The sequence below is a fragment of the Cohnella sp. AR92 genome, assembly GCF_003990975.1.
Classification (GTDB): Bacteria; Bacillota; Bacilli; order Paenibacillales; family Paenibacillaceae; genus Cohnella.
The window spans coordinates 35001-92671 of record NZ_RZJR01000016.1 but is presented as its reverse complement, the minus strand read 5'-3'; the positions used below and the strand labels follow the sequence as shown (position 1 = coordinate 92671).

General features: G+C 57.2%; 50 protein-coding genes, 2 rRNA genes and 1 other annotated feature (2 of these 53 cut by a window edge). Of the genes, 4 read left to right on the top strand and 48 right to left on the bottom strand.

Going from position 1 to position 57671, the window contains the following annotated elements; all coding sequences use genetic code 11:
• From ELR57_RS23435 to ELR57_RS23300, 28 genes are all read right to left on the bottom strand, one after another.
• On the bottom strand, positions 1–1581 hold the 5' portion of the coding sequence (locus ELR57_RS23435) for an alkaline phosphatase family protein (RefSeq protein ID WP_126961556.1). It extends 42 nt beyond the left edge of the window; only the first 1581 of its 1623 coding nucleotides appear in the window; the start codon lies at positions 1579–1581; its stop codon lies beyond the left edge, outside the window.
• Between the two features lie 139 nt (positions 1582–1720).
• Positions 1721–2911, bottom strand: coding sequence for an elongation factor Tu (gene tuf / locus ELR57_RS23430; RefSeq protein WP_126961555.1), 1191 nt, complete (start codon positions 2909–2911; stop codon positions 1721–1723).
• A 92-nt stretch (positions 2912–3003) separates the two neighbouring features.
• Positions 3004–5079: an elongation factor G gene (fusA, locus tag ELR57_RS23425; RefSeq protein WP_126961553.1), complete on the bottom strand. Its 2076-nt coding sequence runs from the start codon at positions 5077–5079 to the stop codon at positions 3004–3006.
• 36 nt (positions 5080–5115) lie between these two features.
• Positions 5116–5586 (bottom strand): 30S ribosomal protein S7, encoded by a 471-nt coding sequence (gene rpsG, locus ELR57_RS23420; RefSeq protein ID WP_126961551.1) that lies wholly within the window; start codon positions 5584–5586, stop codon positions 5116–5118.
• A gap of 63 nt (positions 5587–5649) precedes the next feature.
• The gene (rpsL, locus tag ELR57_RS23415; protein WP_126961549.1) at positions 5650–6069 is read right to left on the bottom strand and encodes a 30S ribosomal protein S12; all 420 of its coding nucleotides are present in this window, start codon (positions 6067–6069) and stop codon (positions 5650–5652) included.
• A gap of 169 nt (positions 6070–6238) precedes the next feature.
• Entirely contained in the window at positions 6239–6490 is a 252-nt protein-coding gene (locus tag ELR57_RS23410; protein WP_126961547.1) for a ribosomal L7Ae/L30e/S12e/Gadd45 family protein, read from the bottom strand.
• A 170-nt stretch (positions 6491–6660) separates the two neighbouring features.
• Complete coding sequence (locus ELR57_RS23405; protein ID WP_126961545.1) at positions 6661–7365, bottom strand: hypothetical protein; 705 nt, start codon at positions 7363–7365, stop codon at positions 6661–6663.
• Entirely contained in the window at positions 7362–8246 is an 885-nt protein-coding gene (locus ELR57_RS23400) for an ATP-binding cassette domain-containing protein (RefSeq protein ID WP_126961543.1), read from the bottom strand. The genes ELR57_RS23405 and ELR57_RS23400 overlap by 4 nt, the downstream gene beginning before the upstream one ends.
• 645 nt (positions 8247–8891) lie before the next feature.
• The gene (rpoC, locus tag ELR57_RS23395; protein WP_126961541.1) at positions 8892–12509 is read right to left on the bottom strand and encodes a DNA-directed RNA polymerase subunit beta'; all 3618 of its coding nucleotides are present in this window, start codon (positions 12507–12509) and stop codon (positions 8892–8894) included.
• A 117-nt stretch (positions 12510–12626) separates the two neighbouring features.
• Positions 12627–16175, bottom strand: coding sequence for a DNA-directed RNA polymerase subunit beta (gene rpoB, locus ELR57_RS23390; RefSeq protein WP_126961539.1), 3549 nt, complete (start codon positions 16173–16175; stop codon positions 12627–12629).
• Between the two features lie 338 nt (positions 16176–16513).
• Complete coding sequence (locus tag ELR57_RS23385) at positions 16514–17119, bottom strand: class I SAM-dependent methyltransferase (RefSeq protein WP_126961537.1); 606 nt, start codon at positions 17117–17119, stop codon at positions 16514–16516.
• An 86-nt stretch (positions 17120–17205) separates the two neighbouring features.
• Positions 17206–17568: a 50S ribosomal protein L7/L12 gene (rplL, locus tag ELR57_RS23380; RefSeq protein ID WP_126961535.1), complete on the bottom strand. Its 363-nt coding sequence runs from the start codon at positions 17566–17568 to the stop codon at positions 17206–17208.
• A gap of 78 nt (positions 17569–17646) precedes the next feature.
• Positions 17647–18150, bottom strand: coding sequence for a 50S ribosomal protein L10 (gene rplJ / locus ELR57_RS23375; protein ID WP_126961533.1), 504 nt, complete (start codon positions 18148–18150; stop codon positions 17647–17649).
• A 54-nt stretch (positions 18151–18204) separates the two neighbouring features.
• Positions 18205–18359 (bottom strand) — a sequence feature (ribosomal protein L10 leader region).
• Between the two features lie 53 nt (positions 18360–18412).
• Entirely contained in the window at positions 18413–19105 is a 693-nt protein-coding gene (gene rplA / locus ELR57_RS23370; RefSeq protein ID WP_126961531.1) for a 50S ribosomal protein L1, read from the bottom strand.
• A gap of 99 nt (positions 19106–19204) precedes the next feature.
• Positions 19205–19630 carry a 50S ribosomal protein L11 gene (gene rplK, locus ELR57_RS23365; protein WP_126961529.1) on the bottom strand — a complete coding sequence of 142 codons (426 nt, stop codon included), beginning with the start codon at positions 19628–19630 and terminating at the stop codon, positions 19205–19207.
• Between the two features lie 78 nt (positions 19631–19708).
• Complete coding sequence (nusG, locus tag ELR57_RS23360) at positions 19709–20242, bottom strand: transcription termination/antitermination protein NusG (protein WP_126961527.1); 534 nt, start codon at positions 20240–20242, stop codon at positions 19709–19711.
• A 23-nt stretch (positions 20243–20265) separates the two neighbouring features.
• A complete protein-coding gene (gene secE / locus ELR57_RS23355) occupies positions 20266–20475 on the bottom strand; it encodes a preprotein translocase subunit SecE (RefSeq protein WP_126961525.1) in 210 nt (69 codons plus the stop codon).
• An 18-nt stretch (positions 20476–20493) separates the two neighbouring features.
• Complete coding sequence (rpmG, locus tag ELR57_RS23350) at positions 20494–20643, bottom strand: 50S ribosomal protein L33 (RefSeq protein ID WP_126961523.1); 150 nt, start codon at positions 20641–20643, stop codon at positions 20494–20496.
• A gap of 355 nt (positions 20644–20998) precedes the next feature.
• The gene (gene sigH / locus ELR57_RS23345) at positions 20999–21649 is read right to left on the bottom strand and encodes an RNA polymerase sporulation sigma factor SigH (protein WP_126961521.1); all 651 of its coding nucleotides are present in this window, start codon (positions 21647–21649) and stop codon (positions 20999–21001) included.
• 145 nt (positions 21650–21794) lie between these two features.
• Positions 21795–22346, bottom strand: a complete 552-nt coding sequence (locus ELR57_RS23340; protein WP_126961519.1) for an NYN domain-containing protein — start codon at positions 22344–22346, stop codon at positions 21795–21797.
• Complete coding sequence (rlmB, locus tag ELR57_RS23335; protein ID WP_238162666.1) at positions 22333–23175, bottom strand: 23S rRNA (guanosine(2251)-2'-O)-methyltransferase RlmB; 843 nt, start codon at positions 23173–23175, stop codon at positions 22333–22335. Before rlmB ends, ELR57_RS23340 begins: the two co-directional genes overlap by 14 nt.
• Before the next feature lie 151 nt (positions 23176–23326).
• The gene (locus ELR57_RS23330) at positions 23327–23782 is read right to left on the bottom strand and encodes a Mini-ribonuclease 3 (protein WP_370452336.1); all 456 of its coding nucleotides are present in this window, start codon (positions 23780–23782) and stop codon (positions 23327–23329) included.
• Positions 23779–25191 carry a cysteine--tRNA ligase gene (cysS, locus tag ELR57_RS23325; RefSeq protein ID WP_126961517.1) on the bottom strand — a complete coding sequence of 471 codons (1413 nt, stop codon included), beginning with the start codon at positions 25189–25191 and terminating at the stop codon, positions 23779–23781. Before cysS ends, ELR57_RS23330 begins: the two co-directional genes overlap by 4 nt.
• A 27-nt stretch (positions 25192–25218) precedes the next feature.
• The gene (gene cysE / locus ELR57_RS23320) at positions 25219–25923 is read right to left on the bottom strand and encodes a serine O-acetyltransferase (RefSeq protein ID WP_126961515.1); all 705 of its coding nucleotides are present in this window, start codon (positions 25921–25923) and stop codon (positions 25219–25221) included.
• Between the two features lie 459 nt (positions 25924–26382).
• Positions 26383–27858, bottom strand: coding sequence for a glutamate--tRNA ligase (gene gltX / locus ELR57_RS23315; protein WP_126961513.1), 1476 nt, complete (start codon positions 27856–27858; stop codon positions 26383–26385).
• A gap of 78 nt (positions 27859–27936) precedes the next feature.
• Positions 27937–28416 (bottom strand): 2-C-methyl-D-erythritol 2,4-cyclodiphosphate synthase, encoded by a 480-nt coding sequence (ispF, locus tag ELR57_RS23310; RefSeq protein ID WP_126961511.1) that lies wholly within the window; start codon positions 28414–28416, stop codon positions 27937–27939.
• A 1-nt stretch (position 28417) separates the two neighbouring features.
• Positions 28418–29113 carry a 2-C-methyl-D-erythritol 4-phosphate cytidylyltransferase gene (gene ispD, locus ELR57_RS23305; protein WP_126961509.1) on the bottom strand — a complete coding sequence of 232 codons (696 nt, stop codon included), beginning with the start codon at positions 29111–29113 and terminating at the stop codon, positions 28418–28420.
• Positions 29114–29277: 164 nt separating this feature from the next.
• Positions 29278–30369: a PIN/TRAM domain-containing protein gene (locus ELR57_RS23300; RefSeq protein WP_126961652.1), complete on the bottom strand. Its 1092-nt coding sequence runs from the start codon at positions 30367–30369 to the stop codon at positions 29278–29280.
• 208 nt (positions 30370–30577) lie between these two features.
• Here ELR57_RS23300 and ELR57_RS23295 point away from each other — a divergent pair, with 208 nt between their 5' ends.
• A complete protein-coding gene (locus ELR57_RS23295) occupies positions 30578–30973 on the top strand; it encodes a nucleoside triphosphate pyrophosphohydrolase family protein (RefSeq protein WP_126961507.1) in 396 nt (131 codons plus the stop codon).
• Positions 30974–31169: 196 nt separating this feature from the next.
• Positions 31170–32675 (top strand): copper amine oxidase N-terminal domain-containing protein, encoded by a 1506-nt coding sequence (locus ELR57_RS23290; protein ID WP_126961505.1) that lies wholly within the window; start codon positions 31170–31172, stop codon positions 32673–32675.
• A gap of 52 nt (positions 32676–32727) precedes the next feature.
• Here ELR57_RS23290 and pssA read toward each other — a convergent pair whose 3' ends face one another.
• The 16 genes from pssA to ELR57_RS23210 form a co-directional block, all read right to left on the bottom strand.
• Positions 32728–33462 (bottom strand): CDP-diacylglycerol--serine O-phosphatidyltransferase, encoded by a 735-nt coding sequence (gene pssA, locus ELR57_RS23285; RefSeq protein WP_126961503.1) that lies wholly within the window; start codon positions 33460–33462, stop codon positions 32728–32730.
• 121 nt (positions 33463–33583) lie between these two features.
• Positions 33584–34672 (bottom strand): DNA integrity scanning diadenylate cyclase DisA, encoded by a 1089-nt coding sequence (disA, locus tag ELR57_RS23280; RefSeq protein WP_126961501.1) that lies wholly within the window; start codon positions 34670–34672, stop codon positions 33584–33586.
• Between the two features lie 17 nt (positions 34673–34689).
• Positions 34690–36057, bottom strand: a complete 1368-nt coding sequence (radA, locus tag ELR57_RS23275) for a DNA repair protein RadA (protein ID WP_126961499.1) — start codon at positions 36055–36057, stop codon at positions 34690–34692.
• Positions 36058–36193: 136 nt separating this feature from the next.
• The gene (locus tag ELR57_RS23270) at positions 36194–36385 is read right to left on the bottom strand and encodes a hypothetical protein (protein WP_126961497.1); all 192 of its coding nucleotides are present in this window, start codon (positions 36383–36385) and stop codon (positions 36194–36196) included.
• 114 nt (positions 36386–36499) lie between these two features.
• Positions 36500–38947 (bottom strand): ATP-dependent protease ATP-binding subunit ClpC, encoded by a 2448-nt coding sequence (gene clpC / locus ELR57_RS23265; RefSeq protein ID WP_126961495.1) that lies wholly within the window; start codon positions 38945–38947, stop codon positions 36500–36502.
• Positions 38948–38990: 43 nt separating this feature from the next.
• Positions 38991–40049 (bottom strand): protein arginine kinase, encoded by a 1059-nt coding sequence (gene mcsB / locus ELR57_RS23260; RefSeq protein ID WP_126961493.1) that lies wholly within the window; start codon positions 40047–40049, stop codon positions 38991–38993.
• A 45-nt stretch (positions 40050–40094) separates the two neighbouring features.
• Complete coding sequence (mcsA, locus tag ELR57_RS23255) at positions 40095–40601, bottom strand: protein-arginine kinase activator protein McsA (protein ID WP_126961491.1); 507 nt, start codon at positions 40599–40601, stop codon at positions 40095–40097.
• Between the two features lie 28 nt (positions 40602–40629).
• Positions 40630–41091 (bottom strand): CtsR family transcriptional regulator, encoded by a 462-nt coding sequence (locus ELR57_RS23250; protein WP_126961489.1) that lies wholly within the window; start codon positions 41089–41091, stop codon positions 40630–40632.
• A 387-nt stretch (positions 41092–41478) separates the two neighbouring features.
• A complete protein-coding gene (locus ELR57_RS23245; RefSeq protein WP_126961487.1) occupies positions 41479–42645 on the bottom strand; it encodes a GNAT family N-acetyltransferase in 1167 nt (388 codons plus the stop codon).
• A gap of 72 nt (positions 42646–42717) precedes the next feature.
• Positions 42718–43518, bottom strand: a complete 801-nt coding sequence (locus tag ELR57_RS23240; protein ID WP_126961485.1) for a class I SAM-dependent methyltransferase — start codon at positions 43516–43518, stop codon at positions 42718–42720.
• Positions 43519–43563: 45 nt separating this feature from the next.
• Complete coding sequence (locus tag ELR57_RS23235; protein ID WP_126961483.1) at positions 43564–43785, bottom strand: DUF4214 domain-containing protein; 222 nt, start codon at positions 43783–43785, stop codon at positions 43564–43566.
• Between the two features lie 157 nt (positions 43786–43942).
• Positions 43943–45070 carry a glycosyltransferase family 4 protein gene (locus ELR57_RS23230; protein ID WP_126961481.1) on the bottom strand — a complete coding sequence of 376 codons (1128 nt, stop codon included), beginning with the start codon at positions 45068–45070 and terminating at the stop codon, positions 43943–43945.
• 41 nt (positions 45071–45111) lie between these two features.
• Complete coding sequence (locus ELR57_RS23225) at positions 45112–46317, bottom strand: glycosyltransferase family protein (protein WP_126961479.1); 1206 nt, start codon at positions 46315–46317, stop codon at positions 45112–45114.
• 34 nt (positions 46318–46351) lie between these two features.
• Positions 46352–47302: a GDP-mannose 4,6-dehydratase gene (locus ELR57_RS23220; RefSeq protein ID WP_126961477.1), complete on the bottom strand. Its 951-nt coding sequence runs from the start codon at positions 47300–47302 to the stop codon at positions 46352–46354.
• On the bottom strand, positions 47299–48330 hold the full coding sequence (locus ELR57_RS23215) for a mannose-1-phosphate guanylyltransferase (protein WP_126961475.1): 1032 nt from the start codon (positions 48328–48330) through the stop codon (positions 47299–47301). The genes ELR57_RS23220 and ELR57_RS23215 overlap by 4 nt, the downstream gene beginning before the upstream one ends.
• Positions 48331–48436: 106 nt before the next feature.
• On the bottom strand, positions 48437–49570 hold the full coding sequence (locus tag ELR57_RS23210) for a glycosyltransferase family 4 protein (RefSeq protein ID WP_126961473.1): 1134 nt from the start codon (positions 49568–49570) through the stop codon (positions 48437–48439).
• Between the two features lie 225 nt (positions 49571–49795).
• Between ELR57_RS23210 and ELR57_RS23205 the strand changes: the two genes are divergently transcribed.
• Positions 49796–50935 carry a hypothetical protein gene (locus ELR57_RS23205; RefSeq protein ID WP_126961472.1) on the top strand — a complete coding sequence of 380 codons (1140 nt, stop codon included), beginning with the start codon at positions 49796–49798 and terminating at the stop codon, positions 50933–50935.
• Positions 50936–50953: 18 nt separating this feature from the next.
• Positions 50954–51730 (top strand): FkbM family methyltransferase, encoded by a 777-nt coding sequence (locus tag ELR57_RS23200; RefSeq protein WP_238162664.1) that lies wholly within the window; start codon positions 50954–50956, stop codon positions 51728–51730.
• A gap of 127 nt (positions 51731–51857) precedes the next feature.
• Here ELR57_RS23200 and ELR57_RS23195 read toward each other — a convergent pair whose 3' ends face one another.
• The 4 genes from ELR57_RS23195 to ELR57_RS23180 all read right to left on the bottom strand — a co-directional run.
• The gene (locus tag ELR57_RS23195) at positions 51858–52640 is read right to left on the bottom strand and encodes a methyltransferase domain-containing protein (RefSeq protein ID WP_126961471.1); all 783 of its coding nucleotides are present in this window, start codon (positions 52638–52640) and stop codon (positions 51858–51860) included.
• Positions 52641–52662: 22 nt separating this feature from the next.
• Positions 52663–55032 carry a glycosyltransferase gene (locus tag ELR57_RS23190; protein WP_126961470.1) on the bottom strand — a complete coding sequence of 790 codons (2370 nt, stop codon included), beginning with the start codon at positions 55030–55032 and terminating at the stop codon, positions 52663–52665.
• Between the two features lie 190 nt (positions 55033–55222).
• Positions 55223–55339 (bottom strand): 5S ribosomal RNA (gene rrf / locus ELR57_RS23185).
• Between the two features lie 87 nt (positions 55340–55426).
• A 23S ribosomal RNA gene (locus ELR57_RS23180) occupies positions 55427–57671 on the bottom strand; it runs 812 nt beyond the window's last position.

Genomic DNA, 57671 nt, shown 5'->3' with positions numbered 1-57671 from the left:
CAGGTTAAGAATAAACGGCTTCAAGTCGATAATTCTTAAGTATTGAGGCGTTTGATCGGTCCCATACAGGATAAGAGGGACAAGCGATTCCTGCCGATGGAGAGAACCATGGCCCCCTCCTCCTGCGTGTGTCGGGGAGCTTCGGTCCGCAAGCTCGTAGCCTGGCTTGGCCGTTATCACAAGATATTCCCCCTCATGCGAATGAAGCGATCCGGAGAGCCGCATTAACGCATCAGGGTATTGGCCAAAGCTCAATGCTTGCTTGCTCTCATCGATCTTGAGATCCAACACCGCTAAATCACCAACAATCGTCCATTTCTGCTCATAAGGATCGATCGTACTACCACCCTGCTTATACTTCAGCTCGCGGCCGGTTTCTCCTTGAACGACTCGAATCCAGTCCCCCTCTCTCCATGAGACGATACCGATTCGGGAATCGGCAGCAATGGTCTGAGCGATCTTACCAAGACCCTTATTCGGATCAAGGTTATAGAGATAAGCCATCGTCTCATTCACCGCAAGTACGATATCCGTATCACCGCTCACCTTTTCGCCTGTCGGGAGTACCTGATAATCCTTTAAAATCGAAGGCAAGTCAATTTTCGAATTGCTCGCGGCAGGCAAAATTTGAGTCATCCCGCTATCCCCTGCAATCATAAGCACAACCTTGTCCATACTCTTTTTCCTAGAATCAAGTTTGTCCAATAGCGGCTGCAGCTGCTGATCGACGTCCTTAATTCCACCCAGATCCGAAAGGCCTTTCTTATGTATTTTCTGATCCAGATCAGGCAAATACACGTAGAGAAAATCAGGCAGCTTATCCGCATCAATCAAATAATTCAACGCTTTGAGCGAATAGGAATTGTTGATTCCGAAGCGATCGGCGACTCCATCCGGCATAGAGCGGACCTCCTCGAACGGATTCGCAAGAGTGCCCAACGCCAATAAGTCCGGTCCTTTGACTTGAACCTCATGAGGAAGCTTCGTTATTGCTTGAAGCCATGCCGGAATCGTTAGCTGATGTTCGGTAGAGCCGCGGTAAATAAGGCCGTTAATTGATCCTGAGGTCTTGCCCCTTCTCGCTAAATCCTCATATATCGTCGTCAAATGGGAATTCAGATGGCTTCCGTTTAAGTTCATCACCGCATCGACCATTGTCTCGCCTACTCCTTGCTTAGCGACCTCCATCGGTCCGGTCCCGTAATTAATGACTTTCTTATCTTCCCAGGAATACCAGGTAAGTCCCGGAATTCGATGCTCGTTCGGATAAGCTCCGGTCATCAGCGAGCTGTCAATCGATACGGACATGGTCGGAAACGAACTGACCATATCCTTATAATAATGCCCTTGCTCTATCAGCTTCTTAAACGCAGGAAGCTCTTTCTGTAGAATCCCATGGTCAATCTGCTGCGCCATTAAGGAATCAATCAATAGTAGGATGACCTTCGTCGAACTCTTCCCGTTGTTCGATTTAATCTGCATTAAGTCTTGCTCACCGCTATCGGTGCTTTGTCTCTGGCATCCTAAGGAAGCAGCAAGGATAAGGACAACGAGTATGATAGGTGCGACGGATCTCCTCATGTACAAACTGCACCTCCTAGTCTGCCTTTCCTCCTCATTAACTTTTCCATAAATGCCGGGTGATTATGTAGGATCAAAAGATAAAAAAAAAGACCGCCCGGACAAGTCCGAAGCGGTCTTTCTTATCGCGGTTAAGCGATTATTTTTGGATCGTTGCAACAGCGCCAGCGCCAACCGTACGGCCGCCTTCGCGGATGGAGAAGCGAGTTCCTTCTTCAACAGCGATCGGAGCGATCAGTTCAACGGTAACGGTAACGTTATCGCCAGGCATAACCATCTCAGTGCCTTCTGGCAGGTTGATGATGCCCGTAACGTCAGTCGTACGGAAGTAGAACTGCGGACGGTAGCCCGTGAAGAAAGGCTTATGACGGCCGCCTTCTTCTTTGGTCAGGACGTAGATGGAAGCCGTGAAGTTCGTGTGCGGCTTAACGGAACCCGGCTTAGCCAGTACTTGGCCGCGCTCGATGTCCTTACGGTCAACACCGCGAAGCAGTGCGCCGATGTTGTCGCCGGCTTGAGCGGAGTCAAGCAGCTTACGGAACATTTCAACGCCCGTTACAACGGACTTACGAGTATCTTCGTGCAGACCGATGATCTCGATTTCTTCGCCAACCTTAACCGTACCACGTTCTACGCGGCCCGTAGCAACCGTACCGCGGCCCGTGATCGTGAACACGTCTTCGACTGGCATAAGGAAAGGCTTAGCCGTGTCGCGCTCAGGAGTTGGGATGTAGGAGTCGATAGCGTCGAACAGTTCGATGATCTTGTCAGCCCAAGGACCTTCTGGGTTGGACAAAGCTTCACGAGCAGCGCCGCGGATGATCGGAGTGTCGTCGCCTGGGAACTCATACTCGGTCAGCAGGTCGCGAACTTCCATCTCAACCAGTTCAAGCAGCTCTTCGTCTTCAACCATGTCGCACTTGTTCAGGAATACGACGATGTAAGGAACGCCTACTTGGCGGGAGAGCAGGATGTGCTCGCGCGTTTGCGGCATTGGGCCGTCAGCAGCGGATACAACCAGGATAGCTCCGTCCATTTGAGCAGCGCCGGTGATCATGTTTTTAACATAGTCGGCGTGTCCAGGGCAGTCAACGTGTGCATAGTGACGGTTAGGAGTTTCGTACTCAACGTGAGCCGTCGAGATCGTGATACCGCGCTCGCGCTCTTCCGGAGCCTTGTCGATTTGGTCGAATGCTACGGCAGCACCGCCATAACGCTTGGACAGTACCGTCGTGATTGCAGCAGTCGTCGTCGTTTTGCCATGGTCAACGTGACCGATCGTGCCGATGTTAACGTGCGGTTTCGTACGTTCGAATTTAGCCTTTGCCATTGAAAGTTCTCCTCCTTATAAGTAAAGGAAATTTATAGGGTGGCGGGAAGGGATATGCCGAAGCATTCCCTAGCCCGTCCGATTACATAAAATTAAGCGCCTTTGTTCTTAGCGATGATCGCTTCGGAAATGGATCTCGGCACTTCTTCGTAGTGCGACAGTTCCATGGAGAACACGCCGCGGCCTTGCGTACCGGAACGAAGAACCGTGGAGTAGCCGAACATTTCAGCCAACGGCACTTTCGCTCTGACGATCAGCGCACCGTGACGGGTATCGCTGCCTTCAATGCGTCCGCGACGGGAGCTGAGCATGCCCATGACATCGCCCATGTACTCTTCAGGAACGGTAACTTCAACCTTCATGATCGGCTCAAGCAGGACAGGAGCGCATTTGTCCTTAGCTGCTTTAAGCGCCATCGAACCGGCGATCTTAAACGCCATTTCGTTGGAGTCGACGTCATGGTACGAACCGTCGAAGATCGTGGCTTTGATGTCAACCAGCGGGAAGCCCGCCAGGACGCCATTCTTCATCGACTCTTCGATACCGGCTTGTACCGGAGCGATATATTCGCGCGGTACGGCGCCGCCGACAACCTTGTTCTCGAAGATGAAGCCTTGGCCCGGCTCAAGAGGCTCGAACTCGATCCAGCAATGGCCGTATTGACCGCGACCGCCGGACTGACGTACGAACTTGCCTTCAACCTTAGCCGCTTGCTTGAACGTTTCGCGGTAAGCAACTTGCGGGTTACCGACGTTCGTCTCGACCTTGAACTCGCGAAGCATGCGGTCGATCAGGATCTCAAGGTGAAGCTCACCCATACCGGCGATGATCGTTTGACCCGTTTCTTCGTCGGTATGCGCGCGGAAGGTCGGATCTTCTTCGGCCAGCTTCTGCAGGGCGATACCCATCTTGTCTTGGTCGGCCTTGGTCTTAGGCTCAACCGCAAGCTGGATAACAGGCTCTGGGAAGTTCATGGACTCGAGAATAACCGGATTCTTCTCGTCGCACAGCGTGTCGCCCGTCGTCGTGTCCTTAAGACCGACGGCAGCGGCGATGTCGCCGGAGTATACTTCGCTGATTTCTTGACGGCTGTTCGCATGCATCTGCAGGATACGGCCGATACGCTCGCGCTTGTTCTTCGTTGCATTCAGTACGTACGAACCGGAAGCCAGTACGCCGGAGTACACGCGGAAGAACGTCAGCTTACCGACGTAAGGGTCGGTCATGATCTTGAACGCGAGTGCCGAGAACGGTTGATCGTCCGCGGATTTGCGCGTCGTCTCCGTGCCGTCTTCGAGATGTCCCTTGATATCCGGAACGTCGATAGGAGCCGGCAGGAAGTCAACGACTGCGTCCAGCATAGGCTGTACGCCTTTGTTGCGGTAGGAAGATCCGCAGACAACCGGGAAGATCTTAACTTCCACGACGCCCTTGCGGAGAGCTTTCTTGATCTCAGCAACCGTCAGCTCTTCGCCTTCGAGGTACTTCATCATCAGCTCTTCGTCAAGCTCGGCAACCTTCTCTACCAATTCCATGCGAAGCTCTTCGACTTGGTCGGCCAGCTCGGCAGGAATCTCGGACTTCACCGGATCTTTGCCCAGATCGTCTTGGTAAACATAAGCGACCCGGTCAATCAGGTCGATCATGCCCTTGAAGTCGTTCTCGGCGCCGATCGGCAATTGGATAGCGACAGCATTGGCTTGCAGACGAGCGCGCATGTCTTGAACGACACGCAGGAAGTCTGCGCCGATGATGTCCATCTTGTTTACATAGGCGATACGCGGTACTCCGTAACGGTCAGCTTGACGCCATACCGTCTCGGATTGCGGTTCTACGCCTTCCTTGGCGCTGAATACGCCAACGGCTCCGTCCAATACGCGCAGGGAGCGTTCAACTTCAACCGTGAAGTCAACGTGCCCTGGGGTGTCGATAATATTGATGCGGTGACCCTTCCACTGAGCGGTCGTCGCAGCAGACGTAATCGTGATGCCGCGCTCTTGTTCTTGCTCCATCCAGTCCATCGTAGCGGCGCCTTCGTGCACTTCGCCGATCTTATGAACGCGTCCGGTGTAGAACAGAATCCGTTCCGTGGTCGTTGTCTTGCCCGCGTCAATATGCGCCATGATCCCGATATTACGCGTATTCTGTAAGGAGAACTCTCTTGACATACTTTGGTCTCCTTTCGCTTCCGTAACTCCTCTGGCTTACCAGCGGTAGTGGGCGAATGCTTTGTTGGCCTCAGCCATTTTGTGCGTGTCTTCGCGCTTCTTCACGGCTGCGCCAGTGTTATTGGCTGCGTCCATGATCTCAGCTGCAAGACGTTCTTCCATCGTCTTCTCGCCGCGGTTGCGGGAGTAGTTGACGAGCCAACGAAGTCCAAGGGACGTACGGCGCTCCGGCTTCACTTCAATCGGAACTTGGTAGTTTGCACCACCTACGCGACGAGCCTTAACTTCGAGTACCGGCATGATGTTCTTGATAGCCGCTTCGAAGACTTCCATTGGGTCCTTGCCGGAACGCTCTTGAATCAGGTTGAACGCATTGTACAACAGTTGTTGCGCAACGCCCTTCTTCCCGTCGATCATGATCCGGTTTACGAGACGAGTAACCAGCTTGCTATTGTATACCGGATCCGGGAGAACGTCCCGCTTCGGTACTGGTCCTTTACGTGGCATCGAGTAATTCCTCCTTTCTCATTCTTCATGAACGAGCTCTAGTTTAAACCTAGGCGCCCGATCTTATTTTTTGGCCTTTGCGCGCTTCGTTCCGTACTTGGAACGAGCTTGCTTGCGGTTGTTTACGCCTGCGGTATCCAGAGCGCCGCGAACGATGTGATAACGGACACCCGGAAGGTCCTTTACACGACCGCCACGAATCAGCACGACGCTGTGCTCTTGCAGGTTGTGACCGATACCCGGAATGTAAGCCGTAACTTCTACGCGGTTCGTCAGACGAACACGGGCATACTTACGAAGTGCGGAGTTTGGCTTCTTCGGAGTCATCGTACCTACACGAGTACATACACCGCGCTTCTGAGGAGCGCTCAGATCGGTTTCAACGCGCTTCAGAGCGTTGTAGCCCTTCTGCAGAGCAGGGGACTTCGACTTGACGACCTTAGCTTCGCGGCCTTTGCGTACGAGTTGGTTGATTGTTGGCATGGTATTGCCACCCCCTTCCCATAATGTTAGAGAACAAAGAATAACGGCATCCTGCCCTAGCGGAGCGAAGTCCACAGACCCAGGCGGTTCATTTTGAGAAATGCGAAAGGGTTCGACCGCTTCTCTCCTCGCCAAAGTGACAATTCCAGAACGGCTAAACCCGTAATTCCTATTCCTCTACGACAGCGGCGCAAGCCGTGCCGATCTCAATTCCGCATGTTTTGCCTAAATTGCGCATCGTATCTACAAACACAACCTTGACGGAGTGCTGTTTGCAAATCTGCACGATACGATTCAATAGGCGCGAATCTGCATCTTGCGCTACATAGACCAAGGAGGCTTTGTGTTGTTCGACCGTCTTGATCGTCTGCTTTGTGCCTACCTTGATGGTTCCCGGTTCCAAACGTTCCACGTCATCCATGGACATTCGACCTCCAGTAGCATAAGTTTCAGCACGTCGGGCACACACTAGAACATCTTATCATCCGATATAGCCCGTGTCAAGGATTCAACCGATACGGTTAAAGGATTATTTTTGTTAGCGCGCAGCGCTCCCAGCCGCTCGCCTGAAGCCCTGACCAAGGTCGATTCCTAGTACATTTTCGCCTTGGCAACTCGTATATAACCCCACAACAGGACGCCCGAATAAAGCGCCGGAAGCAGCAGAACAAAAACGATCCAAATCGAGGAGCTATCCTCATAATTGATAAATACATCCGTCACGCGGCTAACGGGCGGAAGCAGCCACAGAATTCCCTTCGCTCCGCTTGGAAGCTGTTCGGCAATCCCCATGGCGCCGGCCGAGATCGCCAAGGTGAGCAACAGCCCCAAGATGGCCGTCATCCGGCTCGCGACCATTTTCTCCGAGAACCACATCGCGCACGCGATTCCGAGAGATGCTAGCACGAGATGGGCGCCGGCGGCGACCAAAGCTTCCTCTAAGGTAGGCGTTCGGTCGAACTTATCGAATAAAATCGGATAAACCGTTGCCAGAAGGCTGAACGCAGCCGCGATCATCATCATGAACAAGTACTGCGCTCCGCAGTAGCGCGCCATGCTGCCGGCTCGGGAATACGTAACAAGCCGCTGGGCTTCATGCTCCAGATCGACGAAGCCATAGCCGATCCAGGCCGACACGAAGAATAATAACAAAGAAGTGAAGGCATAGCTGTCCATCACCGGATTCGGAACAACCGAATAAACCCATACGATGATTCCGACATACGCGCATACGGGCAAAAGATGACGATAGGAACGAAGATAATAAGCGGAGAAGTACCTTATTAGAGCGATCATAAGCCGTCTCCCTTCTCCTGCACGCTGACGATCGAAGCTCCCTGCTCCAGAAGACTCATCAGTAGCCGATCCGCTGACGGAGCCTCCACTTCATACCGGGCCCGTCGACCGCTTCGCTCGGCACGGACGATACCTTCCGCCCCAGGTTCCCTGTCCGCCCCCCGCCCATCCGGCAGCAAACACTCGATCACCTTCCGCGGCACTTTTTTCTGCGTATCCGCCTTTCGTTCCGAGGAGATCTCGCCGCCATTCAAAACGACGATCCGATCCGCCGTCTGGGAGACCCATTCTCCGTCATGGCTGGCAACGACGACCGCCTTCCCCCGGCTCTTCTGTTCCGTCAATTCATCGGCCAGCAGCTTCCTGGAGGCGTCGTCCAATCCGGAGAAAGGCTCGTCCAGCAGCAGGACATGGGGATCGCGCAGGAACGCCTGAATGAGATTGATCTTCTGCAGCATGCCCTTCGAGAAGTCCTTCATCAGCGTCTTCCCCGTATTCGCCATTCCGAAGCGCTCCAGGTAACTCTCGATGGAATCCGAGGAATTCGCATGGCTTGACGAAACGGTCCGGCTGTCTATCTCGACCATGTGCCTCAGATATTCTCTCGGAGTAAACCTAAGCTTCGGCAGCCTGTCTGGGGCATAGGCGATCACCATCCCCGGCTCCCCTCGAACCTTTCGATCCCCCCGGCTTGGCACCGTCAGGCCGGCAGCTATTCGGAGCAGCGTGCTTTTGCCAGAACCGTTCCTTCCCATGACAGCCAGAATCTCTCCGCTTCGAATGGTTATACTGACGCCTCGCAGCACGAATTCCTTCGAGTAACGCTTGTGAATGCGATCCAACTCTACGATACCGCCATCGGCGTGCCTCTCCGTCTCCATTCCGTTCCTCCTCCGCTCTACCGTATTAATTACCTGCAATCTGGGAAAAGGTTTCGTTTCGAAAACGCAAATGCTGCGGATCGTTCGCGTTAGTCACCTGTGGGCAACCGTCCGTCTCTGTTCTCTTCCATCCCGATGAGGTCGGAGCAGAGCGGCTGTCCACATGTGGATATCGGGAATTTCAGCCCCTATCCACAAGAATGAATGGACCCCAAGACGGAGTTGTTCAGCATAAGCCCGCCTATCAACAGACAAAGGGTGGATAACGCCGAATGATGTGAATAATCACGTGAATCATTCATGCGATTAAGAAGCCGCGATCGGGTTACGAACATGTGGATAGCGATGAGGTTAAAGATTAAGGCCTTAAACCATTCATTCGGAGATAGGCACATGTGGACAGAGTGAATCCGGAAGGTGGGATGGCGGAGGACACCGGGGATATCGCGGGAATAACGTTTTGAAAAAGAGGTAGACGGGCCAAGCGGGTGTATGGCGGGATAAGGTGAGAAGCCACGACTTATATGGAACGCGGATTGGCGTGGATTGGCGCGGGGTGACGGAAGAGGACCTTAGGCGTGAAGGATCATCCGGTTGAAGGAAATAAAAAAGCGACCCCCGAAGGGGCCGCCAGAGGGATTACTATTATTCGACCGTAACCGCCTCAAGATCGGCTTGCTCGTCTTCTGGTTCATCCAGCGGCGAGACCACCTTGATGTTGCGGTAGCGGGACATTCCGGTACCGGCCGGAATGAGCTTCCCGATAATAACGTTCTCTTTGAGTCCGAGCAGGCGGTCGACCTTGCCCTTGATGGCAGCGTCGGTCAGTACGCGAGTCGTCTCTTGGAACGAGGCTGCCGAGAGGAAGGAATCCGTCTCGAGCGATGCCTTGGTGATACCGAGAAGGACCGGCCGAGCAACGGCAGGCTCTTGATCCGCCATGATCGCTTCGCGGTTCGCCGCTTCGTATTCATGCACATCGACGAAGGAGCCAGGCAGCAGCTTCGTGTCGCCCGGATCGACGATCCGGATCTTGCGAAGCATTTGCTTGATCATGACTTCGACGTGCTTGTCGTTGATTTCTACGCCTTGGTTCCGATATACGCGTTGTACTTCTTGCAGAATGTAGTTCTGCACGCCGCGTACGCCCTTGATGCGAAGGATTTCCTTCGGGTCGATGGAACCGTCGGTCAGTTCGTCGCCGGCTTCGATGTGCAGGCCTTCGTAGACGCGGATGCGCGAGCCGTAAGTGACTGCGTATACCTTCGTCTCCGCATCGCCTTGCACTTCGATCTCGCGGCGATCCTTCGTCTCGCGGATCTCCTTGATGACGCCGTCGATCTCGGAGATAACCGCTTGGCCCTTCGGATTCCGGGCTTCGAAGAGCTCCTGGATACGCGGAAGACCTTGGGTGATATCGTCTCCGGCAACGCCGCCGGTGTGGAACGTACGCATCGTCAGCTGGGTACCCGGTTCGCCGATGGATTGAGCCGCGATAATACCGACCGCTTCCCCGATCTCGACCTTCTTGCCCGTTGCCAGGTTGCGTCCATAGCACATCTTACATACGCCGTGACGAGCGCGGCAGCTCAGAACCGAACGGATCTGCAGCTTCTTAACGCCGGCGCCGACGATTTGTTCCGCCTTGTTGGCGTCGATCAGGTCGTTGCGTCCGACGATGATCTCGCCCGTCTCCGGATGGCGAACCGTCTCGAATGCGTAGCGACCTTCGATGCGGTCGTACAGATCCTCGATGATTTCCTTGCCGTCCTCGATGCGGGAAACCATGATGCCCTTGTCGGTGCCGCAATCTTCTTCGCGAACGATCACGTCTTGCGCTACGTCGACCAGACGGCGGGTCAGGTAACCCGAGTCGGCGGTACGAAGAGCGGTATCGGCCAGACCTTTACGCGCTCCGTGCGTGGAGATGAAGTACTCCAAGACGGTAAGGCCTTCGCGGAAGTTCGATTTGATCGGCAATTCGAAGATTCGGCCGGATGGCGTCGCCATCAGACCGCGCATACCGCCCAGCTGGGTGATCTGCGACTTGTTACCCCGCGCTTTGGAGTCGACCATCAGCATGATGCTGTTGTAACGGTCCATCGACTTCATCAGAACTTCGGTAATTTCGTCCTTCGTCTTCGACCAGATTTCGATAATCCGGTCATACCGCTCTTCGTCCGTGATCAGACCGCGACGGTATTGAGTCGTAATCAGCTTAACGGCGTCATCCGACTTGTGAAGAATGTCGATCTTCTCTTGCGGCACGATAACGTCGGCAACCGCAACGCTGATGCCCGCACGCGTCGAGTACGTGAAACCGAGCTTCTTGATGTTGTCGAGAATGACCGAAGTTTGCATCGTGTGATACAGGTTGAAGCATTCACCGATTAGGTGGCCGAGATATTCTTTGCCTACGGCGCCAGGAGTCGGAATCGATGCCATGATCTCATCCAGGTTAGCGCCCTTATCGTAGATAAAGTACTTCTCTGGCGTACCCTTAAGCAAGTTGTCCTTCGTCGCCTCATTGATGTACGGGAACGTATCCGGGAAGATCTCGTTGAAGATGATCTTGCCGATCGTCGTGACGAGCAAAGCGTCTTGCTGCTTGTCGGTAAAGGACTTCTTGTTCAGCGCCTTAACCGGAATAACGACGCGAGCGTGAAGGTGAGCGGCTCCGCGTTGGTACGCGGACACGGCTTCGTTCACTTCGGACAGGCGCAGGCCGGAGCCATGCGCTTCCTTGTTGTCCATCGTCAGGTAGTAGCAGCCGAGTACCATATCCTGAGACGGAGTAACGACCGGCTTGCCGTCCTTCGGGTTCAGGATGTTGCCCGAAGCGAGCATGAGAAGGCGAGCTTCCGCTTGCGCTTCCGAGGACAACGGTACGTGAACAGCCATCTGGTCACCGTCGAAGTCGGCGTTGTAGGCCGTACATACGAGCGGATGAAGCTTGATCGCGCGGCCTTCGACCAGGATAGGCTCGAACGCTTGAATACCGAGACGGTGAAGCGTCGGCGCGCGGTTCAGCAGAACCGGATGCTCCTTGATGACGTCTTCGAGAACATCCCATACTTCCGCGCTGACGCGTTCTACTTTGCGCTTCGCGCTCTTGATATTGTGGGCAAGGCCCTTCTGAACGAGTTCCTTCATGACGAACGGCTTGAAGAGCTCAAGCGCCATTTCTTTAGGAAGCCCGCATTGGTACATCTTCAGGTCCGGACCGACTACGATAACCGAACGGCCGGAGTAGTCGACGCGCTTGCCGAGCAGGTTCTGACGGAAGCGGCCTTGCTTACCCTTCAGCATGTGGCTGAGGGACTTCAGCGGACGGTTGCCCGGGCCCGTTACCGGACGGCCACGGCGGCCGTTGTCGATCAGGGCGTCTACCGCTTCTTGCAGCATGCGCTTCTCGTTCTGCACGATAATGTCCGGAGCGCCGAGATCGAGCAGGCGCTTCAGACGGTTATTCCGGTTGATGACGCGGCGGTACAGGTCGTTCAAGTCGCTTGTCGCGAAGCGGCCGCCGTCGAGCTGTACCATCGGACGCAATTCCGGAGGAATAACCGGAAGCACGTCGAGGATCATCCAGTCCGGCAGGTTGCCGGAGTTGCGGAACGACTCGATGACCTCTAGACGCTTGATCGCGCGGTTCCGGCGTTGGCCTTGCGCCGTGCGAAGCTCTTCCTTGAGCATATCCAGCTCGCGGTCGAGGTCGATGTCCTGAAGCAGCTTCTTGACCGCTTCCGCGCCCATGCCGGCTTGGAACGCATAACCGTACTTCTCGCGATAGCTGCGGTATTCCTTCTCGGAGAGAAGCTGTTTCTTCTCCAGAGGAGTATCGCCCGGATCCGTTACGACGTAGGATGCGAAGTAGATGATCTCTTCGAGCGAACGAGGAGACATATCCAGCGCAAGACCCATACGGCTCGGAATACCCTTGAAGTACCAGATGTGAGAGACCGGAGCGGCCAATTCAATATGGCCCATCCGTTCGCGGCGAACCTTCGCGCGGGTTACTTCCACTCCGCATCGATCGCACACGACGCCCTTATAGCGCACGCGCTTGTACTTGCCGCAATGACACTCCCAGTCCTTGGTCGGTCCGAAGATCTTCTCGCAGAACAAGCCTTCCTTCTCCGGCTTGAGCGTACGATAGTTGATCGTTTCAGGCTTCTTGACTTCGCCTCTTGACCACGAACGAATTTTGTCCGGGGAAGCTAAACCAATCTTCATAAACTCAAAATTGTTGACGTCTAACAAGGAGCAAACCCTCCTTCATCGTTGCTGCGGATTTCGAAAGCGGGAACGACAATCGATTGGAACGATATTTCGTATGAAGGCGATCGGCGGCGCGCTGCGCCGCCCGCCTTCCTGATCTTAGGACTCTACGCCGAGCTCAGAGCCTTCCAGGTTCAGGTTAAGCTTATCGCCGGTTGCATCATCTTCATCGTCGGACTCTTTCATCTCGATCTCCCGCTCGTCGCCGGCAAGAATCTTGACGTCCATACCGAGACTCTGGAGCTCTTTGATCAAGACCTTGAACGATTCCGGAACGCCTGGCTCCGGCACGTTCTCACCCTTGACGATCGATTCGTACGTCTTGACGCGGCCGACGACATCGTCGGACTTCACGGTCAAGATTTCCTGCAGGGTATAAGCGGCGCCGTAAGCTTCCAGCGCCCACACTTCCATCTCCCCGAAGCGCTGGCCGCCGAACTGAGCTTTACCGCCCAGAGGCTGCTGCGTAACGAGAGAGTATGGACCCGTCGAACGGGCGTGGATCTTGTCGTCGACCATGTGCGCGAGCTTGATCATGTACATGACGCCGACCGTGATCTCGCGCTCGAACATTTCGCCCGTGCGTCCGTCATACAGCTTCGTCTTGCCGTTGCGCTGCATGCCGGCTTCTTCCATCGTGTCGAACACGTCGTTCTCGCGCGCTCCGTCGAATACCGGAGTGGCGGCGCGGATGCCGAGGTAACGGCATGCCATGCCAAGGTGAACTTCCAGTACCTGACCGATGTTCATCCGCGACGGTACGCCCAGCGGGTTCAGAACGACCTGTACCGGCGTGCCGTCCGGCAGGAACGGCATATCTTCTTCCGGAAGGATACGGGCAACGACACCCTTGTTACCGTGGCGTCCTGCCATCTTATCGCCTTCGGAGATCTTACGCTTCTGAGCGATATAAACGCGAACGAGCTGGTTCACGCCAGGAGGCAGCTCGTCGCCGTTCTCGCGGGTGAATACCTTGACGTCGACGACGATACCGTCCGTACCGTGAGGCACGCGCAGCGAAGTGTCGCGAACCTCGCGAGCCTTCTCGCCGAAGATAGCGTGCAGCAGGCGCTCTTCCGCCGTCAGTTCGGTAACGCCCTTAGGAGTTACCTTGCCTACGAGGATATCGCCGGCGCCGATCTCGGCCCCTACGCGGATAATGCCGCGCTCGTCAAGGTTGCGCAGCGCGTCTTCCCCGACGTTCGGGATATCGCGCGTGATTTCTTCCGGCCCGAGCTTCGTATCGCGCGCTTCGGACTCGTATTCTTCGATGTGGATCGAAGTATAGACGTCTTCGCGGACGAGCTTCTCGGAGAGAAGGATCGCATCCTCGTAGTTGTAGCCTTCCCAAGTCATGAACGCAACGACGACGTTGCGGCCGAGCGCCAATTCGCCCGTATCCGTCGATGGTCCGTCGGCGAGAATATCGCCTTTCTTGACGATATCGCCCTTGCGGCTCAGCGGTCGCTGATTGATGCATGTGCCTTGGTTAGAGCGCATAAACTTCTGCAGTTTATATTTAACGATGTCGCCTTTGACTTCCTTGCCTTCGATGACTTCCGTGCGGCGAAGCCAAATCTCGTTAGCGGTTACCCGTTCAATAATTCCGTCGTATTTGGAAACGATACATACTCCGGAATCCTTCGCGGCTTTGTGTTCCATGCCCGTGCCGACGAACGGCGCGTCCGGAACGAGCAGCGGCACCGCCTGGCGCTGCATGTTCGATCCCATCAGCGCGCGGTTGGAGTCATCGTTCTCGAGGAACGGGATCATCGCGGTAGCGACGGACACAACCTGCTTCGGAGAAACGTCCATGAAGTCAACGCGGTCCGACGGCATCGTAACGATATTGTCGGCTTGCTTGTTGTAGCGAACGATAACCATGTCTTCCGCGAACGAGTTGTCTTCGTTAAGGGCAACGTTCGCCTGAGCGATGATATAGTTATCTTCTTCGTCCGCCGTCATATAAACGACTTCTTTGGTAACCTTGCCTGTCGAGTGATCGATCTTGCGGTAAGGCGCTTCGATGAAGCCGTACTCGTTGATCCGCGCGAACGTGGACAGCGAGTTGATCAGGCCGATGTTCGGACCTTCCGGCGTCTCGATCGGGCACATCCGTCCATAGTGGGACGGGTGTACGTCGCGCACTTCCATGCCCGCGCGTTCGCGCGTCAGACCGCCCGGACCGAGCGCGGACAGACGGCGCTTATGCGTCAATTCCGCCAGCGGGTTCGTCTGATCCATGAACTGCGAGAGCTGCGAGGAGCCGAAGAATTCTTTGATTGCCGCGATAACAGGGCGAATATTGATAAGCGCCTGCGGAGTGATCGCGTTCTGATCTTGAATCGACATCCGTTCGCGTACGACGCGCTCCATACGGGAGAGGCCGATGCGGAACTGATTCTGCAGCAGCTCGCCGACGGAACGAAGACGGCGGTTGCCCAAGTGGTCGATGTCGTCCGTGTTGCCGATCTCATGAAGCAGATTCATAAAGTAATTGATCGCCGAGATGATGTCGGCCGGAGTAATATGCTTAACGGACTTGTCGATCAGGCCGTTCGAGATGATCTTCACGACCTTGCCGTCTTCTACCGAAGAGTAAACGTTGATGCTTTGGAGCGGAATATCTTCCGCTTCGTTGACGCCGCCCGTTACGCGATACGTCTTGAAGCCGACGTTGCTCTCCAGGGCCGGAAGGATTTGATCCAGCAAGCGGCGATCGATCAATTGGCCGGCTTCGGCGATGATCTCGCCCGTAGAAGGATCGACCAGCGTCTCGGCGAGACGTTGATTGAACAAGCGGTTCTTAATATGAAGTTTCTTGTTGATTTTATAGCGGCCGACATTCGCAAGATCGTAACGCTTCGGATCGAAGAAGCGGGCGATCAAGAGGCTGCGGGCATTCTCAAGAGTCGGAGGCTCGCCCGGGCGAAGACGCTCGTAAATCTCGATCAGAGCCTTCTCCGTGGAATCCGTGTTGTCCTTCTCCAGCGTGTTGCGGATGAACTCGTCATGGCCCAGAAGGTCCAGGATCTCGGCATCGGTGCCGAAGCCAAGGGAACGCAGCAGAACCGTTACCGGAATCTTGCGGGTACGGTCGATGCGCACATAAACGATATCCTTGGCGTCCGTCTCGAGCTCGAGCCAAGCGCCGCGGTTAGGGATAACGGTAGCGGTAAACGTCTTCTTCCCGTTCTTGTCAACCTTCGTGCTGTAATAAACGCTCGGAGAGCGAACCAGCTGGCTGACAATAACCCGTTCCGCGCCGTTGATAATAAAGGTGCCGGTCTCGGTCATAAGCGGGAAATCGCCCATGAACACTTCCTGCTCCTTTACTTCGCCCGTCTCTTTATTGAGAAGGCGAACCTTTACGCGAAGCGGAGCTGCGAACGTAACGTCCCGTTCCTTCGATTCGTCGACGGAATACTTCGGTTCACCCAGGCTGTAGTCGATGAACTCGAGTACGAGATTGCCCGTGAAGTCGGTGATTGGCGAAATGTCCTGGAAAATCTCGCGCAGACCCTCGTCCAGAAACTTCTGGTACGATTGCTGCTGGATTTCGATCAGGTTGGGAATTTCCAATACTTCGTTGATACGGGCGTAGCTGCGCCGCGTTCGGCGGCCATACTGAACAAGATGTCCTGCCAAGTTAACCTCACCCCTTCAGTCTACTTCAACACAAGCGAGAACGAGATCCTCTCTCCAGCAGTAGCAGAGGCAGCCGTTCCGCGGGCGTACGCGCAAAAGCAAGCTAAATCGAGGGACAAACGACCGGATTGCTTAAATAAAGAAAAGCCCTTATGCGCCGGTAGGCGGCACAATGGCAATCATTATCCAGTCATTTGCCCAAAACAAACCCATTATACGCCTTGCGGCAAAAAACTATTCCTGAAATCGCAAAAGGGCTTGACATTTTAGCGAGCTAAAGACAATAAGCCCATCTTAATACTGACATTTTTCAATAGTATCACATCGTCGAAGTAAAGTCAAACCAATTTTGCGCGATATATCCGATACCCTTTATCCTTGCCAACCTCCTCGACTGCGTCCTCTCCGAACACTTCCTGGAGCTTCGCTTTGGCCGACGGCGCCCCCTGCTTGTTCTGAATGACGATCCACAGGGATCCGCCCGGGTTCAGGTGGTCCTTCGCTTCCGTCAGGATCCGATGCACGACAATCTTGCCTGCGCGTATCGGGGGATTGGACAGAATCACATCGAATCGCCGCCCTTCGACCGCGGCATAAATATCGCTTTGCATCGCGCTGATGTTGGCGATTCCGTTCCGCTCCGCATTCTCTCGCGCGAGCGCAACGGCTCTCTCGTTGATGTCCACCATGACGACATGTCCTCGCGGCGCAAGGCGGGCCGCGGTAAGGCCAATCGGACCGTAGCCGCAGCCCAGATCCAAGACGCTCGCATCGATCGGAATCTCCATCCGATCAATGAGAACCCGGCTTCCGAAGTCCACCCCGTCCCGCGAGAACACGCCGGTATCGGAGGTGAGCTGAAGCTTAAAGCCTCTGAGCTCGGCGGCGAACGCCTTCCGGTCGCTTGCCGTCTTCGGCTTCTCGGTATAATAATGCTCGCTCATCCTATCCGCCTCCTGCCTCCTCTCATGAACAAACCCCTCGAAGATCGGAATCTTCAAGGGGTTCGTATATTCGAAGAGAAGTTGAATTACTTAACTTCGACCTTAGCGCCAGCTTCTTCAAGCTTAGCCTTAACAGCTTCAGCTTCTTCCTTGGCAACCTTCTCTTTGATAGCCTTAGGAGCGTTGTCAACAACGTCCTTAGCTTCCTTCAGGCCGAGGCCCGTGATTTCGCGAACAACCTTGATTACGTTGATCTTGGATGCGCCAGCATCAACAAGTACTACGTCGAACTCGGATTGTTCTGCAACTTCTGCAGCAGCGCCGCCAGCTACAACTGCAACCGGTGCAGCAGCCGTTACGCCGAATTCTTCTTCGATTGCTTTAACGAGATCGTTCAGTTCCAGAACGCTCATGCCCTTAATGGCTTCCAAGATTTGCTCTTTGCTCATGGAAATAGAACCTCCAATATAATTTGATTTGGGTTTGTTGGTTGTGCCTGTGACGGCGACGGGTATTACGGGCGCAGATTATGCGCTTGCTTCGTTCTTCTCCGCGACAGCCTTGACAGCGAGCGCGAAGTTGCGGATCGGAGCTTGAAGGACGCTGAGCAACATGGACAGCAAGCCTTCGCGGGACGGCAGGTCGGCGAGAGCCTTAACTTGAGCCACGTCGATGAAACGTCCTTCGACAACGCCGCCCTTCAGCTTAAGAGCTTCGTTCTTCTTAGAGAAGTCGTTAAGGATCTTAGCTGCAACGACAGCATCCGTCTTGCTGAATGCGACTGCCGTAGGACCCGACAGAACGGAATCCAGATCGGAAAGCTCAACGCTAGCGGCAGCACGGCTTACCAGGGAGTTCTTGAGAACCTGGAATTCGACGCCAGCTTCGCGAAGCTGCTTGCGCAGTTCGGTCACTTGCGCAACGTTCAGTCCGCGGTAGTCGGCCACAACGGTGCTTGCGCTCTCGCGCAGCTTCGTCGCGATCTCAGCCACTTCCTGTTGCTTCGCTTCGATGATTTTCGCATTTGCCATTTCGTACACCTCCTGGTTCTTTGATTCAACCGTATCGGTATCGCGCAGAATCGGCGGGGCATAAATAATGCCTCCGCAGATTCTACGGAGGCATGACGTGTTCGATCTATCGTTCTGCTTCGAGAAGCAGGCAAGATTCTATACACACACCTCGGTAGGAAATTAAGCCTTGCGGCACCTACGGTCTACGGTATCGATATTCAACTTTGATAGCTTAACACGATCGTACAAAGCCTGTCAATCGGCAGGTTTTGCCTGTCGATTAACGGTAAGAAGCAACGTTCAGGCGAGCGCCAGGTCCCATCGTCGAAGAGATCGAGATGTTCTTCAGGTATACGCCCTTAGCAGCCGCCGGCTTAGCGCGGTTCAATGCGTCGACCAGAGCCTTCAGGTTGTCGTTCAGCTTCTCAGCGTCGAACGATACCTTGCCGATCGGAGCATGGATTTGACCTGCCTTGTCCAGACGGTATTCGATCTTACCGGCCTTGATCTCTTGAACGGCCTTGGCAACGTCAGTCGTTACCGTGCCGGCTTTCGGGTTAGGCATGAGGCCCTTACCGCCGAGAATACGACCGAGCTTACCTACTTCGCTCATCATGTCCGGAGTAGCGACGCAGACGTCGAACTCGAACCATCCTTGTTGGATCTTGTTGATGAGGTCCGTATCGCCGACGTAGTCCGCACCAGCAGCTTCAGCTTCTTTGAGCTTGTCGCCCTTGGCGAATACGAGGACGCGTTGCGTTTTGCCTGTGCCGTGCGGCAGGACAACGACGCCACGAACGTTCTGGTCTTGCTTTCTCGGGTCAACGCCGAGACGTACAGCAACTTCGACGGACTCGTCGAACTTGGCCGTAGCAGCTTTCTTCACAAGCTCGATCGCTTCGAGCGACTCATAGACAGCGTCGCGGTCGATCAGCTTAGCGGCTTCAGCATATTTCTTGCCGTGTTTAGCCATGTTGTTCTCCTCCTTGTGTGGTTTTAACGGAAGTGTCCTCCCACATGTCACGGACGGAAGCCCGAGACACCCGGTTACGGAAAGCTGTCCGCCCCGGAATTAGTCTTCGATGACAACGCCCATGGAACGAGCGGTACCTTCGATCATACGCATTGCAGCTTCAACGGAAGCAGCGTTCAGGTCGACGAGCTTCTGCTCGGCGATCTCGCGTACCTTCGCACGTTTTACCGTAGCGACTTTCTTCTTGTTCGGTTCGCCGGAACCCTTCTGGATACCAGCAGCTACGCGCAGCAATACAGCCGCAGGCGGAGTCTTCGTCTCGAACGTGAAGGAACGATCCTCGAATACCGTGATAACAACCGGAATGATCAGACCGGCTTGATCAGCGGTACGAGCATTGAATTCCTTACAGAAAGCCATGATGTTAACACCCGCTTGACCCAGTGCAGGACCGATAGGCGGCGCTGGATTTGCTTTACCAGCAGGGACTTGCAGCTTCACCAATTTGATGACTTTCTTTGCCATGTTGCACACCTCCTTGCCCCATAATGCGGTTAGACGGAGCCTCTAGCTCCTCCCGCTCTTTCCTAGAAACCGGATAAATTATATCTTCTCCACCTGAGTGTAATCCAACTCGAGCGGGGTTTCCCTGCCAAACATGTTCACGTGCACCTTAAGCTTATTCTTGTCATGCAAGATCTCTTCGACCGAGCCGACAAAATTGGCGAAAGGACCAACCATGACGCGAACATTCTCCTTGACCTCGAAGTCGATAACCGGCTTTGGCTCTTCCATGCCCATATGACGCAGAATTTGTTCCACTTCTTCGGGCAGGAGAGGGGTCGGCTTCGATCCCGAGCCTGTGGAGCCAACGAACCCGGTTACCCCAGGCGTATTGCGAACCACATACCAAGAATCGTCTGTCTGGATCATTTCAACAAGGACATAGCCGGGATACACCTTGCGCATCACCGTCTTCTTCTTGCCATCCTTGTTGACAATCTCCTCTTCCATAGGCACGAGCACGCGGAAAATCTTATCCTGCATGCCCATCGACTCCACGCGTTTCTCCAAGTTGGTCTTTACCTTGTTCTCATAACCGGAGTACGTGTGAACAACATACCATCTTTTCTCCATCGATGTCACCATTGGCTCCTGTGTCAAATGACGAGGTCGACGAGCTGAGAAATGCCGATGTCCAGCGCCCAGAAGTAGAGAGCAATCAGCAATACGGTGACGATAACGACGATCGTATAGCTGATCAATTCCTTGCGCTTAGGCCATTTAACTTTCTTCAACTCACTCCAACTGTCGCCGAAGAACGCAAAAAAGGACCCAAAGCTCTGTTTCATTTTGGCCAGGAAAGTCACGTCCAAACCTCCTACGACTTACCGAGTTTCGCGATGAGGAAGATGCGCATTGCAGAACTTGCAGAACTTCTTCAGCTCAATGCGATCGGAGTGCGTCCGTTTGTTCTTGCTTGTCGTGTAATTCCGTTGCTTGCACTGTGTGCAGGCGAGCGTAATAATAACCCGCATGTGTTCCACCTCCCGGGCTTGCCAACTTCATAAACATATTGAATCCAAGCGTGAACTCCGTTTCGCCGTTGCACGACAACGAAACCTGGCGTTCCGCCCAAGATTCAGGGCCTGTGCATAAAACTCCACCTTAAGGTTACTAAAATAATTTATCACAGGGACTATACGATGTCAACGAAAAGTGAATTGGGAGCTAGAGGAACAAAGGACCTTCATCTGGCAACAGAGCTATTCCCATTCTTTCTAGTTTATTCTCTCTTTAATCGTTCCGCCAGTTATTCCGCTCTTAAGGCATCAAAAAAAGCAGTCCGCTTAGGAAACTGCTTGTCCTTGATAGAAAATAGATTCCCCGGCCTTAGAGACCGATATCGCGGTCTTCCAGGTACTTCTCCAGCTTGCGCTTCACGCGCTGCAGGGCGTTGTCGATGGACTTGACGTGCCGGTCGAGGTCGACCGCGATCTCCTGATAGGAGCGGCCGTCCAGATACAGCATCAGCACGCGGCGTTCCAGATCGCTTAGAATCTCGGACATCTTGTCCTCGAGACCGAAGAACTCTTCCTGGTTGATGATCATCTCTTCGGGGTCGCAAACCCGCGAACCGCAAATGACGTCCAGCAGGGTGCGGTCGGAATCCTCGTCGTAGATAGGCTTGTCCAAGGAAACGTACGAGTTAAGAGGAATGTGCTTCTGGCGGGTAGCGGTCTTGATCGCGGTAATGATCTGGCGGGTCACGCACAGCTCGGCGAACGCCTTGAACGATGCGAGCTTGTCCCCTTTGAAGTCGCGAATAGACTTATAGAGGCCGATCATCCCTTCTTGGACGATATCTTCGCGTTCCGCGCCGATTAGAAAATAAGAGCGGGCTTTGGCCCGGACGAAATTGCGGTACTTATTGATCAAGTATTCGAGGGCGTTGGAATCTCCAAGCCGGACCGCTTCCACGATATCCTCGTCGGTCTTGAAGTCGTATTCGTGTGCTATTAGATCATTCACGTCAACGCTCACGAATCATCCCTCCGACCAGCAAGGCCAAAATTAGGTTTCACTTGGAAACTATCAAACTACTAACAATATACTTGATGATTCCCATAGCGTCAACCGATGCGACCTTATTTGACGCGGATTCCGAGGATTCGACACGGCCGAATCTTCACTCGTCCCCGTCGCCGTCCCCTTGGAGAGGCTGTCCTCTCCTCAAGCGCTCAAGCCGAAGCTGAACGTCCGGCTTCAGGACTCCCCCCAGAGGATTCCGCTTGGGAGGCGGCTCCTTGCGGAGAGCGGACTCGATCTCCCGCTTCCCGTCTTGGACCGCGATCCTCAGTTCGCGGGCGGAGATGCGCAGCGCCCCTCGCCCGAAGGCGACTCTCTGCTCGGTCTGATCCGACGTCGCCACGTAGAGAGTGCGCTTCACGGACATCATCTCGCCGACCAGCCGCTCGATGCATTCGTCCGCCGTTTCCTTCTCCCGGGTATAGACGATATTCAACCGATGCTGCTTGAATTCCGAGCCGAGGCCCGGAACCCGGAAGGCGTCGAACACGACGTAAACGGTCATCCCGGCATAGCTCTGGTAGTTCGCGAGAAGATCGAGCAGACGATCCCTCGCGTCCTCCAGCCTGTCCGCGCGGAGCTTCTCCAGCTCCGGCCAGGCGCCGATCATGTTGTACCCGTCGACGATCAGGACGTCTTCACGGCGAAGCATGTCCGTCTCCCCGAAGAGCCGTCGCAGACGATGGCGCCGCCGCTTTCTCCTGCAGGGCTCGACGCTGGCGCACCGCCTCGTAGAGGATGACGCCGGCCGCGACGGAAGCGTTCAGCGAGTTGACGTGGCCGAACATCGGCAGCGAGACGAGGAAGTCGCACTTCTCGCGAATGAGCCGGGAGATCCCCTTGCCTTCGCTGCCGATCACGATGGCGAGCGGTCCGCTAAGGTTGGCTTTGTATACGTCCTGTTCGGCCGAGGCATCCGTTCCGGCGACCCATACCCCTTCTTCCTTGAGGCGGTCGATCGTCTGGGCGAGATTGGCCACCCGCGCGACGGGAACGTATTCGACCGCGCCCGCGGAAGTCTTGGCGACGACGGCCGTCAAGCTGGCGCTCCGCCGCTTCGGCACGATGACGCCGTGCGCTCCCGTGCAGTCCACGGAGCGAAGGATCGATCCGAGGTTGTGCGGATCCTCCACCTCGTCGAGCAGAATCAGGAACGGAGCCTCGCCGCGCTCCTTCGCCCGGGCGAGCAGGTCGTCCACTTCCGCGTACGAGACGGCGGCGGCTTGCGCCACGACGCCCTGATGCTGCATGTTCGGAACGAGCGAATCGAGCTTCTTCTTGTCCGCGAACTGAACGACGACGCCGCGCGACTTCGCTTCCTCAAGAATCGGCTGGACCAGGTTGCGCTGCGCCTGGTTGGACAACCAAATCTTGTTCAGCGCGCGGCCTGCCTTCAGCGCTTCAAGCACGGGGTGCTTGCCGGCCAGGTAGCTCTCCCCGGCCTGTTCTTCTTCGACTAAGGGGCTGCCATTCTCGAGCAGCTCGGGCTCGCGGGTTCCCGCGAACTGTCCGCGGGGGCCGCCTGTCCGTTCTCCTCGGCCGCGGGGAGCCTGTCCGCCTCCGGCCTGCCTTCTCGGATCGCCTGACGACGGGCGCGGCTTGTTACGATTATTCATCTTCGATCTTCCTCTCTCACGCTTTCGTCCGGTCTTCTTCGAACGCTAGACCGATCAGCTGTTCCAGCCTTGCCCGCTCTCCGCGGTAATACAAATACCCGACCAGGCATTCCAGCCCGGTCGCGTGCCGATACTCGCCCGGATCGGCGTTCTTCGGCGGCTGGCCGGACTTCGAATTCCGGCCGCGCCTCGCGATATCCGCTTCCTCTTCCGTCAGGAGCGGCTGCCACTTCTCGAGCAGCCGCGCCTGCGCGGCGGCCGACACGTGCTTCGAAGCCGCGCGGTGGAGCTGATTCGGCTTGCGGATCGCCGCGTCCAGGATCAGCTTCTGCCGGACGTATACCTCGAAGACGGCATCTCCGATATAGGCGAGCACGATCGGCGGCAGCAGGTTCACCGGAGTGTCGCCCGGAATGATCGGAGCGACGACCGGGTCGAGCATGGCGAATCCCTTCTTGTTCGTCCCCGTCATTTGCGCCGCCAACGAATCCCTTGCGGAGTGTCCTCCAGCAGGATTCCCTTCTCCGCGAGCAGGTCGCGAATCTGGTCCGCGCGGGCGAAATTGCGGGTCTTTCGCGCTTCGGAGCGCTCGGCGATCAGACGATCCACCTCGTCGTCCAGCAGATCCGATCCCCCGTCTTCCGGCAGCAGCAGCCCCAGTACGTCGTCCAGCTCGCCCATCGTCTTCAGCAGCAGGTTCAGGCTGGCCGAGTCCACGATGTCGCGCTGCAGGTAGGCGTTGGTCTCGGACACGAGCTGGAACCATACCGTCACGGCATCCGCCGTGTTGAAGTCGTCGTCCATCTTGGCGCGGAATTCGCTCATCATCGCTTCGATGCGGGCCGCCAGCTCCGCGTCCGGACCCGCCGGCAGCTCCGAGTGGACGCTGCCCAGCCGGTGCTTGACGTTGTCGCGGCTGGTGGACAGCCGGGCGACGCTGTTCTCGGCTTGGCGAATGATCTCCTCGCTGAAGTTCAGCGGGCTGCGGTAATGCGTCGTCAGCATGATGTAGCGGATCGCTTGCGCGCTGGTGCGCTTGAGCAGCTCGCGAGGGTTGACCCCGTTGCCGAGCGACTTGGACATCTTCTCGTTGTTGATGTTGACGAAGCCGTTATGCATCCAGTAGCGCGCCAGCGGCTTGCCGGTCAGCGCTTCGGACTGGGCGATCTCGCACTCGTGGTGCGGGAACTGAAGGTCGTGGCCTCCGCCGTGGATATCGAGCGTATCCCCCGCGTAGGTGCGAGCCATCGCGGAGCACTCGATGTGCCAGCCCGGACGGCCGTCTCCCCAAGGGCTGGGCCAGAAGATCTCGCCCGGCTTCGCTCCCTTCCAGAGAACGAAGTCCTGCGGATTCTCCTTGCGCTCGTCGACTTCGACGCGGATGCCGTATTGCAGCTCGTCGAGGTTCTTGTGCGACAGCTTGCCGTATTCCGGGAACCGGGAGGTCCGGTAGTACACGTCTCCGCCGCTCTCGTACGCATAGCCTTTGTCCACGAGCTCCTCGATAAACGAGACAATCTCCGGAATATTCTCGGTTACCCGCGGGTTGATCGTCGCCGGACGGGCGCCGAGCCCCTCCCGGTCCTCGTTGAAGCCCGCGATGTACTTCTCCGCCAGCTCCGGCACGGTCATGCCGAGCTCGTTCGCGCGGCGGATCATCTTATCGTCCACGTCCGTGAAGTTGACCACGTAGCGAACCTTGTAGCCGGAGAACTCCAGATAGCGGCGCACGACGTCGAAGAAGATAACCGGACGCGCGTTCCCGATATGAATATAGTCGTATACGGTTGGCCCGCACACGTACATGTTGACCTCTCCCGGAGTAAGCGGAACGAACGTCTCCTTCTCCCTGGTGAGACTGTTGTAGATCATCAAGGTCACGATTATGCTCTCCTTTGCGATAACGGTTTACGATTCCTGGGCAGCGGCTCCGACTTTCTCCGGTTCGGCCGCCTCTTGTTCTTTATTCTCCTTGCCCTTCAAACGTTCGACCTCCGCCTTCAATTCGTTGATCTCCTTCTGCATGAAGCGGAAGGTCTCGATCAGCGGATCGGGCAGGTTCGTGTGGTCGAGACGGTCGCCGACGCGCTCGCCGTTGCGCTTCACGACGCGGCCCGGAATGCCGACGACGGTGCTGTCCGCCGGAACCGGCTTCAGCACGACCGAATTCGCTCCGATATTGGAGTTATCTCCAACCGTGAACGAACCTAGTACTTTGGCGCCCGAAGCGATGACCACCCGATTGCCGATCGTCGGATGACGCTTGCCTTTCTCCTTGCCCGTCCCCCCAAGGGTAACCCCCTGATAGATGACGACCTCGTCTCCGATCTCGCAGGTCTCCCCGATCACGACGCCCATGCCGTGGTCGATGAACAGCTTGCGGCCGATCTTGGCTCCGGGGTGAATCTCGATGCCCGTCATGAATCGGCTGATCTGAGAGATCACCCGGGCAACCGTGTACCACCGATGCCGAAAAAAGAAATGAGCGACCCGATGAGCCCAGATAGCGTGCAAGCCGGAATACGTGAAAATGACTTCGAACTTGCTGCGCGCCGCAGGGTCGTTCTCGAAGACCGCCTCGATATCCGAACGGATGTTGCTCCATGCCCCCATATTCTTACCTCCTCGCTGCCTTCGAACGGATTCCGCGGCCGGTAAGGAAGATCAAAAAAAACGCCCCCGCAGCATCTCGCTGCAGAGGCGTCGATCGTTACGCGGTCCCACTCTGCTTGAACAGCTCCGGCTTCCCGGCTTCCCGGCGCAGGCTTCTGTCCAACTCGTTAGGCCCTTAACGGAGGCCAACCGGCATCGCCTACCCGCTGTGCGTAAGCACTCGCTCGGCGATGCGGCTCCCAGGCGCACTTCGGCTCCCGCGGAAGGGATTGCTCGCAGCTTGCGCAATCCTCTCTGTGCTTCCGGCTCTGGAACTTACTCTACCTGTTCGACGCGGATCTCATTATGAAGCTCGTTAACGCCAGTATAATCCGAACCCTATGAAGTGACAAGGGTCACCATTTCCCATCCGAATAATCGGATAAGTCCTGCCTAACCAAGCGATTCGCTCGCCGAGACCTACGCCAGCTTGCCCGCCGCCGCCGATTCCAGACGCTTCAGCACCTTCCCGTAGCCGAGAAGCCAGATGCTTCCATTGAGGTCGGGACCGTGGGTTTGGCCGGTCAGGGCGACGCGGATCGGCATGAACAGCCCCTTGCCCTTCGCGCCGGTTTCTTTCTGGACCGCCTTGACCGATGCTTTGATCGTTTCCTCGGTGAAGGCCGCTTCTCCTGCCGACTCCAATTGGCGGGCGAAGGCGGCGAGCACGGCCGGAACGCTCTCTTCGGCAAGGATCTCGCGCCCTTCGTCTTCCAGAACGACTTCGTCGCGGAAGAACAGCTCCGACAGCGTCACGATCTCCGCGCCGTAGCGCAGGTGATCGCGGTACAGCGTCACGAGAGCCGTCGCCCATTCCAGTTCCTTCTCGTTCGGCTCAGCAGGGAGAAGCCCCGCTTCCTTCAGATGAGGGATGCAGAGATCGACGAGCGCTTCCGCCGGAAGAGCCTTCAGATAATGCTGGTTGATCCAGTTCAGCTTGACGGTGTCGAACACCGCCGGGCTCTTGGACAGGCGGTTAGCGTCGAAGATCTCGATCAAGCGCTCGCGCGTGAAGATCTCTTCCTCGCCTTCCGGCGACCAGCCGAGCAAGGTGATGAAGTTGAAGAGCGCTTCGGACGAGAAGCCCAGCTTGTCGTACTGCTCGATGAACTGAATGATCGATTCGTCGCGCTTCGACAGCTTCTTGCGGTTCTCGTTGACGATCAGCGTCATATGGCCGAAGATCGGCGGTTCCCAGCCGTGCGCTTCGTAAACCATCAATTGGCGAGGCGTATTCGTGATGTGGTCTTCTCCGCGAAGCACGTGGCTGATCTCCATCAGGTGATCGTCCAACGCCACCGCGTAGTTATAGGTCGGAATCCCGTCCTTCTTCACGATGACGAAATCCCCGAACTCCTCGGACTTGAAGGAGATCTCGCCTTTGACCATATCGTCGAACGTATAAGTCTTGCCCTCCGGAACGAGGAAACGGACGCTGGCCGCTCGGCCTTCCGCTTCGAGGCGCGCGCGGTCGGCATCGCTCAGGTGGCGGCACTTGCCGGAATAGCGGGGAGTCTCGCCGCGGGCGGACTGTTCCTCCCGCTCCTTCTCCAGCTCTTCTTCGGTGCAATAGCAGCGGTAGGCTCGTCCGGCGTCGATCAGCTCCTGCCAATAACGATTGTAGATATCGAGCCGTTCGGTCTGGCGATAGGGGCCGTACTTGCCGACCTTGTCGACGCTTTCGTCCCAGTCGACGCCGAGCCACTTGAGGTACTTAAGCTGGCTTTCTTCGCCGCCGGCGACATTGCGCTTCACGTCGGTGTCTTCGATGCGTATGATGAATTCTCCGCCGTGATGGCGGGCGAACAAGTAATTGAAAATAGCGGTTCGCGCATTGCCGATATGCAGGTGGCCGGTCGGGCTCGGGGCATACCTTACGCGTACTTTGTCAGACATGGCGAAACTTCCTCCTCGTTGTGCCGCTTGCCAATCCCGATAGCCTAGCATCGGTACAGCAGCTATGCCGAAATCATATCACACATCGCGGACAAGGCAAACAACCGCCTGAGCCGCGATCCCTTCCCCGCGGCCGGTGAAGCCGAGCCGCTCGGAGGTCGTCGCCTTCACGTTGACCTGGGATGCTTCGGCGCCCAGCGAACGGGCGATCACGTCGACCATCGCCGGGATATGCGGCGCCATCTTCGGCGCTTGGGCGATAATCGTCGCGTCCGCGTTGCCGAGCTTGTAGCCTCTGTCCGTCGCCAGCTTCCATACGTGCTCGAGCAGCTTCACGCTGTCCGCGTCCTTGAACTCGGGATCCGTGTCGGGGAAGTGCTTCCCGATGTCGCCCAGGGCGAGGGCTCCAAGCACCGCGTCGCTGATCGCGTGCAGCAGCACGTCCGCGTCCGAGTGGCCGAGAAGCCCTTTCTCGTAAGGGATCTTTACGCCCCCGATAATGCAATCTCTGCCTTCCGTCAATTGATGAACGTCAAACCCTTGTCCGATTCTGATCATCCTAGATCGACTCCTCCCGATGACGCCTGGCCAAGAACAGCTCCGCAACGGGAAGATCCTCGGGCGTCGTGATTTTAAGATTGCGATAATCTCCTTGAACGATGGCGACCTTGCGTCCTAGCAGCTCCAGCAGCATCGTATCGTCGGTGGCGAACGCTCCTGCTTCCTTGGCGAGCCGATGCGCGCGCATCAATTCCTCGCGAACGAACGCCTGCGGGGTCTGCACCGACCACAGGGTGCTGCGGTCCGGCGTCTCCGTCATGAAGCCCTTCTCGCCTTCTATCTTGATCGTGTCCTTGACCGGCACGGCAAGCGCCGCGGATCCATGGCGTTCCGCCTCGCGGCAGCAAGCTTCGATCTGCGCCGGCGTGATCAGCGGCCGGGCCGCGTCGTGCACGAGCACGCCTTCGGTTCCCAGCGCCTCGAGTCCCGCGTACACGCTGTCCTGGCGCTCGGCTCCGCCCGGCACGATCGCGCTCACCTTCAGCGCGCTCGCTTCGAACGCGACGGCTCTCGCCCGCGCCTCCTCGCCCGGCGCCGTGACCAGCACGATGCTGCTGACGGCAGAACAGCGCTCGAACGCTTCCAGCGTATGCGCCAGAACCGGCCTGCCGTCAAGCGGCAGATAGGGCTTGTTGTCCGCGGCCGCCATCCGGGTTCCCCTTCCGGCCGCGACGATGACCGCTCCCCATTCCATGCGGATTCCCCTCTCCCTGCCTTCGCATCATTCCCTGGAACATAAGAAAAAACGGGACACCCAAGAGCGCGTCCCGCCCGTTTTCCCTCTATCATACTCGTTCGAAGCGCTTTTTCCAATAGCTTAAGGCTTCGCGAAAGTCGTTTGGCCCGCGGCATACTCGTTCAGAGCGCTTTTTCCAATAGCTTCGGCTTCGCGAAGATCATTCGTCCGGCGGAAGTCTGTAGCACGCTGGTCACCAGAACCTCCATCGTGGTCCCGATGAAGTCCCTTCCTCCCTCGACGACGATCATCGTTCCGTCATCCAGATAGGCGACGCCTTGTCCGTGCTCCTTGCCGTCCTTGATGACCTGGACGACGATCTCCTCGCCGGGAAGCACGACCGGCTTGACCGCGTTCGCCAGATCGTTGATGTTCAGAACGGATACGCCTTGAAGCTCGCACACCTTGTTCAGGTTGAAGTCGTTGGTGACCACCTTGCCGTGCATCGCTTTGGCCAGCTTGACCAGCTTGCTGTCCACTTCGCCGGGCTCGTCGTTCATCTCCTCGTAAATAAGGACCCGAACGTCCAGCTCCTTCTGAATCTTGTTCAGGATGTCCAGTCCCCTCCGGCCGCGATTGCGCTTGAGCAGATCGGACGAATCCGCGATATGCTGAAGCTCCTCCAGGACGAATTCGGGAATGACGAGCGTTCCTTCGATAAATCCGGTCTTGCAGATATCGGCGATTCGGCCATCGATAATGACGCTGGTATCCAGAATTTTATGTTCCTCGCGGCGAGGCTCCTCTTCTTCTTGCACGGCCGGTTTCTGGCGGCTCTGCAGGAGGGCGGTCAAGTCGTCTTTCTTGTTCGTTCCGATGCGAACGCCCGCATAGCACAAAGTCAATGCCGCAAGAGCGGCCGCGATTCCTCCCACCCGGGGAAGCTCTCCCAAATACGGATATAATAGAGCCGCGAGCACAAGCCCCGTTCCCGCTCCGAACAAGCCCGACAGCAGCGTCGCCGGGGGCAGGCCGGACATTCGTTCGATCGCTCCGTTCAATGCCTTGGCCAGCGGCCCGGCCAACGCCGAAGCGGCGAACAAGCCGATCACGGCGCCTACGGCGGCGCCCAAGTATCCTCCGTTCGATGCCGACGAGGCTCCCGTCAGCGGATTCATCCACTCCGAGCCGCCCGTGAGGCGCGCGGCGAATAGGCTTTGTCCCATCATCGCTCCAAGCAGCACGCCGACCGCCTGGATGATGCGCTTCATCATCATGATTATCACTCCCTAGAATTTTCGATAACTCTCCTATGCTTGTCCAATACCTACGCAAAAACTCCATCGTGCTTGTTTACTAGTATGTTCCAATTTCTTCGTCGCTAATCTCTCCTCCCGAGCATTTATCTCCTTTTGAAATGCCGGGCGCCTTGCTCTATAATAGGGCTTGAAGAGTAAAATCACGGTAACCGAGGTGGAACGGATGAGCGCACATACGCTGCAAGAGTTTCAGCAGCAGGTCTCGGAACTCTTGCTTCGTCACCGCAGTCTGCTGGATGTCGTCACCAAGTTCAGCCAGTCCAACGCTTCAGTCAACAGGGCCGTATCCAAGGCTATAACGGAGTGCGGCTGCATCGAGCTCAACGCCAAGCATCAAGGCTTCTCCGAGGAGATGCCGCTCGACATCGCGATGCGGCAGTCCAAGTCCCATATGGACGGAGAATTGTGCGAGAATTGCAAGGACGCCGTCCGCTCGGAACTCGGCAAGAACCTGTTCTACATGTCGGCGCTGGGCAACGCCCTCGGCATCAACCTGGAGGATGCGGTAGCCAAGGAATCCGACAAGTGCTCCACCCTCGGTTTGTTCAACATGACCTGATCCCCGGCGCCGTCTTCCGGCCAGGCCGGCCATGATGGAAGAAGACCGTCCACTGTCCCTTGCCGGGCATGGACGGTCTTTTTATTAGCGCCTTGCGGCTTCCACCTGATATTGATCTTGGCATTTAACCTGGTTAACCGTTATAGTAATTAGTAAAAATAGCCTGCAATCGACCTGACCAGAGAGGGGCGTCTCCGTGCAAACGCAAGCACCTATCCCCGCCGCTTCACCCGTTGCCTCTCCCCGTCCCCGGACCAAGAGAAGCTCCAAAGCGGTCTACCGTTCCTGGGTTCGCAGTTTCGCGATAACTGCCGTCGCCTTAGCCGTCTCGATTTGCTTGATTACGGTCTCATTGGATCCTCTTCAGTTCTATCGCAAGGCTTCCGTCATTCCGATGGTCTTCTCTACCGAAGAACGCTACCAGAACCCCGGCCTCGCCCGAAACTTCGACTACGACACGATTATCGTCGGGACCTCGATGACCGAGAACTTCCTGCCTTCCGTCGTGGGACAAGCCCTTCACGGCAAGGCGATGAAGCTCTCGATGCGCGGCTCGATGGCGGACGAGCAATACAAGATCGCCAAGCTGGCGCTGGACACGGGGAAGGTCAAGCAGGTGCTCTGGGGACTCGACTACTTCGCCCTCAAGGAGCAGGATCCGGAGCTGGCGGCCGATTTTCCCGACTACCTCTACGATTCCGATTGGAAGAACGACTACAAGTATTGGTTCAACCTGTCGGTTTACTCCATGCTGTTCAAGAGCATTCTCCACGCGAGCACGACGGGGAACAACCGCAGCCTGGAGTACCTGGACAACTGGAGCGTGACCGGGGGCTTCTCGGCGGCCAAGGTCATGCGCGATTACCAGCTGGCCCAAGTGAACGAGCAGTATTTCGGATTGAACGAGGAACCGATCGAAGTCGTGAAGGAGAATTTTACGACGAATATCCTTTCTCTGGTTAAGCTTCACCCGGAGACGCAATTCATCTTCTTCTATCCGCCGTACAGCATATTAAGACACGAGGTTTGGAAAAAAACGAACGAGGTGCGCTACGGCAATCAGCTGGAGATGAGCGTGTGGATGTTCGAGCAGCTGAACAGGCTGCCCAACGCGAAGGTGTACAACTTCCAGACGGAAGCCGATTGGACCTTCGATCTGGACCTGTACAAGGATTTGTCCCATTACAGCCAGGACATCAACACTTGGATCGCGGAAAGAATCGGCAGCGACGACGAGCGGTACCGCGTCACCGAGGACAACGTCCGATCGTTCCCGGATACGTTGGAATCGCAGTTGGCCTCCCTGCTCATCACGCCGGACAATCGCGTGCTGAACGCGGAATTCCTCCTGAGGAAAGGGGATACCGAACAGAAGCCAAGCTTCACCGCGGTCGCGGCAGCCGGCGAGAAGGACCTGCTCGTGCCCGCCAAGGAAGCGGCTATCGCGCTGGGAGCAAGCCTGCAGTGGGATCACGAGACGAAGAGCCTGTATTTGGGACGAGAGCATCGGAAATATTCGCTGAAGCTGGGAGAGAAGACCGCCGAGGCCGATGGACGGTCCTTCGAGCTGGACGCCCCGCCGAAGCTCGTCGGTAACGTTCTGATGGTTCCTCTTCGTTCATTGGCCGAGCTGCTCGGCTACGAATCGGAAACCGAACGCCCGAACGACCATTCCATTCGAATCGTCGTCAAGCTTCTCTAATACGCGACGAAGGGCTGTCTCCAAAGAGACAGCCCTTCGTGTTGCTGCGTTGCTACGCGCTATGCTTGGAACGCGGGTTCTCTTCCCGCGACCGCTTCTTGCGGCGAATGACGACCAGACGGTCAACGTTTTTTTTTAGCCCCCACAGCGCATAGAGGAGCAGAAGCCCAAGAATGAACTTCGGAATGGCCCTCGGGAACATGAACGCCAGGATAACGGCCGCCGCCACCACGAGAGGCACCGCCCAGATCGCCGCGCGAGGCAAGCCCAGCTTCTTGAAGTTCGGGTACTTGATATTGCTGACCATCAGATACGACAGCGACAGCGTGGCAAGGAGCAGAAGGTAAACGTTCACGTCCTTGTCGAAGAGCGCAAGCGTGGCGAGCACGCCGCCGGCGGCCGGAATCGGCAGGCCGATGAAGTATCCGGGTATTCCCTCGATGACGTTGAATCTGGCAAGCCGCAGAGCGCCGCAGATCGGGAAGATCGCCGTTATGATCCAGGCGAGCGGTTCGCTGACGTCCGTCGAGAACGCAGCTTGATACATGATGAATGCGGGAGCGACGCCGAACGAGATGACGTCCGACAACGAATCCAGTTCCTTGCCGAATTCGCTCTGTACGTTCAAAGCGCGCGCGACTCGGCCGTCCAGGCCGTCCAGGAGCATGGCGATGATCACCAGCAGCGCAGCGCCATCCGCCCGGTCGTTAAACGCCAAAATGATGGAGAGAACGCCGAGAAACAGGTTGCCCACCGTAAATAAGTTCGGTATGGATTTTGTGATCATAGATCCACCTCGACTTTACTATGCCCATCCGAAGCAAAATAAAAAAAAGAATTTCAATGCGTATTCGTCTTATGCTCACGAAGTCCTAGGCGCAAAATGTCATTCATTCATTCTAGACCCGTTAAATCTGTCTGTCAATAAACACCTGATCTTGGATTCTTTTGAGCCCTTCCTTGATCGACCGCGCCCGTACTTCCCCGATTCCGTCCACTTCGTCCAGCTCTTCGATGGAAGCCATCATCATGTGAGGGAAAGAACCGAAGCGCTCCACAAGGTTGTGGATGATGACGCTCGGCAATCTCGGGATCTTGCTCAGCAGCCGATAACCGCGCGGATGGAAGCCGTCTTCCGCGAGCGAGCTGATCGAGGTATAGCCCAGCAGGCGGATGAGGTAATTCGTGTCCAGCAGTTCCTCCGACGTCAGCTTCCGCAGCGTCGCTTGGATCTCTTTGATCTTGTCGTCGCTTGGATCCCTCGCGTAATCCTTCAGCATGAGCCGCGCTTCTTCTTCCGCCGATCCGACCAATTCGACCATCTGCATGTTGATGAGGCGTCCTTCGTTGCCCAGCTCCAGCACGTAGCGATTGATTTCCATCTTGAAGCGGAGCACCATCTCCGAACGCTGGATCACGTAAGCGACCTCATGCATCGTGACGAGCTCCTCGAACTCGAGGGCCGCCAGGTTCGTAAGAGCTTGATTATAGACAGCGCGATATCGCTCCAGAGTCTGGATCGCCTGATTGGCCTTCGTCAGGATGGCGCCGGTCTCCTTGAGCGAGTAACGCAGATTGCCTTGATACAAGGTAATGATATTGCGCCGCTGCGAGATGGAGACGACGAGCTTGCCCGTCTGCTTCGCCACCCGCTCCGCCGTGCGGTGCCGGATCCCGGTCTCGATCGAGGAGATCGAAGAATCCGGAATCAGCTGGGTATTGGCGTAGAGAATGCGTTTCGCATCCTCGCTGAGAATGATGGCTCCGTCCATCTTGGCCAATTCGTAAAGATAGTTCGGGCTGAAGTCGCAGTTGATGCCGAAGCCTCCGTCTACGACCTCCATGATCTCCGGAGTGCATCCGACTACGATCAATGCGCCCGTCTTGGCGCGCAGAACGTTCTCCAATCCGTCTCGAAACGGCGTGCCAGGCGCAACCATCTGCAACAATTGGTTCATGGTTTGAGCTTGTTGCTCTTTGTCTTTGTTCTCTTTCATCTCTCTGCTGCACCCCCTCATTCCAACGCTGCCTTCAGCGCTTCCGCCACGCTCTTCACCGGAATCAATTCGATCCCGGCCGGCGGCTGCCAGCCCTTGATGCTCTGCTCCGGCAGGATGACCCTCTTGAAGCCAAGCTTCAGCGCTTCCTTCACCCGCGTCTCCGCGCGCGATACCGCGCGTACTTCCCCGGTCAAGCCGACCTCTCCGAAGATAACGTCGTACGGCTTCGTCGGCAGATCGCGGAAGCTTGACGCGATGCTGACCGCGGCCGCGAGATCGGCCGCCGGCTCATCCAGCCGGACGCCGCCGGCCACGTTCACATAGGCATCCTGATTGGACAGGAACATGCCCATCCGTTTCTCCAATACCGCGATCACCAGCGAGATCCGCTGATGGTCAAGCCCCGAGCTCATCCGCCGCGGCGACGGGAAGCTGGTCGGCGCGACCAGAGCCTGCATCTCGACAAGCACCGGACGGGTTCCCTCGATGCTGGCGACGACGCAGGACCCCGACACGCCAAGAGGGCGCTCGGACAGGAACAGCTCGGAAGGGTTCGTTACCTCCCGAAGGCCGTCCTCGGTCATGTCGAAGATTCCGATCTCGTTCGTCGATCCGAAACGGTTCTTAACGGCCCTAAGCAATCGATAAGTATGATGCCGTTCTCCTTCGAAATACAGCACGCAGTCGACCATATGCTCGAGCATGCGCGGTCCCGCGATGGCGCCCTCCTTGGTTACATGGCCGACGAGCACGGTAGCCACGCCGTTGATCTTGGAGATGCGCATGAATTGCGTCGTGCATTCCCTTACTTGGGCGACGCTGCCCGGGGCCGAGGGAACGTCCGGGCGATAAACCGTCTGGATGGAATCGATGACCAGGAAGTCCGGATCCACGGAGGTGATCGCCTCCTCGATGAAGTCCAGGTTCGTCTCGCACAGCACGAACAGCTTATCGCTTAGAGTGCCCAATCGGTCGGCCCGAAGCTTCGTCTGGCGAACCGATTCTTCCCCGGATACGTACAGAACCTTCAGTCCTTGCCGCGCGAGGGAATTCGAGGTCTGCAGCAGCAGGGTCGACTTCCCGATTCCCGGATCCCCTCCGACGAGCATGAGCGAGCCGGGAACGAGCCCGCCTCCGAGCACCCGGTTCAATTCGTCAAGACCGGTAGAAATCCGCGGTTCGCGCGCGCTATCAATATCTATGATCGATGCGGGCTTTTCTTTCGTGCGAAGCATCTCGCTTCGTCCCACGGGAGCTTTGGTGACGGTCTCCGTCTCCTCCGTCATGGTGTTCCAGGCTCCGCAGCCCGGACACTTGCCCATCCACTTGGGAGATTCGGTTCCGCAATCGTTGCATACGAATTTAATCTTGATTTTGGCCATATCGGTCCCCTCGAGAATTCATTACTAAAAGTGTACCATGTTCGGCTAACAGGGTAAAATGCTCCGATGGGAGGATTGTCGATTGGCTCAAAAAAACGGGGATCGCCTCTTAATGAGACAATCCCCGTGGCGGAAGCTATCGATACCACAGCCACCATCTCCACAGAAACCATAGGATGATGGCAATGAGCAGGACGCCTCCGAACAAGTAGAACAGCACGAACAGGATTTTGCTCAGGATGAGCAGCAAGAGAACGAATCCGATCCCGCTTATCAGAAGCAAGAAGGGCTGTCTCCAGGGAATGTACTTGCGGCGCCTACCGTACATCGGACTTCCCCTCTCAGCCATCGGATTTGCTATAGGGTATGGCCCGCCCTCCCGTTTGGTGAACATGCGAAGGGATGGCGCGAATGCTCGCGCCACCCCTTCGGTTAACTCTTATCAAGCTGTGGTCGTGCCGACTTCGTCCTTCATCTTGACGACGAGGGCGCCGTCCTGCTCGTCGATCACCAGCTTGTGGCCCTTCTGGATCTTGCCCAGCAGCAGCTCCTCGGACAGGCGATCCTCGATGTGCTTCTGGATGGCGCGGCGCAGCGGACGCGCTCCGTACTGAGGATCGAAGCCTTCCTTCGCGAGGAACGCTTTCGCCGAATCGGTGAGCTCGAACTCGACTTCGTGTTCGGCGAGTCTCTTGCGCAGCTCGTCGGCCATCAGCGTGACGATCCGGGCAATGTGCTCTTGCTCGAGCGGATGGAAGACGATCATCTCGTCGATCCGGTTCAGGAACTCCGGACGGAACGACTTCTTCAGTTCCGCCAGCACCTTCTCCTTCATGACGGCGTAATCGCGTCCCGCATCCTGTGCGGCCGTGAAGCCCAGCGTCGAATTGCGCTTGATTTGATCCGCGCCGACGTTCGACGTCATGATGATCAGCGTGTTCCGGAAGTCGACGGTGCGGCCCTTCGAATCGGTCAGGCGGCCGTCTTCGAGCACCTGCAGCAGAACGTTGAACACTTCCGGATGCGCCTTCTCGATCTCATCCAGCAGAACGACCGAGTACGGCTTGCGGCGAACCTTCTCCGTCAACTGGCCGCCTTCGTCGTAGCCGACGTATCCCGGAGGCGCTCCGACGAGGCGGGAGGTGGAATGCTTCTCCATGTATTCCGACATGTCGATGCGGATCACCGCGTTCTCGTCTCCGAACATCGCTTCCGCCAGGGCGCGGGCCAGCTCCGTCTTGCCGACGCCGGTCGGGCCGAGGAAGATGAACGAGCCGATCGGACGCTTCGGATCCTTCAGTCCGGCGCGGGAGCGGCGGACTGCGCGGGCAACGGCCTTGACGGCTTCTTCTTGCCCGATGACGCGGTCGTGCAGGATTTCTTCCATCTTCAGCAGGCGTTCGGTTTCTTCCTCCGCCAGCTTGCTGACCGGAATTCCCGTCCAGCTTGCGACGACTTGGGCGATATCCTCCGGCGTGACTTCCGAATCGGTGCGGCCTTGCTTTTCCTTCCACTGGTTCTTCGTCGCATCGAGCTCTTCGCGGATCTTCTGCTCCGTATCGCGCAGCGCCGCGGCCTTCTCGAACTCTTGGCTCTGAACCGAAGCATCCTTCTCCTTGCGGATATCCTCGAGGCGTTGCTCCAGCTGCTTCAGGTTCGGCGGAATCGTGTAGGAGCGCAAGCGCACCTTCGAGCTTGCCTCGTCGATCAGGTCGATCGCCTTATCCGGAAGGAAGCGGTCGGTAATGTAGCGATCGGACAGCTTGACGGCCGCTTCGATCGATTCGTCCGTGATTTTCACGCGATGGTGAGCCTCATAGCGGTCGCGAAGCCCGTGAAGGATCTGAACCGCTTCTTCGGGGGACGGCTGATCGACCGTAATCGGCTGGAAGCGGCGCTCGAGCGCGGCGTCCTTCTCGATGTACTTACGGTATTCGTCCAGCGTCGTCGCGCCGATGCACTGCAGCTCGCCGCGGGCAAGCGCCGGCTTCAAGATGTTCGAAGCGTCGATTGCGCCTTCGGCGCCGCCCGCTCCGATGAGCGTATGCAGCTCGTCGATGAACAGGATGACGTTGCCCGCTTGGCGGATCTCATCCATGATCTTCTTCAGGCGGTCTTCGAATTCGCCGCGGTACTTCGTGCCGGCGACGACGGAGCCCATATCGAGCGTCATGACGCGCTTGTCGCGAAGCGTCTCCGGAATCTCGTTGTTGACGATCTTCTGCGCCAGGCCTTCGGCGATAGCCGTCTTGCCGACGCCCGGTTCCCCGATCAGCACCGGGTTGTTCTTCGTCCGGCGAGACAGAACCTGAATGACGCGCTCGATCTCCTTCTGACGGCCGATAACCGGATCGATATGGTTGTCTCTGGCGCTCGCGGTCAGGTCGCGCGCCAGGCCGTCCAGCGTCGGCGTGCTGACGTTGGCGGAAGGACCGTGGTTCGGCGACACGCTCTCGCTGCTCCCCAGCAATTGAAGCACTTGCTGGCGCGCTTTATTCAGGCTGATGCCCAGGTTATTCAGAACGCGGGCGGCGACGCCCTCTCCTTCGCGGATCAGGCCGAGAAGGATGTGTTCGGTACCGACATAAGTGTGTCCAAGCTTGCGCGCTTCGTCCATCGACAGTTCGATGACCTTCTTGGCGCGAGGGGTATAAGCAATATTGGTCGGCTGCTCTTGACCGCGGCCGATCAACGATTCCACCTCGTCTTGAATCTTCTCAAGCCCAAGGCCCAAAGCGATAAGAGCCTTGGCGGCGATGCTCTCGCCTTCTCGAATTAATCCGAGCAGAATGTGCTCCGTGCCGATATTATTGTGTCCCAGTCTCACTGCTTCTTCTTGAGCCAAAGCAAGCACTTTCTGTGCCCGTTCGGTGAATCTTCCGAACATCATGAGACAACACCTCCCCTATAGAGATAGAATAGAACATTTGAGCTCAGGTTGCCAGTCGTGAACGAATAATCTCCGCTCTCGTCATGTCCCGCTGCTCCGGGTTGAGCGGTTCTCCGAACGCCTGCTGCAGGAACCCGGGCTGCGTCGAGACGATCAATTCGTTCAGCGTCGGCTGATCGAGGCCGGGCAGCAGGCCCAGATTCATGCCGAGCCGAATGTCTGACAGCCGCTGGGCGGCTTCCTTGGAATCCATGATCCTCGCATGCGATAGAATGCCGTAGGAGCGCTCCACCCGGTCCTCGAGCCGCGGCCGGGATTCCGCCATCAGGCGTTCCCTGGCCGCCTTCTCGTGGCCGATCATCTGCCGGGCTACCGCGTAGAGGTTGTCGAGGATCTCGTTCTCGGATTGGCCGAGCGTAATCTGGTTCGACACCTGGAACAGGTTGCCCGTCGCTTCGCTGCCCTCCCCGTAAATGCCGCGAACGGCCAAGCCGACTTGCGTGACGGCGGAGAGAATCCGGTTGATCTGTCCCGTCAGCACCAGCGCCGGCAGATGCATCATGACCGAGGCGCGAATGCCGGTGCCCACGTTGGTCGGGCAGCTGGTCAGGTAGCCATGCTTCTCGTCGAAGGCGAAGTCGACGCCCTCTTCGAAGATGTCGTCGATCTTGCTGGCGTATTCCCACGCTTCCTTGATCTGAAAGCCCGGATACAAGCATTGGATTCGAAGGTGATCCTCTTCGTTGATCATGATGCTGACGTCTTCGTTCCGGGTGAGGATCAGGGCGCCGTTGCGGGATTCGCTCGCAAGGGCCGGGCTGATCAGATGCTTCTCGACCAGGACCAGCTTATCCAGCTCCGTCAGGTCGCTTAAATGATAGGTATGAATCGGGCCTAGCCCGTTAAGCCTGCCGCTCTCCGCGATGCCCAGCAGCTGTTCGACGACCCCCTCCGATTGGGCGGGCGTTGCCAGCATAGGGAACGGGAACGAACGAAGATTGCGGGCAATCCGGATCCGGCTGCTTAGCACGACATCGCTGTCCGGGCCTTCTTTTCTCATCCACGGGCTGAGCGCGTGTTCGGCGAAATCCGGCTTGGTCATCGGGTATCCTCCTCCTTTCTCAATGAAGCGTCGCCGCTTCTTCCGTCAGCCGCCGATCTCTTTCTCGAGATCCCGGATGCGATCCCGAAGCTGGGCGGCCGTCTCGAAGTCTTCGCGTTCGATTCGCCCGAGCATATCCTTCTTCAAGCGCTCGATCTCCCGCTTCGTCTTGAACTGGCCTCCCGCCCGCTTCGGAACCTTCCCGACGTGGACGGTGTTGCCGTGGACCCTCTTCAGCAGAGGATCCAAGCGATCGGCGAAGTTCTTGTAGCATTGGCTGCAGCCGAATCGGCCCACCTTGCTGAATTGCGTATAGGTCATCCCGCACGTCTCGCAGCGGAGAACGGGGGCTTTGGTCCCCGCGTTCGGATTCTCGAAGTCGAGCAGGCCGGACAGCAGATTGTGGATCGAGAACCCGCTCGAGGTCCCGGGGATCAACTCCCCTCTCTCCCGCGCGCACGATTCGCAAATATGCAGCTCCGCCTTTTCTCCATTGACGATCTTCGTAAAATGAAGCGTCGCTTGCCTCTTGCCGCATTCTTGACAAAGCATCGTGAACCCTCCTCTCTCCTCGCTGACGCTACCTGGCCAACAAGGCCACCAGCATGGCCCTGAGCAGCTTCGCCCTTATCTCATCCCGCAGCGGCAGCTTGAGCTGGAGCGTATCCCTCGACATGGCCGCCTTGAGCAGGTTGGCCTCGCGGGCCGTCAAGTATCGGGCTTCCTCCAGTTGATAGATCAAGCCTTCCGCGGCGGTCTGATCGATCTGCTCGCCGACGGACATCTGGATGTGCCGCTGTACGGCAGCCAGGTTCGGCAGATCGACGCGCTGTATGCGAATATAGCCGCCGCCGCCCCGTTTGCTCTCGACGTAATACCCTTTCTCGAGAGTGAAGCGGGTGCTGATCACGTAATTGATCTGGGACGGGACGCAGGAGAACTTCTCCGCGAGATCGCTGCGTTGAATCTCGATCGCCCCTCCCGGGCTTCCCGACAGAATTTGCTTTAGATATTGTTCAATCAGATCCGAAATGTTGCGCATCGACCGACCTCCCTTCCCGAGCGCGGCTGTGACCGTATGATCGGCTCTGATTTTGACTTTGACTTTCTTTGACTATATCCCCATTATAAACACTTTCTCACGAATTGCCAAGTGGTCGAATCCAAGCCGCGAACGACCTCTCCTATGACAGGAAGTATCATTGCCGCCGCAGCTGGATCGCCGCTGCCGACAGTACAAGTATAGACCAATGACGCGCATTTTATAGGGTACGCAACCCTCCTCGACCTCTTATTCGCAGGGTAACACTTTATATGCGAGCAAGCCGGCAGAGTTAACCGCACCGAAGGTCTCCGATTCGGATTTTTGCCGCGAAACTCCAAAAAAAAAGCGGCAGGGAAGGACCGGTGTCCTCCCCTGCCGCTTCGTTTAGAAGAAATCCGGCAAATACGGCGTGATGACGGGAATCCGCCGTTCGAGCTTCCTTGCCGCTTCCCGGCTTCCCGAGAGCTGCCCGCCGCGAAGCAGCCATTCCGGCCTGCGCCCGCCCAGCAGCATGGCCGTCAGCGTCCGGATATGGCAGCTCGCTTCGGCGTCGTCTTCCGTCGGCGTCATGCCGGCCGTCCCGTCCTTCTCGAACGCGATCCGGAACGTTCGGTCGTTCCACGGAGCGTATTCATCGCTTACCCGAAGCGTCAACTCGTCGCGAGCCTCGGACTCGTTGAAGGCATATTGCCCGATCAGCCCCTCGGCGTCGACCACGCGGGACATGAAGTAGGGATGAGTCTCCTGCTTGACGCAACGGGGATCCGGCAGCAGGAAAGGAAGCGCGTCGTCCGCCGGAACGCAGATGCGGATCGTCTTCGCCATCGAGTCGTGGTTGGCGAGGAATGCCCATAGCGCGTTGCGGGCCTCTTCGTTCAACGCGGCCCAATCGAATACGGTCAGAACGCCTTCCTTGACTTCATATAAAACGTACGCCTCAGTGGATCCGCTTTCGTTCGACCAGACGGATACCCGCCCCGGCTTCGAGAGCATTCGGTTCGCCCACCAATCCGGCGACCTCTTCAAGGCACCGTTGTAGGCAGAAGCGAACGCTTCATACAGCTCGTTCAGCAGCTCGCCTTTCTTCGGGATCGTCTCCATGCGGCCCGGCGAATCTTTGCGCTTAGGAAGCTGCGCCATATCGATCTCGTACTTCTTCTGCTCGATGGTGAATTCCCAGCCGAACTTCCGATAGAACGGGATCGAGAAAGGATGGAGCATGCTGATCGTCTGTCCCTGGTCCTTCATATATTCAAGCGAATGAGTCAGCAGCTTGGCGACGCAATTCGAGCGGCGAGCTTCCGGCCAGGTCGCCACTCCGGCGACTCCGCCCATCTTCAGCGGCTTGCCGCCCACCCAGCATTCGAGGGGGAGGAGAATCATCTTGGAGAGGAGACGATCCCGCTCGTCGAAAGCGCCCCAGCTCTCTTCCGGCCGGAACGATTGCCTCCGGGCTTCCAGTTCCTCGGGAAGGGTCTTGTATTGGAAGGCGAATTCGGATAATTCCGTTTGCCGTTCAAAGTCGCTCGCTTCGAGCTGTCGGATGATCATCGGGACACCTGCTTTCCATTTTCCCCCTATCTTATCTCAATTCGTCCCCATCTGCACCTGGCTCGCCGAAGCTTAGCCCATGCTCATGATTCCCGCTTCCTTGCTCATAAGGATCGTCAGAAGGCTATCCAGCTTGGACCCGGAGATCCGCAGCCGGTGCAGGTGGTACGCGAGACCGGCGGGGTCCGGTTCTCTGCCGAGAAATTGCCGGTACAGCTCCGATAGGAAGCTCTCGCCCTCCAGCGCAAGCAGATCCGCGATCCGATCCTGCAGAGTCGACTCAGCGGGCATGCATTTGCGCAGCACGGACAGCGCGGCTCCTCCCGCTTCAGCCGGAACTTCCTCCTCCCGTACGTAAGAGCAACTTCCCACTAATTCCTTCGGCCCCGCGTCCCGGGCGAATACGATATAGCCGCCGTTCGCCACGTGCTCTCCCCAGCGGGAGACCGCCTCCCGAACTGCCCGCTCATCCAGCTCTTCGCCTAAGTACAGGACTCCGATTCCGATTCCCGCCGGCCACTGGCCCGCCAGGTCCGCCTTGGTTCCTTCCAACGACATCGCGAAGCGGTTCAAGCCCTCTTGATCAAGCAGGCGAAGAACGCGCCCCTTGACGGAGGCCGATCCCGCTCCCCCGCCAAGGTCGATCGAATAAACCATTCCTTCCCCCTTGTCCCGAACCGCATGCGCCGCCCATAAGGCGAACCTTCCCGGTCCGCCGCCGAGCTCCACCGCAATAGCCGCCGGAACGCGTTCCCGAATGCATCGATACAGGAATCGTCCGGCCTCCTCCGACAGAACGCCCCGAAGCTTGGACGCTTGATTGGCAACGGCGGCCATCCTCATCTCGAGCTCGACGGGACCGATCTCGCCCATGCTGCTTCCCCCTCTCCCTCATCTTGTTCAAGACGAACTGCCCGGTTATTTATTGGGGCCGGACGGAGTTAACCGGCTCTTCGCTTCCTCGCTCATCAGCATGCCGATCAGAATCGCCGATTTGGATTTGCCTTGGCCCAGCAACGCCAAGTGGTGCTCCAGGCCGACGGCGTTGCATTCCCGATTCAGAAGCTGGCGGTACGCCTCTTCGATAAACAGAACTCCTTCCAGCCGAAGCAGCTTCTTAAACCGCTCCCCCAACGTCATCCCGTTTGCTCCTTCCCGCTACCCTCTCCGATTGCCGCGGCGGATGGCTCGTACCAATCCGGCGCAACGAACAAGCAGGCGGCAGATAACATCCCCGCCTTGCTCGTCGATTCGGCTCTAACATCCTATGTTTCCCCGCTCGGCTTGGCCTCCGCCTTCAGCCCGTAATTCGCGCGAGGCGGTCCGCCATCGCCCGGCCGGAAGCCTCCGGGGAGAAGAAGCCGCGAATCGTTCTTCTCCCTTCCCCGGAGATGCGGCGCCTCCACTCCTCGTCATAGACGACCCGCCTCATCAGGTAGACGGCGTGCTCCAGATCCGGTTCGGCCCACATCTGATGGGCGCGGTAAGGACCGTAATCGCGGCCGATCCGGGTTAGTCGGTACCGGACCGGCGCGGAGTTGTCTTCCGTCATAAAGTCCTCGTTGCCCGACCAATTCGTCGCGATGACCGGCTTGCCCAGCTCCATCGCCTCCGCGATCGGCAGACCGAAGCCTTCCGCCCGGTGCAGGGAGACCAGGCAGTCGGCGCTGGCCAGAAGCGCGTTCGTCTCCGCGCGGCTGAGGGTTCTGTGGATCAGGTGAATGCCGGGAATCCCTTCCGTTACCCGGCGGATCCTCCCGAGCTCTCCCGGCTGCGGATTATTCATCTTGATGACCAGGTCGGCCGGAAGCCCGAATTGAAGAACCGCCTGCTTGAAAGCCTGAATGACGGAATCCGGATTTTTGCGCGGGCTGTAGCTGAAGGTGTCGTACATCATCAGGAACAGAAAGCGCCGCTCCGGAAGGCCGAACCAGCCTCTCGTCATTCCCGGAGCGACGTTCACTTCGACGCCGTGCGGAATGCGAACGACGGGAACCGGGGATTTCGCCGCTATGCTTCGGGCAACGAATTCGGAGGGCACCCATACCTCGTTCACGTAACGGAAGCCCGCCGCATACTCGTCCGGGAATTCCGGAAGCTCCCAGTGCCAATAGCCGATCGTGTACCGCCCTTTGAACCAGCCCGGTCCCAACTCGTCGTAGGCGACGGGCATCTGGTCCGCGTTGACGTGCATGAGGTTAAAGGCGAATTCGGGAGCGAAGATCTCGGCAGCCTCCAGCGAGACGTCCGCATCGCGGGAGGTGCAGCCTCCGGAGAAAGGATACACGCCGAACGGAATGCCGGCGCGTTCGAGCGAACGCGCGGCGAGGCGGCACGATTCCCCGATCCCCATCTCATAGCGCGCATAGCCGATCAGATTCGTCCCCGGAAGCTTGTAGCCCGCAGCGGCGTTCGTCGTCCCCATAACTGTTCGACCTCCTTCCTTGCCTGACGGCTTCCCGCCCTTTAGCGGGTTGCGGCGGCATCCATGACCGGATTCCATACGGCGGAATCCACTCCGTATTCGATCGGAATGAACTCCTTCGCCCACTTCAGGAACGGCTTCCTCTGGGTCCCGGCGGGATCGGGGAAGACCCGGCGGATATCCGGCCTGCTCTCGTAGATCTCATTCAGAAGGCGAGGCAGGAAGGTCGGCGTCTGCTGCGGGAAGAACAGCCATTGGTAGAAGCCGTCGGGAGTTAAAGTAGAGAAGGGGTTGCCGAAGCGCTGCGCGCCGTGTCCGAGCTGGCGGTAGATCGAGCGGGCGATCGGCGGGATCCTCACCTGGTTGTCGAAGAAGCCGTACGTATAGCGCAGCTGAGAGAAGCGTGCGTGCCCATTCGCCGCCAGACGGTTGGCATAGAGCTGAAACAAGGCCCGCAGGTTCGGAAAGGCCGGCCATTCGTAGCGGTTCGAGTGCCTGGAGATCCGGCTCAGATCGGCCGTGAAGCCGCTGAAGTGATAGAACGACAAGGGCTTGCCGTTCGCGAGGAACATTCCGTCCTCATAGGCGATCGCCCGTTCGTGCAAATTCCAATAAGCCGCGTTGTAGCCGGGCGACTTCTCGATATGAACGCCCTCGAACAACGCCGGCGCCATATCCATCCATCGCTGGTCGACAAAGTAGCCGTTCTCCGGCTCGGCCAGGCAATAGACGAGCAGCCTCTCCTTCCACCAAGCGAGCATGCGGAGCGTTTCGGGAGTGTTCGTGACGGCGATAAACCCGAGATTATAGACGCCGGCCTGCAGCACGTCCTTCTCGGACGGATACAGGCGATCATCCGGCATCGGCGCGAGTATGTGAGGGGTTAGGACGATCGACGTCCGATCCATAAGGCGGAACAGCTCATCCATTCTCTGGAGGATGAGAATGTCGGGGTCGAAGTAGACCAGCTTGTCGGCTCCGCGCTGGCGAATCAAGTAGTCCATGAGAAAAGGCTTAACCGCGGTGTTGAACTCCAGAAGAGTGTATCGAAACCGAAGCGCATTCGCGTCGGGCAAGCCGATGTCCCGAACGGAGATCCACTCGAACGGTTCTCCCTGGTCGTTGACATGCCCTTCCCCCTCGTCGGTCAGAAGAACGAAAGCCTTGCCCGAAGGATGATGCTGGAGGAACGATTGCGCCAAGGTCCGCGCATGGGCCAAATAATTTTTCGCTATGATGGTGCACATCGCATGCATGTCGCCTGCGCCCCCTCCTTATTCGTTAAGGCTGTTCCCGCCAGTATTGGAGAAGGTCCGTCATCGTCTGCCGGAACGGAATCTCCGGCTTCCAGCCCGTCGCCTCGTGGAACTTCCGATAATCGCCGAGCAGGATCTCGACATCGGAGGGACGCAGGCGTTCCGGATCCGTGCGAACCTCGATCTCGGCCGTGCTCAGCGACAGGAGCAGCGACAGCATATCCGAGATCGTATGGCATTCGCCGGAGGCGATATTGTAATCCTCTCCGGGAATCCCGTGTTCGAGCGCCAGCCAATATGCGCGCACGACGTCCCGGACGTCGGTGAAGTCCCGCTTCGCCTCCAGGTTGCCCACGTACAGGATCGGCGGCTTCTTGCCCTTCTCGATATCCGCGATCTGCTTGGCGAAGTTGGACGTAACGAAGTTTTCTCCCCGCCTGGGACCCGTATGATTGAAGGTTCTCGTCCGCACGACATGCAGACCGTAGCTGCGGTAATATTGATAGCCCATGTAGTCTTGGGCGACCTTGCTCACCGCATAGGGACTGAGCGGGCGGAGCGGATTCGTCTCCTTGATCGGGGTCTCCTCCGGATTGACGTGTCCGTACTCCTCGCTTGAGCACGCAATTTGGATTCTCGTGCCGAGCCCGTGTCTACGGATTGCCTCCATCAGATTCAGTTGGCCGGCTATATTGTTGTGAATCGTATCCATCGGCGAATTCCAGGAAGTCGGCACGAAGCTCTGGGCGGCCAGATGGAACAGCAGGTCCGGCTTCTCGCTCCGGATCAGCGAATCGACGGAGAACGGGTCTCTCAATTCGCATTCCGCCAGCTTGATTTCTCTCTCGATGGAACGAATATGATCCATGCGGCTGCGGTTGCGCACGGTTCCGACGACCTCAATCTTGCGACTCAGCAGGTACTCCGCCAGATGGCTGCCGACGAACCCCGTGATTCCGGTGATCAGCGCCTTCATTCCCGCGATCCCTCCTTGCGATTCTCGAGTTGCTGAACGATGGCCTTCAGGGACGACTCCTTGGACTTGGCGCAGACGAGCAGCCCTTGAGGGGAGGATACGATGATCAGATCCTGAACCCCGATCACGATGGCCGTACGGTCCGAGATAAGGATATTGCCCGAGCTCTCGCTCGCCGCAATATCTCCTTGAACGATATTGCCTTCGGCATCCTTTTCCTTGATTCTCGCGAGGGAAGTCCATCGTCCCATATCGTCCCAGGCGAAGGACACCGGTATCGTGTAGAGCTGGTCGCTCTTCTCCAGAATGGCGTAATCGACCGAGATTCTCGGCAAGCTCGCGTAGACTTCCTCCAGCTTGCCGCCTGCATCGGCCAGAGCCTTCCACATCTCGGGCTGATGGAGCTTCATCTCTCGCATGATCGCCGACGGCTTCCAGACGAAGATTCCGCTGTTCCAGTACACATCGGGCGTGTCTGCCAGCCGTCCGGCCCGTTCCTCGCCCGGCTTCTCGATGAACGCCTTTACTTTGGAGATATGCCCCGGAGCGGAGCCGAGCTCCGACTGAATGTAGCCGTAGCTGGTTTCTCCGCGGCTCGGTACGACTCCGAGAGTGACGATATGGCCCGAAGCCCCCGCGAATTCCTCCCCAAGGGTCAAAGCTTCCAATAAGGCGTCCACATCCGGAATATTCTGGTCCGACGGCAGGCAGACCATGACCTCGTCGTCTTGTCTCTGAAGAAAATGCAAGGCGGACAAAGCGACGCATGGACCGGTATCCCTCTGCGTCGGCTCGATGATCATTCGATTCTCCGCGAGCTCCGGCAGCTGCTCTCGGACCAAGCTGCGATAAAGGGCGGCCGTCGCCACGTATATCCGCTGTTCGGATACTCGGGAAGCCAGTTTGCGATAGGTCGTCTGGAGCATCGTTTCATCCGACAGCAAGGCGTGGAATTGCTTCGGCCGTCCTTCCGCGCTCTGCGGCCATAGCCGATTCCCCCTGCCTCCCGCCATGATCACGAATTTCATTCCGCTCTCCTCCGAATCGGGATCGATCGATCCGCTCGTGCAACTGCACTCCTATTGTATGGACGGCCCATCCAGCCGGCATGGACGATCACCCCCTGCCCGAAGCCTAGTTTCGTTCAAGCAGCTCTCGCATTCGCACCCCGACCGCTTCGATGGAGAACCCCATGTGAATGTCGAATGCGGCTTTCCGCGCGATCCGGGCTCGCAGCGGCTCATCCTCATAAACTCGCCGCATCGCGGCTCCCACCTTGGCGGGAGTGATCTCGGCCCAGCGGTGGTGAAGGTAATATTCGGGCCGATCTCTCTGAAGGCGAGCGTCCACGGCAACCAATTCCGGCTCCGGCTCGATCAGAATGCCGTTCGTCTCATCCATGAATTCCGTGTACCCGCCCCAGTTCAACCCGATGACCGGCTTGCCGAGCGCCATCATCTCCATGGCCGGCATGCCCCAACCGGCCCGGTCGACCGAGACGTAAGCATCGCAGGCTTGATACAGGTCGAGGAGCTGCTTCCCGTCGAAGGGCTCCAGAATGATAAAGATCTGCCCGAACAGCCGATCCGTCGGGACGCACTGCCTCAGCTCCTTCATGACCCTCTCCTCCCGGTAGCCGCTGTGCACGTACACCTTGAGGACGAGAGACACGTTCTCGTTCCGGTCGAACTCGCGGCAGAACGCATCGATCAGGAGATCGAAGCCCTTCCGGTAATCGAATCCGAATACGTAGAGGAAGGAGAATCCCCGCAGCGGGGGAGAAAAGCTCACCTTGTTCGAGGCGATGCCCGGATAGAAGCTTGTCGCCTCCAAGGCGTAGGGGAGCACGCGGAGCTTGGACGGCGCCACCCCGCTTGCCGCGAAGGTGTGCTCGTTGAAGCGGGTCGGCACCCATACCTCATCCATCCGGTTGCAGAGCTCCGCCCAGCCATGCGGCAGACGATCGGTCTCGAACAGCGTCAAGCCGACCCTCTTGCGCGGCCTTACCCGCTCGTTCGCCACTTCGAATTGGGAGGGCACGCCGTGACGGACGCTTACGACGCGATCCCCGATACTGGTCGTCGAGAGTCTCTGGATCCATTGGTAAGTATCCTCTCCGATCTCCGATCGGTGAAGCTCGCCCCCATGGGACTCGATCAGCACGGGAACGCCGATCGATTCCAGGACGCGCAAGTAATTGCGGGAGACGTTCCCGTAGCCTCCCATGTCGTATACGGGACCGAGCCAATGCACTCCGGTGCAGTTCAAGGCCTCTCCTCCTTCGCGCCGATTGATCCAGTATATGGGGCGAAGTCCCGGCTCGTTTGAGACAAACGACCGTGCCCGGTTCGCGAACTGCCGATATTCGTCCATGCGCTTCCATCCCGTCCGCATATACTTCATTACTGGAGTCTGCCAAGAGCGGAATCGCCTCCCGAGGCAGGGCTCTCTTCGGTAGAACGAACTTCTCATCAAACAGAATGGGGCGGACTTATGGGCATAGCGGGAATGGAGCTGTTTAATTATTTTCTGCACGATCGCAAAGCGCTCCCGTACAATCGGATTCCGTACAACAATTGTTCGGAGAGAGCCATCGAGCTGCCGTTGGCCATCGACTTTCTTGAGGAACGGAATGCGGGCCAGCAGGTCTCGTTCCTGGAGATCGGCAACGTCCTGAACTATTACAAGCCGCTGCTTGCGGCCAACTCTTCTCTTCTCAACCGGATCGTCATCGACAAGTTCGAGCAGGCCGCAGGCGTCGTCAACGTCGACCTGTTCGACTATTCCGCCAAGCATTCGACCATCGTCTGCATCTCCACCATCGAGCACGTGGGGCAGCATGCATACGGGGAGCAGAAACGCGGGGACCGCGAAGCCCCCCTGAGGGCGCTGCGCCATATTTACGACCTTCTCGAAGAAGGAGGCGAAGCGCTCGTTACCGTCCCCTTCGGCAAGCTGATGGACTTGGGCTGGCTCATTCAATTCAGCGGGGATTACCTGGATCTGGCGGCGTGCCGTTACGGAATCCCCGAGGACGCGATGAAGGTCTCCTACTTCCGCAAGCTGGACATGGAGATGCATTTCGACGCTCCGAAGCAAGCTTGGGTTCAATGCGAACGGGAGGAGCTTGCCGAGACCCGATTCGATAATCCCTTCGTCTTCGCCAACGGGATCGCCGCGATTCGAATGAAGAAGCTGAGGCGTGCGGGCCGTCCCGAATCGACGAAGAGCGACGCCCGGCTGGACTATTACCCGCCCGTCACCGTCGGGAGCCTATACACACTCCCTTTTATCCGCCCGAACGGCTACAACGTCGAAGGCAAGCTCACCGCGCATTCGTCCGGCTATGTTTTCTACGGTCCCTATTTGACCCTCCCTGCGCGGACATATCTGCTGGAAGCCGAGCTTGTCATGGACGGGCATGGGCGCTTCACCTTCGAGCTGACCGCCGATTCCGGCCACAAAGTGCTGTGGAGTCGTCCCGTCGTGCAGAGCGGGAGCATCCAAGACCGGATCACCCTGGCGTCTCCCGAGAAGGAAGTCGAGCTGCGCCTCTACAAGCACAACGATTCCGTCTGCCAGATTCGGGCGCCCAAGCTGCTGTTGACCGCCGCCGAGCCTCTCGCCATCTGAACCTAGGAGGAGCTTCCCATGTTGAATTTAAGCCGGCCCCATGTTTATGTGGGCGATCATACGGTGTTGACCAACCTGAATCACGGCCCGGCGATGCTGCTCGACCTGCGCGATCCCGTCTGCTTGTCGATCCTGCTGGAGGGCGAATGGGAGCCCTGGCTGTCCGGCTTCTTCCTTACGGTCGTCAAGCCGGGAATGACCGTGCTGGATATCGGCGCCCACAGCGGCTACTTCTCTCTTCTTGCCGCGATGCGAACCGGACCGACCGGCACCGTTCACGCCTTCGAGCCGAATCCTTTCCACCACCGCAATCTGCTCAAAAGCGCTACGCTCAACGGGTTCGGCAACGTCAAGCTCCACCGGGTGATGGTATCCAACAAGCGAGGAGAGAAGCTGCTTCGGACGATGGGCGAAGGCGGAACGAGCATCTTCTATCCCGATCTCGCGGAGCTGAACGGAGTCACCGAGAACCGGGTTCCCTTGGCCCTGCTGACCGATTACCTCGGACCGACTCTCAAAGCCGATGTCATCAAGATCGATATCGACGGCGGCGAGCCGTATATCATGGACAGCTTGTTCGAGATCATCGATCGCAACGGGAATATGGTCATCTTCATGGAGTACCTTCCCATCCTGTGGGGCCAGACCGACCCGGTCCCTTATATGAGGAAGTTCGTCGAGCGCGGGTTCAAGCTGTTCAACGTGCCCCGTACCGGCCCGGTCGAGCCGACGACTCCCGACGAGCTTGCCAAGTTCAATGGCGTCGTCCATCTCGATCTGCTGCTCGTTCGATAAGCCCGGAACACGGAAACAGACCCCCAAGCCCGCTTGGAGGTCTGTTTTTTGCTGTAAACTTAGTTTGTTCATTAAACCAATTAAGTTCGAATCATGTCGAAAATGATGGTAGACGAGGACGAAGCTGCTACGGTTTCTGGATGATAAGGCCGATGGAGGTGGAAACGTATTGGCCGAGCTGCAAGCGCAGATGAGGATTGAAGTGAAAAGGAGGAATATCGACGACCGACTCCAGCTGTCCGTTGCCCGCCGTATAATCGATCTCCACCCGATACCCGTCCCGACGAAGGGAATCGACCATCTCCTCGATATCCTTTCTCCGGAAGATGACGAGCACTTCCATCTCCAGCGTGTCCTCGTTCGAGGACAGATTGTATTCGGTCGTGTGAACGGCCACCCCTCCGGAACGGAGGCACTTCATCTGCTCGAGCAAGAAGCGCTTGCCCTTCTCGATAGAACCGAGGTGCTCGAAGCTGCAAGAGGACCAGGTAAAATCGAATTTGCCGTGGTAGCGGCTTGGAATCCGGTTCATGTCGACCGTCTCGTAGGTGACCAATTGCTCCATTAGGGCTGGATCGCATAAGCCCTTCTCGTTCAAATCGGCGACATTCAAAGCATGCTGATTCGTATCGACCCAGCCCTGCTCCTTCGCCTTGGCGACATCCAGGTCGGTGGCCACGATCTCGCAGCCGTGAGATGCGAAGACGGAGGTCAACGGCTCTTTGCCGACCCCGAAGCCCAGCCCCCTGCGGAAGGGGTAAAGCATGGATCTCTCCCTCAAGGCCTCGAAGATGTAGCACCATTCCCAGAGCTTTCGATGATAGCGGAAGCTTTCCCGCAGCTCGCCGCAGCCCCGGCTAAACCACGGCTCCAGAAAATCCTTCTCCCCGCATAGCTTGGATATGAGCATAACAGCCTTCCCCCTTTCTTCGCTAAACGGTTTGAATCTTCGTAATTCGAGGAACTCCGTTCTGCGCCATGCTGAACTGCCAGACGACCGAACGCTCCGGCGCCGCGATGCCCATTCGGACCAAGGACTGACGAATGGCATCCGCGTAGGCGGCGGGGGTAAACGTTCTTCTGGCGTAGGCCTGAGCTTCTCTGGACAGCTCCTGGCAGAGCGATTCATTGCGGTATAATGACAGCATAGCGTTAAGAACGAGGGTGTCGTTATTGGCATCGTCCCGAATCAGATAAGCAGCCATTCGCTCTCCGGGACCGTTCAGCTCAACGACGTTCTCGCGCGCGATAAGCGGGACCCCATAGCTAAGCGCCAGGTAGGGGGCATAGCTCAATCCGCTGCCGGAGATTTGCTCCAGCTGCACGGCCGCATTCGTCTGCTTCCATAATAATGCCGCCGCCTGCGAGTCGGCCGGGGCTTCCCTCAGCTCTGCCGACCCGGCGAGCGAGAGCAGACGAATCCGATCGGCAAGACGTTCTTCAACGCCTTCCGCGAAGGGTCCGACGATCCGGCATTTGATCGGCCTCCTGCCGCTCAAGCCGATCAACGGCTTCAGCGCATCCAGCATCGGGAATAAATCCTCCGCGTTCGAATGGGGACCGAAGCTGGTGAAGACGAAGTCTCCCCTATGGTCGCAGCGGGTTAATTCCGTCTCCGGCAACGGAACCGGCGCCGCAATGACGTTCCGATAGCCTTGAGCGAGCAAGCTTCTGCTCTGCGCTTCGCTATAGGCAACGATCCCATAAGCTCCGCCGATATAATGCCGGTTCACGGTAACCTCGGACCGTTTCGTCCTTCCGCTCAGTAAATCGTCCAACCTCTGATGAGCCGTACGGCCATACTCGCTCTCCAACACTTGATAATACAAATCCAATCGATTGCGTTCCAAGGTACTCTTGATCGCAAGGTCGTGCAGGTCGTTGCTCCCCAGCACGACAACTCCCGGGAATCGGCGCATCAGCGGAACGGCGGCCAAGTATCGGGTATCGTTGCCGAACTCATAAAGAATATGATCGTAGGACAAGGCCCGCTGTTCGAACTGCCCGAGCTCGCAACGCCTAACGTCTTCCCATTCCTCGGTTTCGTCCCGTTCCGCCGGCGCGTTCTCTCCTATCATGTAAACATCGACATCGAAATCGTTCACCAGATAAGGAGCCGCTTGAAGAAGCAGACCGATAGGAGATGGGTACGGCGCGGCCGCAGGCGCGACGACGGCCAGCTTCCGGCGAACGATCGCCTCATAAGTATCAAGCACCAATCGGCTTGCCTTACTCCAAGTGAACCTCGCCGCTTGCTTCAACCCTCGTTGGGACAGCTTCTTCAAGAGCTCCGGCTGAGACAGCAGCAGCACCATTTTCTCCGCGATATCCTCCGTCGATTCCGGATGGACCAGGCAGGCTGCGTCCCCGCTGATCTCCCGAAGCGACGAGCTGTTGGATGTCAGAACCGGAGTCCCGCAAGCCATCGCCTCCAGCACCGGCAAGCCAAAACCTTCGTAAAGCGAAGGAAAAGCAAACAGCTTCGCTCCTTTATAAAGCTCGATCAGCTCGGAATCCGGCACATAGCCGGTCAGAACCAATGCGTTCGGATCCCCTCCGACGGATGCTCTTCCACGATAAATCGCCTTTTCCTCTTCCGACATGGAGCATGCGACGACAAGCTGATACGTATTCTTCAGGCGCTTATTTACCGACAGGAAGGCGTCGATCAACGCTGCCGTATTCTTACGGGGGTCGCTTCCTCCCGTACACATCACATAGGGGCGCATAATCCCATAATAGTTCGCCGCGCCTTTGCTTGGGGAAGCAGCCGCTGCCTCGAACCCGGGATCCAAGCCCGCCATAATCACGGTGATCTTGTCAGGATCGATGCCGGCAAGCCTTGCCGCATCCTGCTTGGTCGTCTCCGAGATCGCGAAGATCGCGTCGCATGAACGAATCAGCTTGATCGCTTCCCAGTAGACCGGGCGAATCCGGTCATTCAAGAACTGCTGCTCGTATACAAGGGGAATGACATCGTAGAGAGTAACCGCAACCCGTACGGTACCGAACCACGAGCGCTCCGGCATCATGTTCTTATACGTCTCGAATTGGCTTGGCGACAGATGGAACAGGTAGAAAGGACTCATGATGTGGTAGACATCGATGCGGTTGCGGTGCAGGAATTGCTGCAGCTGCTGCTTCAACGCCGCAAGTCCTTTGGTCAGATCGGGGTAAAAATAAAAATAAGAATGCTCGGTGTCCGAAGTGATCATGGCGTGCATGAGATTGTGCGAGTATCTTCCGATGCCCCTTCGCCTGGCTTCGGTCCGGGCAAAAAACATATCGAAGGCAATGTTCACGGCCTCACCAACATTCCCTCTAGACTTCTCGCTCCGATCATTCTATGTCGACCGGGAAGGAGGGCATGGGCAAGCGCCCCGCGCCTGCAAAAAAACAGATCTCGCTGCTCGACCTGAACTTCTAATTACCCGTATCCTGAATTCCCGATAACGCAAAAAAAGCACCCATCGCTGGGTGCTCTTCTACTTGGCTTGGCAACTTCCTACTCTCCCAGGACCCTGCGGTCCAAGTACCATCGGCGTTAGAGGGCTTAACGGTCGTGTTCGAGATGGGTACGCGTGGAACCCCTCTGCCATCATCACCAAACCAGTTTGCTATTCAAGGCTTGCGCCTTGATAACCGGATACGAAACGAATTAGCGTTCATTAGAATCTTACTGCCTGTGTGGCTTATTAGGATAAGCCCTCGACCGATTAGTACTCGTCAGCTRCACACRTTGCYGTGCTTACACCCCGAGCCTATCAACCTCGTGTTCTCCAAGGGGTCTTACKAATTGGGAAATCTCATCTTGAGGCGGGCTTCGCGCTTAGATGCTTTCAGCGCTTATCCCTCCCGCACTTGGCTACCCAGCGATGCTCCTGGCGGAACAACTGGTACACCAGCGGTGCGTCCATCCCGGTCCTCTCGTACTAAGGACAGCCCCTCTCAAATTTCCTACGCCCGCGACAGATAGGGACCGAACTGTCTCACGACGTTCTGAACCCAGCTCGCGTACCGCTTTAATGGGCGAACAGCCCAACCCTTGGGACCTACTTCAGCCCCAGGATGCGATGAGCCGACATCGAGGTGCCAAACCTCCCCGTCGATGTGGACTCTTGGGGGAGATAAGCCTGTTATCCCCAGGGTAGCTTTTATCCGTTGAGCGATGGCCCTTCCATTCGGTACCACCGGATCACTAAGCCCGACTTTCGTCCCTGCTCGACTTGTAGGTCTCGCAGTCAAGCTCCCTTATGCCTTTGCACTCTTCGAATGATTTCCAACCATTCTGAGGGAACCTTAGGGCGCCTCCGTTACGCTTTAGGAGGCGACCGCCCCAGTCAAACTGTCCGCCTGACACGGTCCCTTCGCCAGTTTCATGGCGACAGGTTAGAACTCCGATACGATCAGGGTGGTATCCCAACGTCGCCTCCACCGAAGCTGGCGCTCCGGCTTCAAAGGCTCCCACCTATCCTGTACAGACCGTACCAAAGTTCAATATCAAGCTACAGTAAAGCTCCATGGGGTCTTTCCGTCACGTCGCGGGTAACCTGCATCTTCACAGGTACTAAAATTTCACCGGATCTCTCGTTGAGACAGCGCCCAAGTCGTTACGCCATTCGTGCGGGTCAGAATTTACCTGACAAGGAATTTCGCTACCTTAGGACCGTTATAGTTACGGCCGCCGTTGACTGGGGCTTCAATTCACAGCTTCGGGTTRCCCCTAACCGCTCCTCTTACCCTTCCAGCACCGGGCAGGCGTCAGCCCGTATACTTCGCCTTACGGCTTCGCACAGACCTGTGTTTTTGCTAAACAGYCGCTTGGGCCTATTCACTGCGGCCCCCTCGGGCTATTCACCCTACCGAGGCACCCCTTCTCCCGAAGTTACGGGGTCATTTTGCCGAGTTCCTTAACGAGAGTTCTTCCGCGCGCCTTAGAATTCTCTTCTCGCCTACCTGTGTCGGTTTGCGGTACGGGCACCATCACCTGGCTAGAGGCTTTTCTCGGCAGCGTGAGCACGGAACCTTCGGTACTRTAATTTTCCCTCCCCATCACAGCTTGACCTTAAAGTGTGCGGATTTGCCTACACACAAGTCTTGCTGCTTGGACGAGCTATTCCATCAGCTCGCGTTCTTGCCCTCCTGCGTCCCCCCATCGCTCATAACGGCTTACGGTGGTACAGGAATTTCAACCTGTTGTCCTTCGACTACGCCTTTCGGCCTCGCCTTAGGTCCCGACTTACCCTGAGCGGACGAACCTTCCTCAGGAACCCTTAGGCTTTCGGCGGACAAGATTCTCACTTGTCTTTTCGTTACTCATACCGGCATTCTCACTTGAATGCAGTCCACCAGTCCTYYCGGTCTGACTTCAACCCGCATTCAACGCTCCCCTACCCAAGTCGTAGTCTTCTCTACGCCTTCGAGTGGCGGTGTGCTTAGCTTGGGCATTTGATCGAAATCCTTGAATAACCGTTAAAGGTTGATTTCGATGAATGCCCGGTGCCGCACACGGCTCGATGACAAAGAGAAGACTACGACATGCCATAGCTTCGGTGGTGTGTTTAGCCCCGTTACATTTTCGGCGCAGAGTCACTCGACCAGTGAGCTATTACGCACTCTTTAAATGGTGGCTGCTTCTAAGCCAACATCCTGGTTGTCTTCGCAACTCCACATCCTTTCCCACTTAACACACACTTAGGGACCTTAGCTGATGATCTGGGCTCTTTCCCTCTTGACAACGGATCTTAGCACTCGCTGTCTGACTCCCGAGTATACATGCATGGCATTCGGAGTTTGACTGGACTTGGTAACCCTTGGCGGGCCCCGCACCCAATCAGTGCTCTACCTCCATGATGCTAAACCTCGAGGCTAGCCCTAAAGCTATTTCGGGGAGAACCAGCTATCTCCGAGTTCGATTGGAATTTCTCCCCTACCCCCACGT

Excerpts from the sequence above, each read along its gene's own strand:
- tuf (WP_126961555.1), bottom strand. The coding sequence starts at position 2,911 with ATGGCAAAGGCTAAATTCGAACGTACGAAACCGCACGTTAACATCGGC.
- fusA (WP_126961553.1), bottom strand. The coding sequence starts at position 5,079 with ATGTCAAGAGAGTTCTCCTTACAGAATACGCGTAATATCGGGATCATG.
- rpsG (WP_126961551.1), bottom strand. The coding sequence starts at position 5,586 with ATGCCACGTAAAGGACCAGTACCGAAGCGGGACGTTCTCCCGGATCCG.
- rpsL (WP_126961549.1), bottom strand. The coding sequence starts at position 6,069 with ATGCCAACAATCAACCAACTCGTACGCAAAGGCCGCGAAGCTAAGGTC.
- ELR57_RS23410 (WP_126961547.1), bottom strand. The coding sequence starts at position 6,490 with ATGGATGACGTGGAACGTTTGGAACCGGGAACCATCAAGGTAGGCACA.
- ELR57_RS23405 (WP_126961545.1), bottom strand. The coding sequence starts at position 7,365 with ATGATCGCTCTAATAAGGTACTTCTCCGCTTATTATCTTCGTTCCTAT.
- ELR57_RS23400 (WP_126961543.1), bottom strand. The coding sequence starts at position 8,246 with ATGGAGACGGAGAGGCACGCCGATGGCGGTATCGTAGAGTTGGATCGC.
- ELR57_RS23385 (WP_126961537.1), bottom strand. The coding sequence starts at position 17,119 with ATGAGCGAGCATTATTATACCGAGAAGCCGAAGACGGCAAGCGACCGG.
- rplL (WP_126961535.1), bottom strand. The coding sequence starts at position 17,568 with ATGAGCAAAGAGCAAATCTTGGAAGCCATTAAGGGCATGAGCGTTCTG.
- rplJ (WP_126961533.1), bottom strand. The coding sequence starts at position 18,150 with ATGGCAAATGCGAAAATCATCGAAGCGAAGCAACAGGAAGTGGCTGAG.
- rplA (WP_126961531.1), bottom strand. The coding sequence starts at position 19,105 with ATGGCTAAACACGGCAAGAAATATGCTGAAGCCGCTAAGCTGATCGAC.
- rplK (WP_126961529.1), bottom strand. The coding sequence starts at position 19,630 with ATGGCAAAGAAAGTCATCAAATTGGTGAAGCTGCAAGTCCCTGCTGGT.
- nusG (WP_126961527.1), bottom strand. The coding sequence starts at position 20,242 with ATGGAGAAAAGATGGTATGTTGTTCACACGTACTCCGGTTATGAGAAC.
- rpmG (WP_126961523.1), bottom strand. The coding sequence starts at position 20,643 with ATGCGGGTTATTATTACGCTCGCCTGCACACAGTGCAAGCAACGGAAT.
- ELR57_RS23340 (WP_126961519.1), bottom strand. The coding sequence starts at position 22,346 with ATGCTTCGCCGTGAAGACGTCCTGATCGTCGACGGGTACAACATGATC.
- ELR57_RS23330 (WP_370452336.1), bottom strand. The coding sequence starts at position 23,782 with ATGACGGGGACGAACAAGAAGGGATTCGCCATGCTCGACCCGGTCGTC.
- cysE (WP_126961515.1), bottom strand. The coding sequence starts at position 25,923 with ATGGGGGCATGGAGCAACATCCGTTCGGATATCGAGGCGGTCTTCGAG.
- gltX (WP_126961513.1), bottom strand. The coding sequence starts at position 27,858 with ATGTCTGACAAAGTACGCGTAAGGTATGCCCCGAGCCCGACCGGCCAC.
- ispF (WP_126961511.1), bottom strand. The coding sequence starts at position 28,416 with ATGATCAGAATCGGACAAGGGTTTGACGTTCATCAATTGACGGAAGGC.
- ispD (WP_126961509.1), bottom strand. The coding sequence starts at position 29,113 with ATGGAATGGGGAGCGGTCATCGTCGCGGCCGGAAGGGGAACCCGGATG.
- ELR57_RS23300 (WP_126961652.1), bottom strand. The coding sequence starts at position 30,369 with ATGATGAAGCGCATCATCCAGGCGGTCGGCGTGCTGCTTGGAGCGATG.
- ELR57_RS23295 (WP_126961507.1), top strand. The coding sequence starts at position 30,578 with ATGAGCGCACATACGCTGCAAGAGTTTCAGCAGCAGGTCTCGGAACTC.
- pssA (WP_126961503.1), bottom strand. The coding sequence starts at position 33,462 with ATGATCACAAAATCCATACCGAACTTATTTACGGTGGGCAACCTGTTT.
- disA (WP_126961501.1), bottom strand. The coding sequence starts at position 34,672 with ATGAAAGAGAACAAAGACAAAGAGCAACAAGCTCAAACCATGAACCAA.
- radA (WP_126961499.1), bottom strand. The coding sequence starts at position 36,057 with ATGGCCAAAATCAAGATTAAATTCGTATGCAACGATTGCGGAACCGAA.
- ELR57_RS23270 (WP_126961497.1), bottom strand. The coding sequence starts at position 36,385 with ATGTACGGTAGGCGCCGCAAGTACATTCCCTGGAGACAGCCCTTCTTG.
- clpC (WP_126961495.1), bottom strand. The coding sequence starts at position 38,947 with ATGATGTTCGGAAGATTCACCGAACGGGCACAGAAAGTGCTTGCTTTG.
- mcsB (WP_126961493.1), bottom strand. The coding sequence starts at position 40,049 with ATGACCAAGCCGGATTTCGCCGAACACGCGCTCAGCCCGTGGATGAGA.
- mcsA (WP_126961491.1), bottom strand. The coding sequence starts at position 40,601 with ATGCTTTGTCAAGAATGCGGCAAGAGGCAAGCGACGCTTCATTTTACG.
- ELR57_RS23250 (WP_126961489.1), bottom strand. The coding sequence starts at position 41,091 with ATGCGCAACATTTCGGATCTGATTGAACAATATCTAAAGCAAATTCTG.
- ELR57_RS23245 (WP_126961487.1), bottom strand. The coding sequence starts at position 42,645 with ATGATCATCCGACAGCTCGAAGCGAGCGACTTTGAACGGCAAACGGAA.
- ELR57_RS23240 (WP_126961485.1), bottom strand. The coding sequence starts at position 43,518 with ATGGGCGAGATCGGTCCCGTCGAGCTCGAGATGAGGATGGCCGCCGTT.
- ELR57_RS23235 (WP_126961483.1), bottom strand. The coding sequence starts at position 43,785 with ATGACGTTGGGGGAGCGGTTTAAGAAGCTGCTTCGGCTGGAAGGAGTT.
- ELR57_RS23230 (WP_126961481.1), bottom strand. The coding sequence starts at position 45,070 with ATGGGGACGACGAACGCCGCTGCGGGCTACAAGCTTCCGGGGACGAAT.
- ELR57_RS23225 (WP_126961479.1), bottom strand. The coding sequence starts at position 46,317 with ATGTGCACCATCATAGCGAAAAATTATTTGGCCCATGCGCGGACCTTG.
- ELR57_RS23220 (WP_126961477.1), bottom strand. The coding sequence starts at position 47,302 with ATGAAGGCGCTGATCACCGGAATCACGGGGTTCGTCGGCAGCCATCTG.
- ELR57_RS23215 (WP_126961475.1), bottom strand. The coding sequence starts at position 48,330 with ATGAAATTCGTGATCATGGCGGGAGGCAGGGGGAATCGGCTATGGCCG.
- ELR57_RS23205 (WP_126961472.1), top strand. The coding sequence starts at position 49,796 with ATGGGCATAGCGGGAATGGAGCTGTTTAATTATTTTCTGCACGATCGC.
- ELR57_RS23200 (WP_238162664.1), top strand. The coding sequence starts at position 50,954 with ATGTTGAATTTAAGCCGGCCCCATGTTTATGTGGGCGATCATACGGTG.
- ELR57_RS23195 (WP_126961471.1), bottom strand. The coding sequence starts at position 52,640 with ATGCTCATATCCAAGCTATGCGGGGAGAAGGATTTTCTGGAGCCGTGG.